This window comes from uncultured Shewanella sp. (assembly GCF_947497935.1).
GTDB lineage: Bacteria > Pseudomonadota > Gammaproteobacteria > Enterobacterales > Shewanellaceae > Shewanella.
In genome coordinates this window covers 173,015-230,685 of the sequence record NZ_CANMIO010000005.1, presented here as the reverse complement: position 1 = coordinate 230,685, position 57,671 = coordinate 173,015, and the positions used below count along the sequence as shown (strand labels likewise).

Annotated in this window: 43 protein-coding genes, 8 tRNA genes and 2 pseudogenes (1 of these 53 cut by a window edge); 29 read left to right on the top strand and 24 right to left on the bottom strand. The window is 41.4% G+C overall.

Features of this window, described 5'->3' with window-relative positions:
- Positions 1–88 precede the first annotated feature (88 nt).
- On the bottom strand, positions 89–1,279 hold the full coding sequence (locus Q1A86_RS08010; RefSeq protein ID WP_299805123.1) for an FAD:protein FMN transferase: 1,191 nt from the start codon (positions 1,277–1,279) through the stop codon (positions 89–91).
- Positions 1,280–1,472: 193 nt separating this feature from the next.
- On the opposite strand from Q1A86_RS08010, the gene Q1A86_RS08005 reads away from it, so the two are divergent.
- The 3 genes from Q1A86_RS08005 (at position 1,473) to Q1A86_RS07995 (ending at position 5,236) form a co-directional block, all read left to right on the top strand.
- Entirely contained in the window at positions 1,473–2,816 is a 1,344-nt protein-coding gene (locus Q1A86_RS08005; protein WP_299805121.1) for an FMN-binding protein, read from the top strand.
- Between the two features lie 82 nt (positions 2,817–2,898).
- A complete protein-coding gene (locus Q1A86_RS08000; protein ID WP_299805119.1) occupies positions 2,899–3,939 on the top strand; it encodes a porin in 1,041 nt (346 codons plus the stop codon).
- A gap of 556 nt (positions 3,940–4,495) precedes the next feature.
- Complete coding sequence (locus Q1A86_RS07995) at positions 4,496–5,236, top strand: RluA family pseudouridine synthase (RefSeq protein ID WP_299805117.1); 741 nt, start codon at positions 4,496–4,498, stop codon at positions 5,234–5,236.
- A 46-nt stretch (positions 5,237–5,282) separates the two neighbouring features.
- Here the strand turns inward: Q1A86_RS07995 and Q1A86_RS07990 are convergent, their stop codons facing one another.
- Positions 5,283–6,395: a tyrosine-type recombinase/integrase gene (locus tag Q1A86_RS07990; RefSeq protein ID WP_299805114.1), complete on the bottom strand. Its 1,113-nt coding sequence runs from the start codon at positions 6,393–6,395 to the stop codon at positions 5,283–5,285.
- Between the two features lie 1,189 nt (positions 6,396–7,584).
- Here Q1A86_RS07990 and Q1A86_RS07985 point away from each other — a divergent pair.
- Entirely contained in the window at positions 7,585–8,085 is a 501-nt protein-coding gene (locus tag Q1A86_RS07985) for a hypothetical protein (protein ID WP_299805112.1), read from the top strand.
- Positions 8,086–8,365: 280 nt separating this feature from the next.
- Here Q1A86_RS07985 and Q1A86_RS07980 read toward each other — a convergent pair whose 3' ends face one another.
- The gene (locus Q1A86_RS07980) at positions 8,366–9,388 is read right to left on the bottom strand and encodes an oxidoreductase family protein (protein WP_299805109.1); all 1,023 of its coding nucleotides are present in this window, start codon (positions 9,386–9,388) and stop codon (positions 8,366–8,368) included.
- Between the two features lie 145 nt (positions 9,389–9,533).
- Here Q1A86_RS07980 and Q1A86_RS07975 point away from each other — a divergent pair, with 145 nt between their 5' ends.
- Positions 9,534–9,923, top strand: a complete 390-nt coding sequence (locus Q1A86_RS07975; RefSeq protein WP_299805106.1) for a glycine zipper family protein — start codon at positions 9,534–9,536, stop codon at positions 9,921–9,923.
- 96 nt (positions 9,924–10,019) lie between these two features.
- Here Q1A86_RS07975 and Q1A86_RS07970 read toward each other — a convergent pair whose 3' ends face one another.
- Both Q1A86_RS07970 and Q1A86_RS07965 read right to left on the bottom strand, forming a co-directional pair.
- A complete protein-coding gene (locus tag Q1A86_RS07970; RefSeq protein WP_299805103.1) occupies positions 10,020–10,514 on the bottom strand; it encodes a DUF6702 family protein in 495 nt (164 codons plus the stop codon).
- A gap of 2 nt (positions 10,515–10,516) precedes the next feature.
- Positions 10,517–12,942 (bottom strand): annotated as a pseudogene (locus Q1A86_RS07965) (M1 family metallopeptidase).
- A 285-nt stretch (positions 12,943–13,227) separates the two neighbouring features.
- Between Q1A86_RS07965 and Q1A86_RS07960 the strand changes: the two are divergent.
- The 8 genes and pseudogenes from Q1A86_RS07960 (at position 13,228) to Q1A86_RS07925 (ending at position 20,125) form a co-directional block, all read left to right on the top strand.
- Entirely contained in the window at positions 13,228–13,923 is a 696-nt protein-coding gene (locus tag Q1A86_RS07960) for an SDR family oxidoreductase (RefSeq protein ID WP_299805100.1), read from the top strand.
- Between the two features lie 299 nt (positions 13,924–14,222).
- Positions 14,223–14,630, top strand: a pseudogene (locus Q1A86_RS07955) (ATP-dependent zinc protease); the annotation flags it as partial.
- 84 nt (positions 14,631–14,714) lie between these two features.
- Entirely contained in the window at positions 14,715–15,599 is an 885-nt protein-coding gene (gene rimK, locus Q1A86_RS07950) for a 30S ribosomal protein S6--L-glutamate ligase (protein ID WP_299805332.1), read from the top strand.
- Between the two features lie 163 nt (positions 15,600–15,762).
- Positions 15,763–16,314, top strand: coding sequence for a GNAT family N-acetyltransferase (locus Q1A86_RS07945; protein ID WP_299805098.1), 552 nt, complete (start codon positions 15,763–15,765; stop codon positions 16,312–16,314).
- A 9-nt stretch (positions 16,315–16,323) separates the two neighbouring features.
- Positions 16,324–17,673 (top strand): FAD-binding oxidoreductase, encoded by a 1,350-nt coding sequence (locus Q1A86_RS07940; protein ID WP_299805096.1) that lies wholly within the window; start codon positions 16,324–16,326, stop codon positions 17,671–17,673.
- A gap of 68 nt (positions 17,674–17,741) precedes the next feature.
- On the top strand, positions 17,742–18,017 hold the full coding sequence (locus Q1A86_RS07935) for a hypothetical protein (protein WP_299805094.1): 276 nt from the start codon (positions 17,742–17,744) through the stop codon (positions 18,015–18,017).
- Positions 18,018–18,171: 154 nt separating this feature from the next.
- Positions 18,172–18,504, top strand: a complete 333-nt coding sequence (locus Q1A86_RS07930) for a hypothetical protein (protein WP_299805092.1) — start codon at positions 18,172–18,174, stop codon at positions 18,502–18,504.
- 169 nt (positions 18,505–18,673) lie between these two features.
- Positions 18,674–20,125, top strand: coding sequence for a sensor domain-containing diguanylate cyclase (locus Q1A86_RS07925; RefSeq protein WP_299805090.1), 1,452 nt, complete (start codon positions 18,674–18,676; stop codon positions 20,123–20,125).
- A 62-nt stretch (positions 20,126–20,187) separates the two neighbouring features.
- Here the strand turns inward: Q1A86_RS07925 and gap are convergent, their stop codons facing one another.
- On the bottom strand, positions 20,188–21,198 hold the full coding sequence (gap, locus tag Q1A86_RS07920) for a type I glyceraldehyde-3-phosphate dehydrogenase (protein WP_299805088.1): 1,011 nt from the start codon (positions 21,196–21,198) through the stop codon (positions 20,188–20,190).
- A 219-nt stretch (positions 21,199–21,417) separates the two neighbouring features.
- Positions 21,418–22,269, bottom strand: coding sequence for a DUF2989 domain-containing protein (locus Q1A86_RS07915; protein WP_367277898.1), 852 nt, complete (start codon positions 22,267–22,269; stop codon positions 21,418–21,420).
- A gap of 204 nt (positions 22,270–22,473) precedes the next feature.
- On the opposite strand from Q1A86_RS07915, the gene Q1A86_RS07910 reads away from it, so the two are divergent.
- The 10 genes from Q1A86_RS07910 to Q1A86_RS07865 all read left to right on the top strand — a co-directional run bounded on the left by Q1A86_RS07910 (position 22,474) and on the right by Q1A86_RS07865 (position 28,569).
- Positions 22,474–23,910 (top strand): glyceraldehyde-3-phosphate dehydrogenase, encoded by a 1,437-nt coding sequence (locus Q1A86_RS07910; protein WP_299805086.1) that lies wholly within the window; start codon positions 22,474–22,476, stop codon positions 23,908–23,910.
- A gap of 450 nt (positions 23,911–24,360) precedes the next feature.
- Positions 24,361–24,436: transfer RNA gene (locus Q1A86_RS07905), tRNA-Gly, on the top strand.
- A gap of 13 nt (positions 24,437–24,449) precedes the next feature.
- Positions 24,450–24,523 (top strand) — tRNA-Cys (locus Q1A86_RS07900).
- Between the two features lie 103 nt (positions 24,524–24,626).
- A tRNA-Leu gene (locus tag Q1A86_RS07895) sits at positions 24,627–24,712 on the top strand.
- Positions 24,713–25,201: 489 nt separating this feature from the next.
- On the top strand, positions 25,202–26,752 hold the full coding sequence (locus Q1A86_RS07890) for a methyl-accepting chemotaxis protein (protein WP_299805083.1): 1,551 nt from the start codon (positions 25,202–25,204) through the stop codon (positions 26,750–26,752).
- 38 nt (positions 26,753–26,790) lie between these two features.
- On the top strand, positions 26,791–27,054 hold the full coding sequence (locus tag Q1A86_RS07885) for a hypothetical protein (RefSeq protein ID WP_299805080.1): 264 nt from the start codon (positions 26,791–26,793) through the stop codon (positions 27,052–27,054).
- Positions 27,055–27,391: 337 nt separating this feature from the next.
- Positions 27,392–27,465: transfer RNA gene (locus Q1A86_RS07880), tRNA-Cys, on the top strand.
- 103 nt (positions 27,466–27,568) lie between these two features.
- Positions 27,569–27,654 (top strand) — tRNA-Leu (locus tag Q1A86_RS07875).
- Between the two features lie 652 nt (positions 27,655–28,306).
- Positions 28,307–28,380: transfer RNA gene (locus Q1A86_RS07870), tRNA-Cys, on the top strand.
- A gap of 103 nt (positions 28,381–28,483) precedes the next feature.
- Positions 28,484–28,569: transfer RNA gene (locus Q1A86_RS07865), tRNA-Leu, on the top strand.
- A gap of 564 nt (positions 28,570–29,133) precedes the next feature.
- Here Q1A86_RS07865 and Q1A86_RS07860 read toward each other — a convergent pair.
- From Q1A86_RS07860 to punR, 6 genes are all read right to left on the bottom strand, one after another.
- Positions 29,134–29,463 (bottom strand): TusE/DsrC/DsvC family sulfur relay protein, encoded by a 330-nt coding sequence (locus Q1A86_RS07860; protein WP_299805077.1) that lies wholly within the window; start codon positions 29,461–29,463, stop codon positions 29,134–29,136.
- Position 29,464: 1 nt separating this feature from the next.
- Positions 29,465–29,746: a sulfurtransferase complex subunit TusB gene (gene tusB, locus Q1A86_RS07855; RefSeq protein ID WP_299805074.1), complete on the bottom strand. Its 282-nt coding sequence runs from the start codon at positions 29,744–29,746 to the stop codon at positions 29,465–29,467.
- Positions 29,746–30,102, bottom strand: coding sequence for a sulfurtransferase complex subunit TusC (gene tusC / locus Q1A86_RS07850; RefSeq protein ID WP_299805072.1), 357 nt, complete (start codon positions 30,100–30,102; stop codon positions 29,746–29,748). Before tusC ends, tusB begins: the two co-directional genes overlap by 1 nt.
- Before the next feature lie 38 nt (positions 30,103–30,140).
- Complete coding sequence (gene tusD / locus Q1A86_RS07845) at positions 30,141–30,530, bottom strand: sulfurtransferase complex subunit TusD (protein ID WP_299805070.1); 390 nt, start codon at positions 30,528–30,530, stop codon at positions 30,141–30,143.
- Between the two features lie 57 nt (positions 30,531–30,587).
- Positions 30,588–31,241, bottom strand: a complete 654-nt coding sequence (locus tag Q1A86_RS07840; RefSeq protein WP_299805327.1) for a Bax inhibitor-1/YccA family protein — start codon at positions 31,239–31,241, stop codon at positions 30,588–30,590.
- 176 nt (positions 31,242–31,417) lie between these two features.
- On the bottom strand, positions 31,418–32,320 hold the full coding sequence (gene punR, locus Q1A86_RS07835) for a DNA-binding transcriptional activator PunR (protein ID WP_299805068.1): 903 nt from the start codon (positions 32,318–32,320) through the stop codon (positions 31,418–31,420).
- Positions 32,321–32,438: 118 nt separating this feature from the next.
- Here punR and punC point away from each other — a divergent pair, with 118 nt between their 5' ends.
- Positions 32,439–33,683, top strand: a complete 1,245-nt coding sequence (punC, locus tag Q1A86_RS07830) for a purine nucleoside transporter PunC (RefSeq protein ID WP_299805066.1) — start codon at positions 32,439–32,441, stop codon at positions 33,681–33,683.
- A 90-nt stretch (positions 33,684–33,773) separates the two neighbouring features.
- A tRNA-Ser gene (locus tag Q1A86_RS07825) sits at positions 33,774–33,864 on the top strand.
- A 442-nt stretch (positions 33,865–34,306) separates the two neighbouring features.
- On the opposite strand, the gene Q1A86_RS07820 is transcribed toward Q1A86_RS07825, so the two are convergent.
- The 3 genes from Q1A86_RS07820 to Q1A86_RS07810 form a co-directional block, all read right to left on the bottom strand.
- Positions 34,307–37,492 carry an efflux RND transporter permease subunit gene (locus Q1A86_RS07820; RefSeq protein ID WP_299805064.1) on the bottom strand — a complete coding sequence of 1,062 codons (3,186 nt, stop codon included), beginning with the start codon at positions 37,490–37,492 and terminating at the stop codon, positions 34,307–34,309.
- 3 nt (positions 37,493–37,495) lie between these two features.
- Complete coding sequence (locus tag Q1A86_RS07815; protein WP_299805061.1) at positions 37,496–38,689, bottom strand: efflux RND transporter periplasmic adaptor subunit; 1,194 nt, start codon at positions 38,687–38,689, stop codon at positions 37,496–37,498.
- Between the two features lie 549 nt (positions 38,690–39,238).
- Positions 39,239–39,574: a PBPRA1643 family SWIM/SEC-C metal-binding motif protein gene (locus Q1A86_RS07810; protein WP_299805058.1), complete on the bottom strand. Its 336-nt coding sequence runs from the start codon at positions 39,572–39,574 to the stop codon at positions 39,239–39,241.
- 356 nt (positions 39,575–39,930) lie between these two features.
- On the opposite strand from Q1A86_RS07810, the gene Q1A86_RS07805 reads away from it, so the two are divergent.
- On the top strand, positions 39,931–40,851 hold the full coding sequence (locus tag Q1A86_RS07805; protein WP_299805055.1) for a manganese-dependent inorganic pyrophosphatase: 921 nt from the start codon (positions 39,931–39,933) through the stop codon (positions 40,849–40,851).
- A gap of 90 nt (positions 40,852–40,941) precedes the next feature.
- Here Q1A86_RS07805 and Q1A86_RS07800 read toward each other — a convergent pair whose 3' ends face one another.
- The 3 genes from Q1A86_RS07800 to Q1A86_RS07790 all read right to left on the bottom strand — a co-directional run bounded on the left by Q1A86_RS07800 (position 40,942) and on the right by Q1A86_RS07790 (position 46,937).
- The gene (locus tag Q1A86_RS07800; RefSeq protein WP_299805052.1) at positions 40,942–43,329 is read right to left on the bottom strand and encodes an AAA family ATPase; all 2,388 of its coding nucleotides are present in this window, start codon (positions 43,327–43,329) and stop codon (positions 40,942–40,944) included.
- A 331-nt stretch (positions 43,330–43,660) separates the two neighbouring features.
- Positions 43,661–46,066: a peptidase U32 family protein gene (locus Q1A86_RS07795; protein ID WP_299805049.1), complete on the bottom strand. Its 2,406-nt coding sequence runs from the start codon at positions 46,064–46,066 to the stop codon at positions 43,661–43,663.
- Between the two features lie 406 nt (positions 46,067–46,472).
- Positions 46,473–46,937 (bottom strand): rhodanese-like domain-containing protein, encoded by a 465-nt coding sequence (locus Q1A86_RS07790; protein WP_299805047.1) that lies wholly within the window; start codon positions 46,935–46,937, stop codon positions 46,473–46,475.
- Positions 46,938–47,773: 836 nt separating this feature from the next.
- On the opposite strand from Q1A86_RS07790, the gene Q1A86_RS07785 reads away from it, so the two are divergent.
- The gene (locus Q1A86_RS07785) at positions 47,774–48,826 is read left to right on the top strand and encodes a Preprotein translocase subunit SecY (RefSeq protein ID WP_299805044.1); all 1,053 of its coding nucleotides are present in this window, start codon (positions 47,774–47,776) and stop codon (positions 48,824–48,826) included.
- A 168-nt stretch (positions 48,827–48,994) separates the two neighbouring features.
- Complete coding sequence (locus tag Q1A86_RS07780; RefSeq protein ID WP_299805041.1) at positions 48,995–49,639, top strand: protein-disulfide isomerase; 645 nt, start codon at positions 48,995–48,997, stop codon at positions 49,637–49,639.
- A 507-nt stretch (positions 49,640–50,146) separates the two neighbouring features.
- Here Q1A86_RS07780 and cmoM read toward each other — a convergent pair.
- The 3 genes from cmoM to codB form a co-directional block, all read right to left on the bottom strand.
- Positions 50,147–50,947 carry a tRNA uridine 5-oxyacetic acid(34) methyltransferase CmoM gene (gene cmoM, locus Q1A86_RS07775; protein WP_299805038.1) on the bottom strand — a complete coding sequence of 267 codons (801 nt, stop codon included), beginning with the start codon at positions 50,945–50,947 and terminating at the stop codon, positions 50,147–50,149.
- A gap of 631 nt (positions 50,948–51,578) precedes the next feature.
- Positions 51,579–52,874 carry a cytosine deaminase gene (locus Q1A86_RS07770; RefSeq protein WP_299805035.1) on the bottom strand — a complete coding sequence of 432 codons (1,296 nt, stop codon included), beginning with the start codon at positions 52,872–52,874 and terminating at the stop codon, positions 51,579–51,581.
- A gap of 10 nt (positions 52,875–52,884) precedes the next feature.
- On the bottom strand, positions 52,885–54,150 hold the full coding sequence (codB, locus tag Q1A86_RS07765) for a cytosine permease (protein ID WP_299805033.1): 1,266 nt from the start codon (positions 54,148–54,150) through the stop codon (positions 52,885–52,887).
- A gap of 422 nt (positions 54,151–54,572) precedes the next feature.
- On the opposite strand from codB, the gene Q1A86_RS07760 reads away from it, so the two are divergent.
- On the top strand, positions 54,573–54,845 hold the full coding sequence (locus Q1A86_RS07760; protein WP_299805031.1) for a DUF4242 domain-containing protein: 273 nt from the start codon (positions 54,573–54,575) through the stop codon (positions 54,843–54,845).
- A gap of 271 nt (positions 54,846–55,116) precedes the next feature.
- On the opposite strand, the gene Q1A86_RS07755 is transcribed toward Q1A86_RS07760, so the two are convergent.
- Together Q1A86_RS07755 and Q1A86_RS07750 are read right to left on the bottom strand one after the other, a co-directional pair.
- The gene (locus tag Q1A86_RS07755) at positions 55,117–56,661 is read right to left on the bottom strand and encodes an MDR family MFS transporter (protein ID WP_299805029.1); all 1,545 of its coding nucleotides are present in this window, start codon (positions 56,659–56,661) and stop codon (positions 55,117–55,119) included.
- 1 nt (position 56,662) lies between these two features.
- Positions 56,663–57,671, bottom strand: partial view of an HlyD family secretion protein gene (locus tag Q1A86_RS07750; protein WP_299805027.1) — the 3' portion only. It continues 47 nt past the right edge of the window; 1,009 of the gene's 1,056 nt are visible here — the last part of the coding sequence; its start codon lies beyond the right edge, outside the window; the stop codon is at positions 56,663–56,665.

Here is a 57,671-nt window from a genome sequence, read left to right as displayed (position 1 = left end):
TATTTTATCACAACTCTGTTTGTTATTTTTCATCATGTTTTACGTTGTCTTAAATTTTGTTTGGATGTTATCTTAAATGATTTGACGGTTAAAAAATCATGCGGTAGTCATTAAACTTATCACTCTCCACTTTCTCTCCTGCTGAATTTAAATACCATATGGCTTCTACTGCAGTGTTTTGATTAGTGTAATTGAGCGCCTGTTCTAGAGGCATTAAAAATAATGCTGTTGAAATAATGTCCGCATAGATCTGATTGTCATTCATTACTATAGTGGTGGAGATCCCCGTCCTCTTCGGATATAAAGTTTTAGGATTAATAATATGATGATATTCTTTACCTTTAACACGGTAGTATCTTAGATAGTTTCCACTCGACACTACAGTAATATCCTTGCCTGTAATCACTTCATGAAATTGGCCTTCAAAACTTTGACATTGCTCTAGAGAGTTGTTGTGTTTCTTGCATACAGGATCTTCGACTGCGGTTGTAAACTGACGACCTTGCGGATGTATTCCATGGTGGCGAATGTTACCCCCAGCATTGATCATAAAATTTTTAATACCATCACTTCTTAATTGCTGGTAAACCATTTCAGCCATCCAACCTTTGGCAATTCCGCCTAGATCTATGCTCATACCCGTTTGTAACTTTATGGTGTTCTGTTTCACATTTAAATCAATATTATCGATGTTAATCAGAGGTCTGGCAGCGTTGAGCTCGGCGGGAGTAGGTATGGTACATTGATCTTCTGCTTTTCGTTCGCCTTTACATTGTGCCCGATAACTTCGCCAGATATCGATAACGGGAGACAAGGCGATGTTAAAATATCCATCGGTTTTATCATGCCAATCAATGCTCGCTTTAATGAGTTGGGTCAGTTTAGGATCGATGTGGTGAGTTTTATCGGGTTCATTATTAATGCTCTTGATGTTGATAACATGGGGGTAGGTACTGTAGTTAGACGCTAAGTAATGGTATTCCTGTATGACATTAAGTGCATTGCACAAGGCATTATTATAGTGACTGCTATCTTTATCATAAATATCAATGCTGATTGATGTGCCAAAATATTTAAGTGTCGTTAAGTTAGTGACGCCCTGGCTATTTTTAATCATGGCATTACCTTCACATCGATAAGGTTGACCATGGGTGTTAACCTTTATTACTTCAAAGTCTGGTGCTGGTGGCAATGAATTCTCAGAAGCTAACTTTATAGGTTCAGCATGAGTAAAGTTAGAAAAGGTCAACAAAAGTAACAATGGGTAAATACGTTTCATAATAAAGCCTGGCAGTATCTAAGTTAATAAATGAATATCATAATGCCGCATAAAAATATTTTTAAAGAGCCATTTGTGTTAACTGAGTCAAATAATTAACACTCAACTTAATAGATTGCGGTTTTCCGCAATTGTGAAGAATTTTAAACCTTTTATTCTGAACTCAATGAAATAACACCTGAAGGCTGAGAGAATGAAAAGCTTAAAAATATTCAATAAAACACTCGTTAGTAGTGCAGTACTTGTTGCCACAATGACCCTTGCTGGATGCTCTAGCACAATGGAACAAGGTAAGTACGCCGATGGTACTCATGATGTGTCTGCTAAAGGGAAAAAAGGGCTGATCACTTTAACAGTAGAAGTGAAAAACGGTCACATTGTTGAGATTAAAACTAAGTCTCATAATGAAACCGAGTCTCTTTATCTTAATGCCGAACGCCTTTTATCAAAGGTTGTTGCTAACAACGGTCATGAAGGTATCGATGCCGTTTCTGGGGCAACTTACTCTTCTAATGGAATTTTAAAAGCAATCAATAGTCTTCCAAGAGTCGATGGTAGCCAACCTGAATATGTGGCAGTGGGTGCTAAAGAAGAAACAGGTGATGACAATTTTAAACTGAAATGGTCTATTCAGCCTCAGCTAGGGCTACTGAAAGGTGACTATTACTATGAGGAAGCACGCTTCCGCCAAGGCCACATGGGTAGTGTTGCTATCGTTACCGAGCTCGATAATTCAGATAATGTGATTTTTGCAGAGTTTAATGAAAGCGGCCGACCAAATTATTACACCCGTTTATACCAAGATGTGCCTAAGCGTATGTCTGAATACAACTTCTCTATGGGTAAGAAGAAAGGAACTGCCTGGGTTCAATCGGCTCTTACCATGGAAAAGCTAATGGTAGAGCAAGACAAGTTAACGTTTGATCTCAATCCAGACTTTGATCCATCTCTTCGCAATAAGTTGAAAGAGCCTAATCGTCTGAAATATGCGGGTATCGATGTTGTAGCGGGGGCTTCAAACAGTATTCAGCAATCTATGGTGCCGTTAACCGCAAAAATCCATGCTCAGATCAATGGCGAGGGTAGCAATGAAAGATTCTATCAGCACGCCGAAAAGCTTGTAGATGCTAAAGGTAACTGGACTGGCGTGACCGCCATGCTACGACTAGTCGTAGATACAGATACTAAGCAAATTACAAAAGCTCATTATGATGAAATTTTTGCCGACGAAAAAGCGCAGATAAAAGATGCTTCACAGAAGAAGTTTTATCGTCAATCTAAGTATGAGTCTATCAACTATGTAGAGCCTGCTCGAATTGGTTTCAATGTGATGATTGATGGATTGAATGCTCACCTGCAACAAGGTGGTTCATTATTTAGTATCGATGATTTACCAGCAACAGGTGACACCGGTAGCTATGCAGCAACAGGATTCACTAAGCGTTCAAATTCTTGGGATAACTACTTGAAGCAAGCTGAGATCTTGTATAAAGAGATGCGCCAAGATGCAATGATCAACGAACATAACAAGCAATAATCAAACTCTAGCGACGGCTCCTAAACGCCTTAGAGCTAGGGAGTCGTCTGGCTTTCTAATTAATAAAATATTAAGAGAGAAGATGATGAAAACAATTAAATTAACTTTGCTAGCCGCTGCTGTATTAGCTTCACCCAGTGTTATGGCTGATGCCTATAAATTTTATGGTCGAATCGATTACTCGGTGACTCACTCAGATAGTGGTAGTGCAACACATAGTGGTAAAAGTGGCACCATACTAGAAAATAACTGGAGCCGCTTAGGTATTAAAGGTAATGCAGCACTTAATGAAGACTTTACTGTGTTTTATCAAGTCGAAGTCGGTGTAAATGGCGCGACCGAAGGTAAACAAAATAACCCATTTTCAGCGCGTCCAACATATCTAGGCATTAAACACTCTGCAGCGGGTCAGCTAGCTGCTGGTCGTATCGATCCTGTGTTTAAGATGGCGAAAGGCACCGCCGATGCGATGGATATGTATTCGTTAAAGCACGACCGTTTATTTGCGGGTGATAAGCGTTGGGGGGACTCGCTAGAATATAAAACGGTTAAATGGAATAAGCTTCAGTTTGGCGCAAGCTACATTCTAGAAGATAACTATTATGGTGAAGACGATGTTCGTCGTGACAATGGCAACTATCAAGTTGCATTGACCTATGGCGATAAGCTTTTCAAAACCGGTGACTTGTATCTGGCAGCAGCGTACACAGATGGTGTCGAAGATATTAAAGGTTTCCGCGCTGTTGCTCAGTACAAAATTGATAACCTGATGTTAGGTTCGATTTACCAAAGTTCTGAAATCGTTAACCCTAACTTAGATAATTGGCAGCAACGTGATGGTGATGGTTTTATCGTTAGTGCTAAATACCAGATAGATAAGTTGACGCTAAAAGCACAATACGGACAAGATGATTCAGGTACGGGTAAAATCGCAGGTCGTGTATATGACAAGTTAGGTGCAGCAGCGACTGAAGTCCCAGAAGTATCACAATGGGCAATTGGTGCTGAATATCGCCTATCTAAGTCGACGCGTGTACATACCGAAATCGGTCAGTTTGATGTAAAACAATACTCAGATTTTGATGACACCATCGCAAGCATTGGTTTTAGAATCGATTTCTAATTAGGACTGATGCCTGTTTTTGTTCATAGTATTTCATTTCTAGTTTGAGCTATTTGTCCCTAGGAACGTACAAGGATGTACTTTCTACTGCACTGTAAAAATGCCTTTCTTTTATTGCACCACACATTTTAAGTTAATCATTTTTTTGATTACATAATCAATATAGTTAAAAATATCTCGGGATTATATTTTAATAATTGCGTTTTTATTCAATAATATGAATACCCTCAGGGAGGGGGTTGGTGAAATGCATGGATAAACAATGATTATTAATAAGAATAATTAAGCCAAAGCAAGCTCATTTTGTTGATAGTAAAACTTATCATTAAGCATTTTTTATCGTGAAAATGCTATGTATATACCAATATGCCTGATGTCGGGGGCGTCCGTTAGAGAGTACTGTAAAGTGTATTGCATGAGTATCTATTGCAATATTTGAAATTGAACTCCCAGTGTTGAATGCTCATAGGCGAATCACTTCATCAACTTCTACGCTCGTTGCGGCGGTAAAACTCATGTATGATAAGCCGTCTTTTAACTCTATAGAGCTATCTCATTGCAACATTTTCCGACTGCAGCTGACGATTTTATCGCACCTCCTTGTTTTGAAGAGATCACCATTCTGTTTCAAGATGAACACTTGTTATTGATCAATAAGCCGTCAGGTCTGCTGTCTTTATCGGGTAAACACCCAGCCAATATTGATTCAGTTCACTACCGACTCGTTAAAGATTTTCCAGGTTGTACCTTAGTGCATCGATTAGATTTGGGCACTTCAGGGATCATGGTGATAGCACTCAACAAAACGATTAATGCGCTGTTGTGTAGACAGTTTAGTGAACGGTCTGTATTAAAAACCTATACAGCATTGTTGCTTGGCGAGCTCAACAGTCAAGACGGATTTATTGATGCGCCGATTGCGAAGGATAAGCCAAACTTTCCACTAATGAAAATCTGCGACAAGGAGGGTAAAGCTGCCCGTTCTTTGTATCAAGTTTTAGGACAAGAATTATATTCTGACTTAGCGGATGGAGCTCATCTAGATAATACCAATCGAGAACAAAAAGAGACTTCGGTTCCGATCACCAGAGTCGAGTTTATTCCTGAAACAGGGAGAACTCATCAATTACGGATCCATAGTCAGTACTTTGGTCACTCCATCATAGGTTGTGATCTTTATGGCTCAGACTTTTCTTATCGACTGGCTCCAAGATTGATGCTTCACGCAACTCGTCTTGAGTTTGATCATCCCATCACTGGGGAAAGAATATTTGCCAACAGTCCGTGTCCATTCTAACTTTCAGTATATTTTAATTTAAGCGAACAGGAAGTCTAAATCGTTTTTAGTCTTTAGGCTTCAAATAATGTCTTAATGATCTCGGATCTGTATGCCCGGTTCTTGCCATGATGTAGAGATGGTCTTTGTCATTTTCATGAAGCTGGGTAACGCAACCGCTTCGTAAACTATGAGCACCATAGAATCGAGAGTTGAGTCCCGCTTTATCACAATATTTCTTTATCATTTGATAAATATCGTCACCCTTTAAAAAGCCTTTACCCGTTTTTGCTTGAGTGAGCTGATAATCCCTAACAGAGTTACCATCACGGCTAAGTGATCTGAAAAGGTGTCCCTGTTTTATTTTGGTCGCATCGAGCCATTGTTGTACGGCATCATAGGCAGAGAACTGCTCCTGCTTCGGTAAATCCTTCCACTCCCTTTGACCCTGTTGGTTACTCTTAGAATAGGGTACCCGAACTTTTAACTTCTCTCTTAAAAAACTAATGTGCTCAACTTTTACTTCTGCTAATTCAGAACGGCGAAAACCACCTTGCAATCCAAGCTGCAAAATTGCCTTATCTCTTAAACGAGTTAGCTGTTGTGGCTGTTGATCAATTACGGCTAATAACATCTCAAGTTCATCATAGGTGATCGGCTGCTGATCATAGTCAGAAATATGTCGATATTGATTACGCATAAGACCGCGCATCACTCGGATCACGAGTGGATGTTCAGTGGGTGAATGCAATCCCGCTTGAATATGAAAGAAGCGAACTGCAGCCAATCGGGTATTGATCGTTTGCTTTGATAGCTGGTGGCCATTTTTTTCTTGGTAGAGCTCTTTTTGATGACCGATAAAAGAAATCACACTTCGAGGATCGGCGGGCAGGGCACTGAGATTATGCTGATCGCAGTAATTCTTAAAAATGGTAAAGCTGGACCGATAGACTCGGCGTGTATTTGCAGAGATCTCATATTGTGTTTCGGCTGCGGCACTTTTGTAATCATCTAATATTGAGATAGGAAGTTGCTGTTCTTTAAAGAATTTCTCATTTGGATCGTACTGAGCACGTCGAGCATCAACTAAAGCTGCTTCTTGATGATTGTTCTCTATGCTATCTGAGCTTTCGATTAGCGAAGAAGCCTCAATCTTAGGAAAGTTTTGCTCTGAATTCATCTTTAAATCTATAGCCTTTATCTTCAAAAGTGATGTTAAATCCAGCATTTAACGGCAGATATTCTACTTAAAAACCCATATTACTACCAGTGATAATCGTCATTATCACTGGTAGGGTGCGTTTGAGTATTGGTGGCTTGTTTTATGAGCAGATATAAGGTGTTTATACGTGGGGGCGAGCAAATATCAATCGATAATCTTAAAAAGAGTCATAGGCCTCTTTTTATGTTATTACGTATCCTACCTAGTGCTGTTCTTATTTAAAAAAGAGTGGTGTAACCATTTTATTAATGGCGATAAGTGTCTTAACTATTATTCGTCATCTGGTGATGTTAAATAACGCTATTAATCATCAGTAACTAACGTGAAGTGGCGAGTAATTAACCAGATATGGTGGGAAATATAACAGGCTTGTTTTCTACTAAATAGGTACCATAGCTGACTAGCTTGCAAAGCATTAAAGAGTGGTTAAACCATACTAAACGATTGAACAAGTCGTTTATTAGCTGCCTCGAGGTGTTGTACATGTCTATCTATAACCTGCTTTACCATCTATTGGATAAAGAGGTAGCTAACTTATCTTTAGAAAATAGTTTCTACTGAGAGGCATATTTTTGCAGTAATAGAGAAAGTCGATCCTGTGAACGGTGATAAATCCAATCAAGTACACCTACAGATCAAAGGCTGATTAATCGTCTTGTCATAAGTGTTCTTGTGCTAAATGTTCTTATGATTAGTATTCCGCATTTGATAGTAAATGTTTTGACTGATGATGCATTGCGTATCTTCTCGATAATTTAATATCAGTCAAATATGCAGCAACAGCTTTAAGGGACAATTTTGGTAGATTCTATTATTGGCATATTGCAGACAATCAGTGTCAGGCGAAAAGTGCTAATAACGAAACAAACTAATAAAAAATAAGGCTAGGTTTGGTGAGTTTAACAGATAACACGGACACCATAGATACTCCTAATTATGGTGTAACCATACTATTGATGAGTTTATATCATAAGGGGACAAAGTTTAAATATCCTGTCTATCTAGTAAGTTAGAGACTGCAAAGAGGTATTTACTATAGTATTATCTGGTTATACCATACTTTAAAATATCTTGTGTGGCGTGTACATTATCCTAGTTCAATGTCGCGCTAGTGTGATGTTTAACTAGAGAAACTATCGAGAATAAAATGAAAATTGAAACAAAGAATGCGTGTAATAGTTGGCAGTATCATGATCAAAAACCAACAGCTGGCCGAAAATTAAAATTGCTCGAAGGTGATGAGTTGATAGTCGCATTACCACTGATCTATCGATTGATCCCCTTGGCTGAAATTAAAAATAGAAAAGACTGGTTCGTTGAGCTTAATAGTCCAGCTGAACGAGAGCGCCTTTTTGTCATGCTGACAGAAAGCTTATCTTCACTAAATCAAATTAGAAAGCAAGCTACGGGCTTGGAAAGTGCTCTCATACAAACAAACATTTTGCTGAATCGATACTTTAGTGATTATGGCTGGAGAATGGTTCGAAAAGAATTATCGCAAATAAAAAAACGTAAAAAGAAATCTCATATAGAGATAGGCAATGACCTTGTTGTAAAACTTAAGGATTTTATGTCAGTAAATCAGATAGATACTTTCGACCAAGCCATCGATCATCTATTAAGTGAGTACCCAAATTCAACTGAATAACGCTTAGCTTTGGGCTAAGCGGAAACTAGTACTCAGAAGTATAAGATAAGGAATTTAGTTTAAAGTAAATGACTAACCAATTAAGACGCTAATGCCAAATTTAGTGAAGTGATGAAGAGTAAATTAGCAAGCTTCAATAAAGACTGGTGGGACTTAGCAAAACTGACCTAAATTAGTCTAACTCAAATCAGCTGTTCCTGAATCAGTTTAGTGTTAATTAACCTGATTTAATCAACATGACTAAAATTTATTTTTGTCATTGAGTCTTTAATTTTAGTTGCTAAAGGGAGTTTAATGCTCTTTGTGTGATCTGGTGGCTGAATAGATTTCTCTTTTGATGGTTCGGAGCCCACCCAATTAAGAAGCGCTCAAAGTCAGCCCAGGCTAGATATACCAATTGTTTCCAATCTTGAACTACTAAATTAGCGTCTAATTTAGGTTGGTATAAGCCTAGTGCTTGAGTTAAGTAGTGGAAATATTCATTCACTAATTGCGCGAAGTTATTCGCACATTCTTTCTCCGATAAGCAGCTACCTATTAGATAAATGAGGTCTTTTACGCCAGTTCCACTACCTACATATTGAAAGTCGACAGCAGCAACATCACTGAAATCCTTATTGAAACAAAAGTTAGCAACCTTTGCATCACCATGGATAATGGTCTTATACTCACAGCTATTCAGTAACCTATCGATTTTAGTCGCTTTTGTTTTAAGTACTGACTCTGGCATTTGTTGCCACTCTTCTTGTCGAGTCGAAAGGTGCCAATAACTACCTATAGGCCAGAGTCCATCAGTTGACAGTGCTTTTGAAGGCGTTAAAAATTTTGCATGAAAATGCGCTAACCAACGAAGACATAATTTGACCTGCTCAAGAGTGAGACAAGAGGCTCTAACGGTAAACCCTTGACTATCGAGATCAGACATTAAGATCAATTGGCTAGATTGTCCGGCTTCAGTAAAACGACACTCACCTAAAAATGTAGGGACTAAGCAATGCTCATTACATTGATTGGCCCATTGCTTATAGAAGTTAACTTCCACCCTGTATGATTCAAGCTTTCTCTGGTGGGAGACTGAACTCGCCCAACCTCTTGGGTGCTGTACCTCATTAGGGGGAGTGATATGTTTGACGATAAACTGACGATTCCCGTAAGTATTGGCTAAGCTTTGAGAGGTAAAGCTATATCTAGCAATTTCACCATATCCAGACCATAGTGATTGAATGATTTCTTTCTTTTCAAAATTAGGTGAGCCAAAAAATTTTGTTAAAACATCATCTATTGATGCATTATTTAAATTCATTCATGTACCTTAGTGAATATTCGTTCAAGTGCCAGACAGGTAGAACGCTGTACTATAATTGATATAAAGCATAAATCAAAACAGACTGAGCATGTTGATTATATTGGTTTTACATCGGCATGTTGACTATAAGAGGAAGCATTGAATGAAACGTCATATATTAACCCTTGGATTATTGTTACTGCCTGTGAGCGCCATGGCAAACATCATTGTCGATAAAACGGGTGTTGATGAAAAAGACTATGTGTACGATCTTCATCAATGCACTGAGATGTCGACTCAAGTCGAGCAGAAACAGACCGAGGGAAGTGCGATTGGTACTGCAGCTAAAGGTGCAGCAATTGGTTCAGCTGGTAAAGCGATAGCAGGTGGCTCTGGTACGGACGGTGCAAAGCAAGGAGCTGCAATTGGTCTTGGAGTTGGAGTGTTATCTAAAGGCAGGGAAAGAAGGAACAATAAAGATACTTATGCAGCTGAGCAACAAAATGTTATAAAAAACTGCATGACAAACCGAGGTTATGTAGTGCTTAACTAATTGATTAAAAGCTGTTTAAAGACTTCAATATCTCAGTGGTTGAAAAGGCTAAGTCAAAATGAGCTTAGCCTTTTTAGTGGCTGACACTGAGTGGTATTAATCCGCCAGCTCTACGTCGAGCCATGATGATTCACTGTCAAAAAGAACGGATTTCACCTTTCCTTTTCCTTCGACATTTACCAAATTTATCTGAGCAGGCCAAAGGTCATGTAAGGCACCATTTGAGATCTTTAGGCCAGTTAACTTTTTAGGAATTGGCTTCTCCTGATATACCCATAGGTATTTACCGTCTATTTCAATACCGACAAAAGTTAATGGAATACTGCTGCCATTATCCTGTTTAAGAGCAAAATGACGTTGAACATATTCGGCAAAGGTCTGCTGAGTTTCCGCACTGCTAAGGATATCTGCACTCGGGTCAAAGAGTTTCTTTACGGCATGTTCGGCGTCATGCAGGTAGAATTTATGCATGACTTCTATATACTGTAAGCGCTGATTAAACTTGACACTCGTGACCGCCGTTTTTTGCTGATGGCCGTACGAGGAGCCAACCATGAATAGGCAAATCAAACCGATGAAATAACGATTCATGATCAAGCTCCTTTACCGTTAGCAGACGATGTCTTTTCATCCTCTTCATCAACTTTAATTTCAGTCTTGATGTCCTGCATGATATCACGCTTAAGTTTGCTCTTACTCTTTTCCTTCTTGTAAGCTTCTATGCGTGATGGAATGATCCGTCTAGGAAAGTAGTTGTTGTTTAGTTCGACGTCTGCAGTTTGCCAGCTAGGGTCGATTTCAACTTCTTTAAGCTCTTTATCCGTCACGATTAATTTATTCACGATAGTTGGACTGCGACGCCAGATCTCTGCTGGAATATGTAACTCCTCGATTGAACCGTCGGTATAGGTTAGATGTAGTAGAATTGGCATTACCAATCCACCCACATTGGAAAACTCCAATACATAATAGTTTTGGTCTTCTTTAATCGCTCGCTCAATGACTTCTCGCTCAATGACTTCTCGCTCCCAAGGCTTTAGTTTATTAAGGAATTTATTGTATTTATTCCTCTCCTTGTTTGTTGCGGTAAACTGGTCATTTTATCATAAAAATCAGTGACATCATCATTGAGCTCGACCCAAGTTTTAATACCTTCTTCTTGGTTCTTAACAATGGCCATCGGAGTAGGCTTGTCCTGTTCTATCTCGCGTTCTCGCTTAAAGTCGATATCAGGATCCTTACTGATCATATTAAGCTTGTAGACTTTATCGATACCAAGATCTACGTGATCAGTAGAGTAAAACCACCCGCGCCAGAACCAATCAAGATCGACGCCAGATGCTTCCTCCATTGTTCTGAAGAAATCAGACGGAGTAGGGCGTTTATACTTCCAGCGTGTAGCGTATTCTTTAAAGGCAAAATCAAATAGCTCTCGACCTAGAATGACTTCACGTAAAATATTAAGGGCGATAGCCGGTTTAGTGTAAGCATTGGGTCCAAACTTTAAAATGCTATCAGACTGAGTCATAATAGGGACTTGAACCGAAGATTTCATATACTCGATTATGTCTCTTGGCTCTCGAGCCCAATGTGAATCGGTTTCCCACTCACGAACTGCAATCGACTCTACAAAACTATTTAAGCCTTCATCCATCCAAGTCCATTGGCGCTCATCAGAGTTAACTATCATGGGAAAATAGATATGGCCAATCTCGTGGATCACCACTCCAATAAGAAAGCGTTTTTCAGATAAGGTGTAAGTGCGTGTACCATCTTCTTGCAACTCGGTACGCGGACCATTGAAGGTGATCATCGGATACTCCATACCACCGACTGGTCCATTAATGGATTGCGCCGTTGGATAGGGGTAATCGAAAGAATAACGCGAATATACCTGCATGGTATGAATGACAGATTCAGTAGAGTATTTCTTCCATAAGTCGCCGCCTTCCTTAGGATAGAAAGACATCGCCATGACGAGTTCTTGCTCAGCGGCAGGCTGTTGATAGCCTTTAGCATCCCACATGAATTTACGTGAAGAGGCCCAGGCAAAGTCACGTACGTTTTTGGCCTTAAAATGCCATGTTTTGACCTCAGTTGTACCTTCTGACTCGTTTTCTAACGCTTCTTCCTCGGTAACAATAAATACCGGACGCTTGCTGCTTTTAGCTTGTTCGAATCGCTTACGTTGATTGGAGGTTAAAACACTTTTAGGGTTAGCAAGATAGCCTGTAGAGGCAACGACATGATCGGCAGGTACGGTAAGCTCTACATCGTAGTCACCGAATTCTAGGGTAAATTCACCGCTACCTAGAAAGGCTTTATTGGTCCATGCTTCATAGTCAGTATAGGCGTGAAGCCTCGGAAACCATTGAGCAAGTTGAAAGATATCGTTGCCACCTTCACGTTTATCGTCAGCAAAATGTTCATAACCAGAGCGGCCACCAACCGCTTTTTGTTCGGTAATATTGTAACCATAGTCTAAAGAGAAGCTGACTTTTTTACCGGGCTTAAGGGGGGTGAGTAGATCGATACGCATGTTGGTTCCAACAATCGTATAATCAAGCTGCTTGCCGCCAATAGTGACATTACCTATCTCATACCCCACGTCATTATCGGCGAGAAATTGCTGTTTACGTAAAGTGTTCAAGCTGATCTTGGTGGGTGTGCCATTAATACTATTTGCTAGTTCTTTAGGTGTCGAAAAGGTTCTTGTTCGGCTAGCAATAGAATCGGACTGATAATAGTTTTGATCGAGTTGTAGCCACAGATACTTGAGGGTATCTGGGGAGTTATTGGTGTAGGTAATTTTTTGTGAGGCATCAATTCTTCTTTTATCTTCATCTAACCTTGCATTAATCTGATAGTCGACTTGTTGCTGCCAGTATTCATGGCCCGGCTCCCCTGCTGCATTACGATATACGTTAGCGGTCGGTAGACTTTCATCTAATTGCCTGAATTTGTCTTCGAAATCACCTTTTGACTGTTTAATTACCGAAGCATGTGTACTAAATGCCATGACTACAAACGTTGACACTAGGAGTCGCGATGGAAATGTTATTTTTATCACTGAATCGTTTCTCTTGTTATTGTTTTTAGCTGGGTAGAGTGAATACAAACTGATGTTTGCCTGAGTATTTTTATGGCAAGAGTATACAATAGACAATATTAAGTTTGTCATGGGAATTAACTACTTTGTAACTTTTCATGTTAAGGATATTTTTCTGAAATAATCCTTAACTTCTTACAACACTGAACTAGACTGAGCGAATATAAGACGATGAAGCTTAGTGGAGGTGACCAAATGACTAAACATGTATTAATTACGGGGGGAAATCGTGGGATTGGGCGAGCCTTCGTTGAACACTATTTGAAGGCTGGTTGGAATGTTACGGCCTGTTGTCGAGACCCGAAAAAAGCGGTTGAATTGTCGGTATTAAAATCAAATTATGAACAACTAACGGTTCTCGCACTCGACGTAACTCTTTGTGAGTCGATGGCTGCGCTAACAGAAAAGTTAGCCGATACTCCGCTCGATCTATTGATCAATAATGCTGGTTATTATGGACCCAAGGGAGTCGAGTTCGGAAGCTGCGATGCTAATGAATGGCGTAAAGTCATTGAGGTCAACACTATAGCACCATTACTACTCACTCAAGCCTTGTATCAAAATCTAAAACTTGGGTCTAATACTGTGGCTGCATTTATTTCCTCTAAAGTGGGCAGTATGGAAGATAACTCGAGTGGGGGAGGCTATTATTATCGCTCATCTAAAGCCGCGTTAAACTCAGTGGTTAAGAGTCTATCAATTGACTTAAAAGGTGATGGGATAAAATGTGTCGCCTTGCACCCAGGTTGGGTACTGACAGCGATGGGCGGCCCTAAAGCGCTTATCGATACTGATATGTCGGTTAAAGGAATGTTGGAGGTAATTGGAAAGTTAACATGGGATCAAAGTGGTGAGTTTTACGATTACCAAGGGAAACCAATACCTTGGTAATTTAAATTTTGACGCTAATGGAAAGAAAGTGAGCTACTCAACACTTTTAAATAGCGTAAATTATAATTAACCCGACGAACCTACTCTGAAAATAGGATTTTTGATACCCTGTTTTAATAATTGGCATCACCGTGACTTCACACGTTTATGCGGTAGTAAAATTGCGATAGAAGTCTCAGTTTTCAGGATTTTAGAAAAAATTCTATCCGTATGCAGTAAATAACTAAAATTTAGTTTGCATCTGCTGAAAAAAGGAGTACTTTCGCGCTCCTTAATTTAACTTAACTGGAAGAATTGTAATGAGCGACAATAAGTTTATTATCGGAAGTGAAGAGTGGTGTGCATTCCCATCTCTTGGTGTTCCTGCAATTAAAGCTAGAGTAGACTCTGGCGCCAGAACGTCATCAATCCATGCTGTTAATATCCGTCCTTTTAAAAGAGAAGGCGAGCCATGGGTTTCTTTTGAACTTCACCCGATACAAAACAGTCGCAAGATCATTCTTAGATGTGAAAGCAAAGTTATTGATCGCCGTAGTGTAAAGAGCTCTAACGGTGAGTCAGAGAAACGCTATGTTATCGCCTCTGTTATCCAGTTGGGCGGTAATGCTTGGGAAGTTGAGTTGACCTTAACGAACCGTGACAGTATGGGGTTCCGCATGCTGCTAGGTCGTGAAGCAATGAGCAACAAGACCTTAGTTGATCCATCTGAATCATTCTGCTTAGGTGAGAAGGACGACGTAGAGGTTGAACATCTTTATGGTGTTAAAACCGCTAAGAAAAGTGGCCTTAAGATCGGGTTACTAGCCAGCAACCCTGACTTATACAGTAACCGACGCATCATCGAAGCGGGTGAGCAACGCGGTCATGAGGTGGTATTTTTAAATATCAGCCAATGTTATTTAAAGCTTGATGCATCTTCACCAGAAGTCCACTATCGTGGTGGCAGAGTGTTGAATGACGTTGATGCAGTTATTCCACGTATTAGACCAAGCATGACTTTCTATGGTTGCGCGTTAACACGTCACTTCGAAAGTTTGAATATCGAGGCATTAAACACGTCTGATGCGATTACTCGTTCAAGAGATAAGTTATTTTCGCTGCAGTTATTGCAGAAAAATAACCTAGATATTCCAACAAGTGGTTTTGCTAACTCGCCAGTGGATACTAAAGATCTAATCGACATGGTTGGTGGCGCTCCGCTTATCGTTAAGCTGCTTGAAGGTACACAGGGTAAGGGCGTTGTTCTTGCTGAAACAACGAAAGCAGCAGAAAGTGTGATTAACGCATTTAAATCTCTGCGTGTTAACTTACTTGTGCAAGAGTTCATTAAAGAAGCCCAAGGTAAAGACTTACGCTGTTTTGTGATTGACGGTAAGGTTGTTGCCTCAATCGAGCGTACAGCGGCTCCTGGTGAGTTCAGAGCTAACATTCATATGGGTGGTAGTGCTTCAATCGTTTCTGTGAGCGCTGCGGAAAGACAATTGGCGATTAAAGCTGCTAAAACAATGGGCTTACGTGTTGCTGGTGTTGATATTATTCGTTCTAGCCGAGGACCTCTATTACTAGAGATTAACTCGTCACCTGGACTGGAAGGCATTGAATCAGCGACAGGTATTGATATCGCTGGTGCGATGATCGAATCTATCGAGAAGAAACTAGGTTGGAAAGCTGAATAGCAGCTGCTAATTTATAATCTACTCTAAAAAGCGCTATGTCTTAGACATAGCGCTTTTTTTATATTGTTTATATGTCGGCAGACTGATTAATAATGCTAGAGAAGCTTTTAAGGTGAAAAACATGTTAGTGTGACATTTTTGTTAAAGCAACAGCCTAAATACCATGATCATCCCACTAACAGAAACACACTTCGATGCCGTTATTGCTCTTGGAAATCAAGTTCATGGTGATGGTTACCTCGACTTTGAAACATTAGCTCATATCGTAAAACTCGGTAACAAACATGACATTAATAGCTGTTTTATTGCCATCGACGAGGGTGATCTACTTGGCTTTAGGCTATGTTACGCCTCTGGGCAGTGGCCGATTGACAAATGGTGTACGATATCTGATTGGCAAGTTGAGCCGAGTAAAGTTGGTTATCTGAAGTGTAATACGGTAGCCGAGCAGGCGAGAGGCAAAGGGTTAGGGGGAAAACTTTTAACGGCCTCAATAGCGGCGTTAACCGAGCAAGGAGCCATTGCGGGTGTGAGCCACCTTTGGAAGCAAAGCCCTAATAATGCTGCAGTTAAGTACTTCACTAAAGCTGGAGGAAGGCTCATCAAAGAGCACCCTAATCGCTGGAACAATACAGTAGAACATCCACAATATATTTGTATTCTATGTGGGCCGAATTGTCATTGCGCTGCATGTGAAATGCTACTGATGTTTTAAGGGAGTACTATGCACATTAACCAAAGCGACCGATTCGATCCATTAGTTGCCAAATCCCCCAAACAGCTGTCCACATGTCGTTCTTATTGGTCCGATACAATAGATATCGGCACTGCAAATCCAGCCTTAACTGATAGGATCCACATGGACGTAGCGGTTATTGGAGGAGGCTATACAGGATTATTAACTGCCTATTATCTAGCAAAACATTATCAAGTTGATGTCTGCGTGCTTGAGGCTAATCGAGTTGGATTCGGTGCTAGTGCGAGAAATGCCGGTTTTGTGCTCAAAGGTTCCGGTCGACTAGGTTATAGCCAAATGGCTAAACGCTGGGATCTAGATACTGCTAAAGGGATCTACTCCGAATTTAGCGAGGCTGTGGGACGTGTCGAAGGTTTAATAAAAGATCACCGTATTAATTGTGACCCACAATCTAAAGGCTACCTAAAAATAGCTCATAATGCGAAAGCAATGTCTCAACTTACCGACTCGGCAAACTTTATAGGAAGGTATTTAGGTGACGACGCTCAAATACTCACTCTGTCACAACTCCAAGCTAATTATATGGATCATCGACAGGCTTTTGGGGCTTTAAGGCTCAAAAATGGCTTTGGAGTCAACCCTCTCAAACTATTAATGGGTTACAAGGCTATGGTTGAGAAGCTAGGGATCCCTGTGTATGAGCAGTCTTGTGTCGAGTCATGGGTTGAAGAAAATGGTTCTCATCACTTGATGACAATGAAAGGAGAAGTTATCGCAAAGAAAGTGGTGACATTAGGCAATGGCTATACACCAAAGCATTTTAACTCGGCTGTAGATAACCGATTTTTACCCATCTTAAGTAATATCATAGTCACCGAACCTCTGACTGAAGAGGAACTTGCCACTGCGGGACTTAAGAGCCGAGAAGTAATTATGGATACTAGGGTGCTTAAATATTATTACCGTTTATTACCCGATAACCGCTTACTCTTTGGCGGGCGAGGAGCTATTTTTGGTCGATATGCTGACAGCCCTATTTATCAGCAACGTCTCAAGTTTGCGTTAAACCAATGTTTTCCATCGCTGAAATATAAAGGCATCGATTATAACTGGACCGGTTGGATTGCAGCTGCTTTCGATGACATTCCCCATGTGTATGAGAATAATGGCATCGGCTACAGTCTTGGCTATTGTGGCTCAGGCGTCTCATTTAGTGCCCAAGCTGCCTATCGTTTGGCGCAGCAGATAGTTGGAAAGTCGGTACCCGAGCTTCCTCTTTATCACAGCGCAGCACCTAAGTTTCCTGGTGCAAGTTTAAGACGACTAGGGCAGTGGGGTTACTACCATTATGGCTGGATAAAAGACCGCTATTTTTAGCTGAAATTTTTACTCACCAACCTCTCTGTGCTACTTTTATAGATTACTTTTTTGCTATGGAGGAAGTCGTGAAGTCCACAGTAGACAAAATGTTGGTTAAGCACGATAAACTAGTACATTCAGAAGGGGTCAAAGTCTGCTCGCATACCCAGAGAGTAAAAGACGAATGGGTACAACATACCGTGATGATCGATGACTGTGATACACCCTTTACATTTCGGCGAACCAAAAAATATAAAAGTCTGAACGGTGCAAGGGTCAACATAACATATTATGCCGACACTCAGGGCGTGGCTGGTTTTGAAATGGAAATCTTCAAAGTTGTCAGGATCAAGCGAAGTTAATTTTTTAATTATTAATAGGCTTCGAAAGTCCATCAAGAAATTTGTACCGTTTAGTTGCAGGTAATCAGCTGTTATTAAGTATGAGTACAGTTACAGCTTGCTAAGCTCAGCCTCATAAAGCCCGCACCTAGTGGGCTACTCCTATGAGGTGGCTATGTATTCTACTCGACAACAATATCTCCAATACAGCGGATTGGCTTCTCAAATTATTGCTGACAATAAGTTGGCTATTCTTCGTCATAGCGTACAAATCTCTATTAAACTTACCCAAAGGATGTTGCTTAAACGTTACCTCAGCGTCGAACAGATTTCAGCGTTAACTCTGCTAAGCTTAAAATCGGAATCACTTGAGTTGCACAGGGCCGTTTTGCGTGCAGATATTGGTGCAACTGAAAGAAATATTTTGCTCGGTTATATCAATCAAAACCTTGAGTCGATAGATGAAGCTATCAGTGCTAGGCCAGTCAGTAGGTCGCTAATTAACTAAAGGTTTGACTATAATAAAATCAAGACATGGCTAGATTTGAATTAGCCAAAGCTTAAACTAAAGATGAAGCAACTAAGCTCCGGTCGGTATTGTTCATCTCAAACAATACCGCATTGCTTAAGTCATGTTAATTGATTCAACAGCGAATATTACAAAGGATCTGTTTTTCGTGAGAGATGATGCGCGCACGATAGCAAGAAGTATTAACTGTCGAACTTCTAGACAGTCGAATGCCCTTATCTTCTGTTTATTCTTCTTGAGTGTGTATTTCATCACTGTGACTATCAACGCCCACTCAGCTGAACCTCCCACAGCTATCAAGTCAGAGCCCAGAACCCTCATCATTGCAAATTCGAAAGCCTGGAAACCCTTTTCATATCTCGACGACAATGGCGAGCCAAGTGGGTTGCTGATAGATTTGTGGAAAGAGTTTGCAAAAGTTAATCGAATCCGAGTTGAGTTTGTTTTAACTGATTGGCAAGAATCGTTAGATAACCTAAAACATGGTAAAGCAGATATCCACGCAGGTTTATTATGGTCAACTGAAAGAGCCGAATTTTTTGATTATGGAGATAGTCTTGCTAAGTTAGATGGGCAGATTTTTGTTGAGCAATCGCTATTAAGTATGAATATAGAATCTGTCTTACAAAGTGAAACTTTAGGCGTCATAAAAGGAAGCTACGAGGATAGCTTTGTTAAAGGGGAGTTTCCTTACGCGAAAGTGCGCCTTTTCAATAATAATGAACAGATGATTTCTGCAGTCCTTAATGGAGGGCTAAATGTTTTTATTGCCGATTTTCAAGTGGCGAACTTCTACTTATATACAGCTAATCAGCAGAATGCATTTTCTCCCGCAAGACATGTATACACATCTTCAGTCAAACCCGCAGTAATAAAGGGCAACAAAGTGTTGCTAGACTTAATCAAAGACGGTTTTAATCGTGTTGAACAAGATGAATTAAACCGTATTCAACGCAAGTGGCTTCATATTGAAACTGTCTACCCTAATTACCTCGTGCCATTAATGATGACACTATTGTTAAGTATGATAGTGCTTTACATTATCCAATTGAAAAGAACCGTGTTACATAGAACTAAAGCGCTTTATCGTGCCAACAAAGAGTTGCAATTACTTGCGAGTCAAGATGGGCTAACGGGGATCAATAACCGGCGTAATTTTATCCATGAGTTTGAAAGACGAAATCGTCAACGAAGTAACAGTTTGACGCTACTGCTGTTTGATATCGATAGGTTTAAAGGGGTAAACGATAGGTTTGGCCATCTTGTCGGAGATCAGACTATTCAAGCGATAGTAAAAAGGGTGAATTCAATTCTATCACAGGAAGCGATATTCGGCCGGATCGGAGGAGAAGAGTTTTGTGTTTTCATGACCGGCCTCGACGAACATGAAGCGGTTCAATTTGCGACTAATATTCAAAGGTGTATTTCTAAAAGCAAGGTGATGACAGATGCTGGTGAATTAGCTATCTCAGTCAGTTTGGGGGCTGTGTATAGTTGTAAAAAAGAATTGGATTGCAAGGAACTATTGCATACAGCCGACCAGCTAATGTATCAGGCTAAAAGCCGAGGACGTAATTGTTTTGAATTTGAATCTGTGTGATTTAAATTTGTATAGAGATAAAAAAACCCAGCCTAAGCTGGGTTTTTAGTAGGGCATACCAATTACTTGGCAGTCATTAGAGCAACGGCATTATCTAGCATGCGATTACTGAAGCCCCATTCGTTATCATACCAAGCCATGACTTTAACAAGACGACCGTTAACACGTGTTTGTGTCGCGTCAAAGTTAGAAGAGAATGGATTATGGTTAAAGTCGATAGATACCAATGGTTCGTGGTTAACAGCCAATACTTCACTTAATGGTGCAACTGAAGCCGCTTTCTCAATGATAGCGTTAATCTCTTCAACTGTAGTATCACGTGCAGCAACAAAAGAAAGGTCAACCAATGACACGTTTACAGTTGGTACACGAACCGCTAGACCGTCAAACTTACCAGCAAGCTCAGGTACAACTAGACCTACTGCAGCAGCAGCGCCAGTTTGAGTCGGGATCATCGACATTGCAGCAGCGCGAGCGCGGCGAAGGTCTGTATGATAAACGTCTGACAAACGTTGGTCGTTTGTATAAGCGTGAATCGTAGTCATAAGACCCGATTCGATACCGATCTCATCATTTAGTGGCTTGGCAAATGGCGCTAAACAGTTAGTCGTGCAAGAGGCATTTGAAATTACCGTCATGTCACTGGTGATGAGCTCGTTGTTGACGCCATAAACGATGGTGGCATCAACATTTTTGCCTGGTGCAGAAATAATGACTTTTTTCGCGCCAGCATCAAGGTGCGATTGCACAGATTCTTTAGATGTGAATATACCAGTACATTCAAATACCACGTCAACATCTAGTTCTTTCCAAGGAAGTTTAGAAGGGTCACGCTCTTGGAAGGTTAAGATTTTGTCTTCGTTAACAAAAATAGCATCGTCTGCATGTTCAACTTTTGCGTTAAAGCGACCATGCACTGAATCGTACTTAGTTAAGTGAGCGTTGATTGAAGCATCGCCTAAATCGTTAAGTGCAACAATCTTGATAGGATAGTTCTTTTCGCTTTCATATAAAGCACGTAGAACATTGCGGCCGATACGGCCATAGCCGTTAATTGCAACTCGGATAGTCATCTCATATCCCTCAGGTAAATGTAAAAAACATAATCTGGTAGTAAAATTACCAAACTGGCAGCCATCGTCAAGTTATATCGGTGAAAAAAGCCTAAGTTTTGCGTTTGTTTTAGTAATTTTTTTACACGTGTCGCGAATTTGTATATAAATCGTCTAAATTTACAGGATAGCTGTAAGTTGGCAAATTTATTGCCGAAATAGGAATTTAACCTGCAAATCTTATGGCGACTTAGTTAAATCTTTATCCAGCAATATTTTTAGCTTACTTTGTTGATACTTTCCAGCCTCTAGTTGATCTGCTAGGACAACGGCATCACGATCCAACTTACGCTGTAAATTCTTGTTACCCTTTATCAGTGCTAGCATCTGCTCTTGAGAAAATTTAGCCTCTGTCATTTCGATATTGGTTTTAGAGAGCCAGTATTCAATATCGCCTCTTTCTTCAAAACGGTAGAGGGTAGCGAGGGCTAGCAACCAATCCGGTTGGAAATTGTCTTGGTTAGTTCCTTGAAAAGCTTGTGCATAAAGGTGTTTAGATTTAAGTGGATTAATTCGTAAATAATAAGAGGCTAACTGAGCTTGTAGGTCGACATCTTTTATCTTATTCGCTTTTTCCGCGGCAAATAACACGGCTTCTGCTTCATTGTCATTAAAGCGGGACCAATGATAGTAAGCAAGGTGAGGATCTGAACTACCTCGAGTCGTCTCTTGTAATTGTGCAAGCGATTGCGAACTGAGGCCGAATGCTCGTGCACGTTCATTAGTTCGCTCAGGATGTAAAATGTGTTGTACGCCAGCCGCGAGTTCGACACATTTATTGTAATCTTCTAAGTACAACAGCTGCTGATAAATTTGCTCACCAGACGGCATTTGTATACTTTTTAGCTTGAACCTATTGCGGATCAGGTCTCCTCGCTCAAATCTACACCAGCTATCTTTATGCAGATCGGCACAAAGTTCAGGATTTTTGTTACAAATAACCTGAGTATTCGTCGGCTGTTCACAGCCAAAAAGGCCAAATAAAACCGTAATCCCGAAAAATGATGTAAACATTACAAATTTTCTGTTCAAACCTAGCTCCATGGCTATATTTATCTAATAAAATTACAGTGTTATAAAAAATATCTTGCTAGCCTGACAGCCGACTTTTCATTACAATGGCGCCGACCAAACGGGGAAAGACACCCTATATAACGTTAGATTATTGGTCTTTTCTTTTTGTTACTCAAACATTTCTGATGAAAAAATCAGAAAAGTGAGATAAAGGATCTGTTAATGAGCGCTGATAAACACCTACAAAGTTGGCAAGAACGTTTCGAAATGGCTGAGGCTATGCAGCCATTACTTGGTAAGTTATACCGTAACCAAGGTGTAGAAGTTGTTGTCTATGGCAAACCTCTACTAAATGCCTCTACAATCGAAATCATTAAATCGCACCGTTTAGTGCGTCGCCATGTTGGTGAAAAACTTAGACTACGTGAAAGCTTTCCATTTGTTGAAGCTTTAAGCAAGTTAGCGGTAAAACAGTGCAAAGTTGATATCGGTAAATTAGCAGTAAATTACTGGCGCGAATACCCAGATGCAAGTCAGATTGAGGCTTATATGAGCCGTGAACTTGCAGATGCTATCAGTAACGAAGATGACGAAGCTGCTAGAGATGTCGTCCTGTACGGTTTTGGTCGTATTGGTCGTCTGTTAGCACGTCTACTTATTGAAAGAACGGGTGTTAGCAACAAGCTTAGACTTCGTGCAATCGTTCTTCGAGGTGGCCGTAAAGGTGATTTAGAAAAGCGTGCAAGCCTACTGCGTCGTGACTCAGTACACGGTCCATTTAATGGTTCTGTTGAAGTCGATGAAGAGAACAACGCGATTATCGCAAATGGTACCTACATCCAGGTTATCTACGCTAACTCTCCAGATGAAGTGGATTACACTAAATTTGGGATTTCAAATGCTCTTGTGGTTGATAACACGGGTATTTGGAAAGATGAAGCGGGTCTTGGTTTACACCTTAAATCTCCTGGCGCAAGTAAAGTATTGCTTACTGCACCAGCAAAAGGCGCAATTAAGAACGTAGTTTATGGTGTAAATGAGCAAGACATCCTTGACGAAGATACTATTGTATCAGCTGCAAGCTGTACGACGAACGCGATTACACCAGTGCTTAAAGCGGTTAATGACAAGTACGGTATCGAAAATGGTCACGTGGAAACAATCCACTCATACACTAACGACCAAAACCTAATCGATAACTACCACAGTGCAGACCGTCGCGGACGTAGTGCTCCACTTAACATGGTAATTACTGAAACGGGCGCAGCTAAAGCTGTATCTAAAGCATTACCTGTACTAGAAGGTAAACTAACAGGCAATGCGATTCGTGTACCTACGCCTAACGTTTCTATGGCGATTATTAGCTTAAACCTTAACGGTGAGACTAATAAGGACGATCTTAACGAGTATCTAAAAGATATGGCGCTGCAGTCTGAATTGCAAAACCAGATTGATTACACCGATTCAACTGAAATCGTTTCCAGTGACCTTGTGGGTTCACGTTACGCGGGTGTTGTTGATTCCCAAGCGACTATTGCTGAAGGCAATCGTGCAATACTTTACGTATGGTATGACAATGAGTTTGGCTATAGCTGCCAGGTTGTTGGTGTTATGCAAAAAATGCTTGGCCTTAACTACCAGTCACTTCCAAATGGCTAATTTGTTATAGTTCAATACTTGTTGATAAAACGCCTCTATATTAGAGGTGTTTTTTTTGTAAGATTCTTAGTGATCCACGCTTTTACTTTCTTCGTTTAAGGCATACCTGTTTATGAAGCCTGAATTGATTCACAGAGCATCTTTAACAAAATCATAAGCCTGAACTGAAAAGGGTAGGGTAGTTGCATTAGCATGATCCGGGCTCGTCAAATTAAACTGCGAAAGATAATAGTAATGATAACCGCTAATAAACAGTATTCACTTCGGTCGGTCTTTTGGCTGACTATTCACCTAAAAGCTTAAAAAATGTAAGTGTTGCTGAATTTAACATCAAACAGTCATGAAATTGTTTTTTCGAGATTGACTCTCAACAGTAAATCGGTAGAATGCCATTCCGTAGTCAAGGGGAAGCAAGCTTAGCAAGAGCTTGATTACGGATTAAATTGAAATGCGACATTAGCTCAGTTGGTAGAGCGATACCTTGCCAAGGTATAGGTCATCGGTTCGAACCCGATATGTCGCTCCAATTTACATCATGTGGCGCGATGGCAGAATGGCTATGCTGCGGATTGCAAATCCGTCGATCTCGGTTCGACTCCGGGTCGCGCCTCCATAACTTTTTATAGTTATAAGAATATGAATTTGGTGAGTTTTAATCCTAACAGGATAAAGCAGTATTGGTACCGACAATACGCATCGTCAAAATCAAAGAGTTTGCCCGTGTGGTGGAATCGGTAGACACAAGGGATTTAAAATCCCTCGCTGAATAAGCGTGCCAGTTCAAGTCTGGCCACGGGTACCATCATTAAAGCCTCCGCATTAATATGCGGAGGCTTTTTTGTATATGCAGCTTATAAAGAACAAGGGATTTGTTTTTTATAACAGACGCCTCGCTAATAAAGAGTGCCAATTCAAGTTTGGCCACGGGTACCATCTTCTTATGAAGAGTGACTAAACCAGCCTAGAGCTGGTTTTTTTACGTCTAAAATTTGATAGAAAGCAGTAAGACCTAATAATCCCTCGCACTCTTAGCAAGGTAAGAGGGGCTGAGCAAGACTATCAACTTTTATTTAATCTGTTGCGACTTGATACGGTCGATACTCTCACATAGGTTTCAATGTAGTTGTTACTAAAACCTGTATTCATGCACATATTCACGCCTCATTAGTCATTACATTCTCTTACTTCAGCTTCAGACTCCACTAAATGCACTCAGATTAGATAAATAATTGTTGGTTTGTTTTTTTGTACTATTATTTTTTTATTAGTTATTTACGGATGAAACTAAAATATGTTCAAAGGAATGACGATAAAGATAAAACTCATAATACTTGCTTCCCTCGTAACGACTTCAATGCTGCTATATGGTGTCTTCGAGAACGTTATTATAAACAAAATCATATACGCAGAAGAGGTAGCATCTCAAAACTGGTTTATTGAGTCAGAACTTCTAGCTCTTAGACGTCATGAAAAAGATTTTTTTTCACGAATGGATGATAAATACCTAGAGAAGCATGCTGCTGTTATGGTTCAAATAAAGAAGGATTTAGTTAAGCTGAACGAAGATCATCTTTTGTTATTTAATATAGGAGCGAACAGTTCTACTACCCTTAATCAGCTTGACAACTACCAAAGATCATTTGTCGAATTAGCGCAGCTTTCTCACCAAATCTATGATAAAGATGGCCTTGAGAAAGAAATTGATGCTACTAGAGCCAAACTAGAAGAGGCGATTGTTAATACTAATTCCATAAGAGTTGAGCATCTTATGGTTGAGCTTATAGAGTCTGATTATGAGTTTCGTATTAATCACTCTCAGCAAACACTTGAAGAATTACTTATAAGTAAGCAAGCACTAGAGTTAGCGATCGAAGAGTACCCAGGGGTTAGGCCTGTTTATGACGCTTATTTCGGTACGTATAATGAACTTATTGAATTACACCTTAAGATCGGGTTTGAGTATAATGAAGGTCTTAGAGGAGTAATGAGGGTTAATGCTCAAGAGGCTGAGGCTGGGATTGTAGACAACGCCAAGAGTATTTCTCTATTAATATCCGACTATATCGAAGGCCAGAAAGTCAGGTTGCACATTTTAGGGCTTGTTTTACTTTTATTCACCTTGAGCTTCGTTTATCTCATAGCGACCAATATCAATTCTAGACTCAACGCTCTCAATCACATGGTCAAGAAGTTATCTACTGGAAATAGAGACTTAACAAGTCGAATAAATTTTGAAGGCCGAGATGAATTTAGTGATATAGCCCGATCGTTTAATCGATTTGTTGAATCACTCCAGGAGGCTTTTCAGGAAATAAGGGACAGTTATGAAGCGATTAATCTTGCTAGTCATGATATGTCAGACAAGTTAAATATGACGACTCAGGGCTTCAGTGACGCTGTTGTTCGTGTAAATAGCATTAGTAGTTCTGTACATGAGTTAGTATCAGTAAATTCAGAAATAAACCTTTCAATTAACGCCACTGATGATGCCTCAAACCAGCTAGGGAAAGCAAATGAACAAGCATTAGACATATCAAAACAATCAAATGCTGAGATCAACGATTTGAATGAGAGGTTATTAAGTGGCCAAGAAAAAATTTCCGAACTAAATGAGCAATCAGTGAAAATTCAAAGTGTAACAAAGGCCATTCAAGAGTTAGCTTCACAAATTAATTTGTTGTCTCTAAATGCTGCTATTGAGGCCGCTAGAGCTGGAGAGCAGGGGAGAGGATTCGCTGTTGTCGCCGATGAAGTAAGAGGTCTATCTGGTAAAACAGATGAGGCTACGTTAGCTATCGATGAAACCATCGTTGAATTACAAAAAAAATCATCGTCGTCGTAAATATTCTTCAAGAGTCAATTAAAACAGCGCAGGATACTTTGACCAAGAGTAAAGATGCCAATAATGAACTCATTACTGTTGAAGACTTGTGTCGGAGTTTGTCTTCACAAACCTCACAACTAGCTACTGCTTCAGAAGAGCAGCAGTACACTAATAATGAGGTGAATGGCCATTTACAAGAACTCGTCGCAATTTCGAGTGCTAATGAAGATCAAATTGCACAGTCGCAGCAATCAACGGATATCGTTTTGCTTCAATCTAAGAAACTGAAAGCGACGATTGATAGTTTTAAAGTGTATTAAGCTATCGAGATAACAAAGAGGAGTTATTCGAGCTGAGCCACATTTTAGATTATCGATATAGCTCTTGTCGTTGTAACTTTAAGAGCGTTCAAATCTGCACATAACTACAGCCTAGCTTTGATACGCCTAAAATATAAATTGCCAGCTTGTTGAGCTTTTTTAAAATGCATTCAAGTTCATAAAGTCGTTACTGATTAAGCTTTCGTCTTGCTTTGTTTATAATTTAAGTTTTTCGCTCGCGATTTAACCACATGAATAAAAACAATAAGTTATTAGTTGACTCATTTTTTTAATCCAGTAAAGTACGTTTCGTTCCCAGCGGTTAAGGGAACAAAATGGCGCGATGGCAGAATGGCTATGCTGCGGATTGCAAATCCGTCGATCTCGGTTCGACTCCGGGTCGCGCCTCCATAACTTTTTATAGTTATAAGAATATGAATTTGGTGAGTTTTAATCCGAACAGGATAAAGCAGTATTGGTACCGACAATACGTATCATCAAAATCAAAGAGTTTGCCCGTGTGGTGGAATCGGTAGACACAAGGGATTTAAAATCCCTCGCTGAATAAGCGTGCCAGTTCAAGTCTGGCCACGGGTACCAAATAACTCTTTCGAGAGTTGCAGAGAAGCCTCGACAATGTCGGGGCTTTTTTGTATCTAGTGTTTTACTAGAAGCACAAGGGATTTACTTTTTATAAGAGATGCCTCGCTGATACAAGATATCAATTCGATTCTGGCCACGGGTACCATCTTCTTATGAAGAGTGATTAAACCAGCCTAGAGCTGGTTTTTTTACGTCCAAAATTTGATAGAAAGCAGTAAGACCTAATAATCTCTCGCGCTCTTGATAAAGTAAGGCGTGCCACGCTCTTCGAAAAAGCGAGTCTGGGTACGGATACCATCATTAAGGCCCCTGCAAAAGCTGGGGCTTTTTTGTATCTAGCGTTTTACCAGGAGCACAAGAGATTCACTTTTTATAACTGACATCGAGCTAATGAGCAGTCCTGTCCATTTTCAAATATGATCACAGAACATAATTACCTGCTGTAAAGCTGAAATACTACAGAGAAGATTACGTCAAATGTGATTGGAGTAAAGATAGGAGTCTTGCTATTAATTGGGCTATATCTGAACATCTTTTACCTTGTTCGAATATGTTTTAAGCAGTTGAATCAAATAAATTAATAACCAGTTGACTCAATTTTATAATCGAGTAAAGTATGCCTCGTTCCCAGCGGTTGAGGGTACAAAATGGCGCGATGGCAGAATGGCTATGCTGCGGATTGCAAATCCGTCGATCTCGGTTCGACTCCGGGTCGCGCCTCCATAACTTTTTATAGTTATAAGAATAAGAGTTTGGTGAGTTTTAATCCGAACAGGATAAAGCAGTATTGGTACCGACAATACGTATCGTCAGAATCAAAGAGTTTGCCCGTGTGGTGGAATCGGTAGACACAAGGGATTTAAAATCCCTCGCTGAATAAGCGTGCCAGTTCAAGTCTGGCCACGGGTACCATCATTAAGGCCCCTGCAAAAGCAGGGGCTTTTTTGTATCCGCAGTTTAAAAAGCACAAGGGATTTGTTTTTTATAACAGATGCCTCGCTGATACAAGATATCAATTAGATTCTGGCCACGGGTACCATCTTCTTATGAAGAGTGACTAAACCAGCCTAGAGCTGGTTTTTTACGTCCAAAATTTGATAGAAAGCAGTAAGACCTAATAATCCCTCGCACTCTTGATAAAGTAAGCCGTGCCACGCTCTTCGAAAAAGCGAGTCTGGGTACGGATACCATCCTCTCTTGTAACAGTAAAAAGGCCTCTGCATTAACATGCGGAGGCTTTTTTGTATCTAACGTTTTTGATAGAGGCATAAGGGATTTACTTCTTATAACAGACGCCTTGCTGCGTAAATAAGTCACTTCCTTTAAAAAGAGGAGCTGGCTAAGGGCGACTATCATTAAGGGATATTCATTATCATCCCTAGTTCTTTTTGGCACCTACATTCTAGCTTTGATAAGCAAACAAAAGCCCTATGAAATAGGGCTTATTTTAAAAGAGCTGTTAACCGAACTGAGAACCTAAATACATTTGGCCGGCTTAGGCAAACCTGCAATTTTGGTTGCTTGCTTTGCAGGTCCAACAGGGAAGAGGGTATAAAGGTACTTAGAATTACCTTTGTCTGTACCTAGCTTTAAACCAATAGCTTTAACCAGTACTCTGATTGCCGGGCTGGTTTTAAATTCTAAATAAAAGTCTCGAACAAAGTTAATGACTTCCCAATGTGCTTCGGTAAGTATGATGTCTTCTTGAGCCGCAATAAGTGGCGCAAGCTCAGGAGTCCAATCATTAACAGACTTTAGATAGCCTTGATGGTCCGTTTCGATTTGTGTTCCGTTGAATTCAATCATTTTACCAACTAATTACTTTATTAAATTTTAGGCTGAGCGATACAAAATCATCGTAATTGATCTGTTTTGTGTCTTTTAACAGGTTTGTCAGCCCACGAGCTTTCACATCTTCTTGTAATGCGACGACATTATACTCTTTTAACTGTGCGACCCAATCTTGTTTTAGCAAACAGTTAACCGCATTCCCTGTCAGTAAAATAGAATCTGATTGCTTGGCATAACGCAAACATGTCTTTAATGCGGAGCTTTGCTCTGGTGAGCTTTGTATTAGGTGTAAAATCATTAGAAAACGATAACCTCATCCACTGCATTAAAATGGCTAGCAATCTCATCTGGCGCGCTTAATGTTACGTCAATTCGCAGTTCTTGCTCTGACAACCCCAATTCTTGCATAGACTCGCTACACACCAAGACGGTATCTATGTCATACAAAGGCAGTGCGCCTAATGTCGAAATATAGTCTTTAGCTCCAATGGACTCAGGATCTTGGTCTCTAAGTAGAGTTAACACCGCCTCATTAGTAAATAATAAGCTAACTTCTTGCTCAAAGCTTGCGCTGAGCAAAGACAAATCAAGGCCTTCTCGGCCATGTGCAGTACCATGAGGTGGCTGCTTAAAAACAATACACAATTTTTTCATAAACGCTTTTTGCCTTGCAAACAAGATTAACTAAAGAGTTAAAAGCAGACTAATCTGTCAGCAGTTTCTATCCCGATCACTAACTCACCTAAGCCGCCCATTATAAATGGGGCCTGCATATTCCATTGACTCAGGTTATTTTCCTTGGCCTCGGACTCAGAAAGAACGCCACGGCGAAGTGCGGCAGATACACAATTGACTAAAGCGGTTCCGTATTGGTTATGTAACTCAATCCAGGCTTGTTTGAGATCGAATTCGTCGCTGGCGGGACTATTGAGATGGTTGGTGTTCAATACGCCATCTTGATAGAAAAATATCTTCTCAATGCTGTGACCGCTTTCTAATGCGGCCTTAGCGAATCGGTAGGCACTGTAACTTGCTGCACTGCCATAGCTGGCAGAGTTAACCTGAATAATAAATTTGCTCATGGTAAAAAAAATGGCCCTGTAATAGGGCCATTTTAACTCAATTAAAATTAATTGGTATTAGTCATCTCCGCCAACACCCATTAAATGCAGCAGTGCAACGAAAAGATTTAAGAAATCTAAGTATAAAGAGATGGTTGCACGAATATAGTTAGTTTCGCCACCATTAACAATTTTGCTTGTATCGTAAAGAATGAAGCCTGTCATTAACAATGCGATACCTGCGTTAAGCGCCATAAAGACCATACCGTTACCTAGGAATAGGTTAACCAGTAGGCCAACAACCATAATGACTAAGCCTGCGATAAGGAAACCGCGCATAAACGAGAAATCTTTTTTCGTCGTTACAGCGTAACCTGAAAGGGTGACGAAGATTAATGATGTTAAACCCAGTGCCTGCATGATTAGTTGAGGACCGTTTGCCATGCCCGCATAGTGGTTAAGAATGTAACCGAGTGAAGCCCCTTGCATACCAGTGAAGGCAAATACCCAGAAGATCCCAGCACTTGAGTCAGCCTTCTTAAGGGTGACAAATAAAAGCACTAAGCTACCAATTGATAAGCCTAAAGACATCATTGGACTAATTGCCAACGCCATCGCCAAACCTGCGCACACTGCAGAAAACGCTAGGGTCATAGAAAGCAGCATATAGGTGTTTTTTAGCAGTTTGTTTACTTCGACTGAAGTGCTGCTATACGCAGTTTGTTGTGTCATATCTTTCATATCTTTCTCCGAAGACAAATTTCAAGCTATTTTGTTTGAGCACGAGATAAACAAAGAGTTCCCTTGGACGACATTAATGGGGAAACTCTATAAGTAATTGAATCATACAGTAGCCAAACCAAGGTATAAAGGGATTGGGACATAAAATAAGCCCAAGTTAACCTTAGTTAATCTAGCCAGTCCTTATGTAACTTCTCACTATCGCCTAAATAATCCAGAACCCAAGCCATAGCGGGTGATTGATTGGTCGCATTCCAAGCTAGACAGCAAGGGCTAGTTTTATTTGGGCGCTCAAGTTGTTTCTGGATCAAGGCTCCCGTCTTAATAAAGGGAAAGGCAAAGTGAGCCGGCATGTAACCAATACCTAAGCCTTCTCGGAAACAGTTGATGGCGCGGATCCAATCAGGTACGACTAATCGCCTTTGGTTTTCAAGCAGCCAGGTCATTCGCTTAGGGATCTCTCTAGATGTATCTTCGAGACAGATAGATGGATATTGTCTTAATTCATCATCAGTAAGGGGGCGGTCAATCTTCGCAAGCGGGTGGTTCTTTCCGACTAGAAAGTTCCACTCTATTTCACCCATGTCTCTAAAATGAAAATCACCCCCGACCGGGATAGCGGTCGTTGCGCCAATAGCAATATCACTTCGGCCAGTGGCTATAGATTCCCACACGCCATTGAAGACCTCTATTCGAATAATCAACTCGACATTGTCAAAGGTACGATAAAAATCGGCAATTAAATTACTGATTTTATCTGCTCTGACAATGTTATCGAGTGCGATGGATAGGGTAGGTTGCCAGCCATTCGCGACACGAATGGTATCGGCCCGCATGGCATCAATATCTGTCAAGAGTGTTCTTGAGTGCTTAACGAAATGTTCTCCAGCCGGAGTTAAGCTGACGCTTCGATGATGTCTTATAAATAAGACGACACCCAATTCTTCTTCAATCTGCTTTACGGCATAGCTCACAGCCGATGGGACTTTGTGTAATTTATTCGCTGCGGCGGTAAAACTGCCAACTCGGGCAACCATATCGATGAGTTGAAGCGATTGTTCTGAAAGCATGGTTCACATCCTGCTGTGATTTTTTTTGATGGCTAATGTGAAAAATAAACGTTTCACAGCTCTTTATCAAGTGTTTACACTGCGCGACTTTAATAAATCCAGATCAGAATTTCCAATTATGAACTCACTAACAAATGTAAAATACTACATTTTTCTCACATATCTAGCAGTGTTAAGTATGTTGGGCTTTATTGCCACCGATATGTACTTGCCTGCATTCAAAGCAATTGAAGACACAATGGCAACTTCGCCATCTCAAGTCGCAATGTCTTTGACTTTCTTCTTAGCTGGCTTAGCGCTTGGTCAGTTACTGTATGGACCTTTAGTTGAGCGTTTTGGCAAACGTAATTCACTGATCTTTGGTCTAGTACTTTTCGCTGCAGCAAGCTTCTCGCTAGCGGTAAGTGATTCAATCTTAGTATTTAATATTTCACGATTTATGCAAGCATTAGGTGCCTGTTCTGCCGGTGTAATTTGGCAAGCGATTGTTATTGAAAAATACGATGCCGCAAAAGCACAAGGTGTATTTTCTAACATTATGCCATTAGTTGCGTTATCCCCAGCTCTTGCTCCAATCTTAGGTGCGTTTATTTTACAGTCTTTAGGCTGGCAGAGTATTTTCATTACTTTAACCGCTATGGCTGCGGTAATGATTTTACTGACAGTTTGGTTTGTGCCTGCAGAAACCAAAGCAATCAGTCATGATAAAAAAGAGATCAACTTTGTATCGATTCTTAAAAATACCAAATTCCTAGGTAACGTAGTGATATTTGGTGCTTGTTCTGGTGCATTTTTCTCGTACCTGACATTGTGGCCAGTAGTGATGGAGCAACACGGTTTTGATGCTACAGCCATTGGATTAAGCTTTATTCCACAAACCATTACCTTTATTTTGGGTGGCTATGCGAGTAAAACCCTTATTCGTAAAATCGGTTCAGAGAAAACCTTAAAGCTATTACTATCTGTTTTTGGCACTTGTGCTATGTCTATTGCAGTTGTGACCATCTTGCTACAGGGGCTATCAATTTACCCATTGCTGGCTATATTCTCAGTTTTAGCAGCATGTAGCGGTGGTATTTACCCGATTGTCGTTAACGGTGCACTGCAAGAGTTCCCAGATAATGCGGCAAAAGCTGCAGGTTTACAGAACTTCTTACAGATCAGCTTATCATTCGGTGCATCAAGCCTTGTCGCTATGTGGGCAACAAGTGGTGAAGTCGCGATAGGTTGGGGGATCATGATCTGTTCTTTCATCGTATTTATGGGCTTCAAATTGCGTAATTACAAAACCTGGAATGAAGTTGGTGAAGAGATCGTAATGCCAGATCCTGCACGCATTGCGATCAATCAGGATGAGAAGTAACCAAATAGGTTGGCTCAAACAGTAAAGTGATAAAATTTTATAATTATCACTTTACAAGATGAAAAGAGCGCTATATTATTCGCGGCGTTCGGAGAGATGGCAGAGTGGTCGAATGCACCGGTCTTGAAAACCGGCATGGGTTTATAGCCCATCTAGGGTTCAAATCCCTATCTCTCCGCCATATTAAGAGAGGCCCCAGCAGAAATGCTGGGGCCTTTTCGCATTTAGCAAGTTTTACTTTGAATCCTAGGGTTCCTATTGTTTAGATCCAGCTATATCTCCGCCATATTTAAGATGAAGCCCGCTAATTTTTTAGCGGGCTTTTTCGTTTCGGATATAAAACTGATTAGAACCCTGGGTTCCTATTAGTTAAAGTCAGCTATCTCTCCGCCATATTCAAGATGAAAGGCTACTCGCAAGAGTAGCCTTTCATCGTTTGCAACAAGGAGTAGAATTTAAAGGCGGCTGTTGTTAAAAGGCCTTAGCTTACGCTATTGAAATGAGCTGGTTAACTCATTCTCAATGCACCTGTCTCAATATACAGCTCTCAATTCTTTGCTTTACATGAGGCAAAAAAAAGCCCCTATGCAGTAGGGGCTTTAGACTGAAGCTATTCTTGTATACTAACTTAGTGCATGCTCAGTTGGCACGGGGGACTGCGTTGGCTCTTCCACCCGAGACTTACTGCCAACCATGCGCTTAATATCCTCAATCATCACATACAAACATGGGATTAAGACTAAAGTCACCACAGTTGCAAACAATACACCAAAGGCCAATGATACCGCCATCGGGATCACCATTTTCGCCTGCATACTGGTTTCAGTCATGATAGGTACTAAGCCTATGAAGGTTGTCAGCGATGTAAGTAAAATTGCCCTAAATCGACGACAACCCGCCTCGAGTACCGATAACTTCATCGCGACACCTGACTCACGTGACTTATTTATATAGTCAACCATCACTAGTGAGTCATTCACCACAACACCTGCTGCGGCAATAATACCAAATACAGATAGGGCGCTAAGATCAAGGCCCAATAGCATATGCCCAAGTACAGAGCCAATCACACCAAACGGGATCACTGACATGATCATAATGGGTTGCGAGTAGGACTTCAGTGGTACGGCTAATAGGCTGTAGATCACTAACATAGAGATTAAGAAGTCTCTTAATTGAGTATCGGCGCTATCAAGTTGCTCTTGAATATTTCCTGAAACTTCACTCTGTACTCTTGGATATTTCGCCAGTAACTCAGGTAAGAAGTTATCACGAATATCCTTTGCAATTTTAAATGGCTCGGCTTGTTCAGCATCCACAGCCCCCCAAACGTTAATGGTTCTATTACCATTTTCGCGGCGTATACTGTTTACCCCATCGGTTACCACGATAGCAGCGACTTCAGAAAGTGGGATTTCGGCACCTTGAGGCGTCTTAATCATCACATCAGAAACTTGGGCAATAGAGTTACGTTGCTCTTCTGGATAGCGCAGCATCACCTTGATCTCTTCGCCGTTACGCAAAATACGTTGAGCTTCTAGGCCATAGAAACTGTTTCCTACCTGTCGCGCTATATCTGCGAGGGTTAGGCCTAAGCTATGGGCTAATGGCTTAAGTTCAAACTGGATCTCTTTAGCACTAGACTGACGACTGTCGTTTACATCACCTACACCTTTGAGAGTATTGAGTTTAGCTTTAAGCTCCTTAGCTGCTGCGACTAACTGCTCATCATCTTTACCTTCGAGTCTAAAGCTGATGTCGCCATCATCTCGTCCGCCACCAAACAAGTTATCTCGAATGGTAAACGACTTCATACCCGGAATGAGTGGCATGTTTTGGCGCCATAACTCGGCAACAGCAAAGGTATCGATAGGGCGGATTTCTGGATCCACCAGTTTTGTCATCACCTGCGCCGAAGTTCGACCACGAAGTTCTACCTGCATGTCAGAAATCATCTTCTGGCCATATTGGGCTTCAAGCTCGTTATCGACTCGTCTCAGCGCTTCTTCGATTGATAGCGCTGCCGATAAGGTCGCTTTCTCAGAGGCATCTATGTTCATCTCAAATGAGATCCGTGGGAAATCATGAGGGATTTTAGGTTGACCAATAAAGCGAACGAGTCCACCGGAATAGAGGCCTGCACAGACTAAGATCATGCTGATGAATATCATGATGACGGTATAGCGATACTTAACCGCAAGCTCCAATGATGGACGATAGTAACTGTGAATGAGTGTCTTTAGTCCTGAATCGACTTTGCCTTGTAAAAAGTTAACCCCGTTTCGTAGCCAATCGATTGGATTTTTTGAACCCGGCTTTACAACTGTCTTTTGTTTCATGCGTGCCAAGTGCGCTGGCAAAATTAGCTTAGACTCAATGAGTGAGAATATTAGGCACAGGATGACCACAAAACCAATGGCTTGGCCAAAGGCAGAAGAGGGGCCATCATCTAGGGTGATAGGCAAGAAGGCTGCAATTGTTGTAAGCACGCCGAAGGTCGCTGGCATTGCAACGCGTTTAACACCACGGATGACGTTGTCGAGGGTCTGTCCCTTTTCTTCACACTCTGCGTGAGCACTTTCGCCCATCACAATGGCATCATCGACCACAATACCTAAGACTAAGATAAAGGCGAACAAGCTAATGACGTTGATGGTGACATCAATCATTCCCATAGGCATAAATAGCAGGGTACCTAAGAAACAAACTGGTAGACCCATCATCACCCAAAAAGCGAGTCTCACACGTAGAAATAGTGCCAATAGAATGAAAACCAGTACGGCACCACTTTTCATACTGTCTAACATCAGGTTCAAACGGCCCTCTAGGTAATAGGTCATATCAACCCAAGGCTCTAACTTAACCCCTTGCGGCAACACTTTCTGTTTTTCAGCTATGTAGCCTTTAACCACATCGGCGACATCGGTAAGGCTCTGATCGTTAGCCGCACCGATAAAGAAGGTTACAGAGTTCATACCGTTAAATTTAGAGTACTGAATACCTTCTTCAAAACCATCGATAACAGTCGCCACATCGCCTAGTAAAAGGGTGGTGCCGTCTTCAAGAGTAATTAGCGGTAGGCTTTCAAACTCATAGCCGACATAGGCTTGATTCTGTACTCGTAGATTGATGTAACCGTTTTCGGCGCGGATTTGACCCGCTGACATATTACGTGAATAACCACGAACTGCATTGGCAACATCATTAAAGCTTAAGCCAAACTCTCGTAGCCTGTCTTTGCTGACCTCAATGGCAATCTCGTACCCAAGCCCACCATAAAACTCAGTAATATTTACTTTTGGTAGCTGTAGTAACTCATCATGGATCTTTTCGCCTAAGTCTTTTAATTGGCGCTGTGTCAGATCACCATAAAGGCTCATATACATTACTTCTTGACGTAATTTGATCCGCTCGACTTTAGGTCGCTCCATGCCGTCAGGAAAACTTGAGATAGAATCAATTTCTGATTTTACTTCTTCGAGTACCACTTGCGGATCGTAAGAGTCTTCAACTCTGAAATATCCAGATGAAGCATTTCGATTCGAATAGGTGATCACTCGCTTAAGACCTTGGACGCTCTCTAATGCTTCCTCAATCTTAATAGTGATCCCTTCTTCAACTTCTTGCGGCGCTGCACCCGGGTATACGGCATTAAACTCTAGCCAGTTGATCTCAACGGCAGGGAAGAACTGCTTGCGAATCGTATTGGCAGTTAACAATCCACCGAGCAAGATAATAATCATAAGTAAGTTTGCCGCAACGCTGTTACGCGCAAACCAGGCGATGATGCCTTTGTTAGTATCTATCATCAATTAATCCTTTTCTTCCATCGCAATTTGCGTAGGTTGCTGTTCAGGACTGTCTTCATCACGTAATATCTTATCTTCGGGAAGGGCTAACTCCATGCCTTCGATAGGATAATCTAAAGCTGAAGTGATAATATTCATGCCAGGTTCTAGACCATCGGAGACGATAACCTTAGAGCCAATTTGACGAAGGATGGTAATATCTTTGTACCTAAGCTTGCCCTCATCATCTAACACGGCAACCTGGTTATTGATCACAAGATGGCGAGGGAGCTCAGCGACTAATCCCGCATGAGAACCATCGATTGTTGCGGTAACATAGGTCCCATAGCGTAATTCATTGTTGTTTGATTTCAGACCATAGGGATCGGCGACTTCTGCAACTAAGTAGGTCATACGGCTGCGATTATCGATAACGCCCTCACTACGAACCACTGTCGCAGACCACTCTTGAGTCTTCCCTGCAAATTCACCTTTTAATATTACTTTTGCATGTTTGCCTTTTTCATCTAAAAATTGCAGTTCCTTATCTGCAATAGGTAGACGGATCTCAGCTTCTGCGGTACTTAATACCTTACCTAGAGGTGTACCCATGCTGACGTAGGAGCCTAGGCCTATGTTTCGTGCTTCAATGAGGGCATCGTATGGCGCCTTGATTAAGGTACGCTCAAGATTGCGCTTAGCGCGTTTAAGTCCGGCTTCAGATGAGTTAAGTTTGGCGACCTCTTGTGCTAATTGAGGCTTTCTGAGGCTCAATTCAGTTGGCACTCCATTCTCAATACGTTTCCATTCCTCTTCGGCAACCTTACCGAACGCTTTCTCTTGCACGAGCGTCGCTCGAGCAGAAGCCATATTCGCCTGTGCGTCAATTAATGCTGCTTCATAATCGCTTGGATCTATTTTGGCAAGGATGTCGCCTTTTTTAACAAAGCCACCACGGACAAACTGTTCTGATAGATACACTATCTCGCCGTTTAGCTGAGATACCAGTTCCGTCTCATATTTTGCGTTAACCACGCCATAGGAGTTGACTGCAAAACTCATCGGATTAATTTGCACCGCCTCAACTGACACCAGCGGTGTAGTATCGAGCTTTTCCTTTTCCTCTGGGGGCTTTTTCATTGCCGATATGCCAATAAATCCTGCCACGCCGACAGCGATGACAGCCATTGGTAGAATGATCTGTTTTTTCGTAGCCACAAACACGTCCTCTTGTTGAAGCAAACTTGCACTCAATACACAATCTTTTAAAAGCTGCTAAAAGAATTAATAAGAGCAATATAATTAGAATTTTGAATGTATGTTAATGGATGTGGGGAGTTGTAACAGTTGGTTTGTGTAAACATGTGTAACTAAATTTGACACGCAATAATAAAAATCAATTATTCAATATCAGATAGTATGACTGCGGCCGATTTATGTCATTGTATTTATAGTTTAAATTGCAACCTTGATAGGGTTCAGTCATAGGCCTTAAGTAAGCTGGCGATTATTATTGACTCTGTCACTTTGATGATTTCAATTGTAACAAAAGCTAATTGAAGCGAATGCCGATGCCACAGATGTTCACCTAGCTTAACTTGACGTAAAACTTAGCGGGTAAAGAGTAGAGGGTTAATACAAAAAGTGAACGCGTAACACGAGTATAAAACTAGAAGTTCAGAGTAAAAAAAAGCAGTCCCTTATCGGCACTGCTTTCGTCTGTTTATTTTATCAATCTATTTTGTCAGCCTAAAACCAACTAAGAAATTAACCGCAGCATTTCTTATATTTCTTACCGCTGCCACACACACATGGGTCATTACGGTTTGGGGATTTTTCAAAACGCGTTGTTTGTGGCTTATTGAGCAATCCAGTTAAAAGAAGAATATTCTCTTCTTGGCTTGGATCGACAGTAATCATGCCCACCAGCTCATTATCAGTAAGCAGTTGTAAAACTTCTGTTTCACGCTCTGCAGTTTGAACTAACAGTTGAAGTGGGTTCTCTTCGGTTCCCACTTTGACTTCACGTTTAGTGTTGTAACCATAGCTTTCGTGCTTAGGCTTTGGGGTTTTACGCCCTTTAAAAAAGAATTTGTCTGACATCGCTATGGCGCTCAATCTAAATAAGGATAAATTTACGCAAGCTTATACTATAAAAACGGCTGCAGTGGTATCTAAGACTGATATTAACGGCCTTTTTAGTACAAAAATTAGCTGTTAGGCAAGGATAGTCGTTCTTTAGTGCAACAAAAAGCTCATCGAGATAGGGATTAAAGAACTCGTGTTTGTCTCACCTGTCTAAATAATGAGTGAGACTGAATGAAATCAGAGAGCAATTGACTGTTAAAACGGCTGCAGATAGCCTTTTGGTACAAGAGTTTGCCATCTGAGACCTTTTGGTATTTCCGCATCGTGGAAAACTTTGTTAAAATCGGCGCAAATTAAAGGAGAGCTTTTATATGCCAGTTTATGTTGTGGGCCACAAAATCCCAGACTCAGATTCAATTTGTGGTGCGATTGCACTTGCACACCTAAAAAACCAGATCGGTGAAGCATCTGTTGCGACTCGTTTAGGTGACATTTCACCTGAAACCGCTTTCATTTTAGACAAGTTTGGTTTCGAAGCACCAGAGCTTAAGCTTAGCTATGCTGGCGAAGAAGTTTACATTGTTGACCATTCAGAACTGACTCAAGCACCTGACGATATTGCCGAGGCAACGATTGTTGGTATTGTGGATCACCACAAATTAGGCGATCTAACCACTTCTACACCATTAGAGTGCTGGATCCGTCCTGTTGGTTGCAGTAATACCGTTATCAAGATGATGTATGACTTCTACAATGTTGAGATCCCAAAAAATATCGCTGGCATCATGTTATGTGCAATTCTAAGCGACACGGTTATTTTCAAGTCACCAACTTGCACTACAGCAGACATTAAGTGTGTTGAAGCATTAGCTGAAATTGCAGGCGTCGAAGACTTCAAAGCTTTAGGCATGGATATGTTTAAAGTGAAATCTGCAGTAGAAGGCACACCAGCACGCGATCTTGTAATGCGTGATTTTAAAGACTTCAACATGAACGGTAACCTAGTGGGTATTGGTCAGCTAGAAGTGATTGATCTGTCAGTATTCGACGACATCAAAGCCGAGCTAGAAGCCGATATTGCTGCGCTTAAAGCAGAAGGCAATCGTCACAGCGTACTATTGCTACTGACTGACATCATGAAAGAAGGTTCAGAAATGCTAATCGTCAGTGACGAATTGGCTAAAGTTGAATCGGCTTACAACTGCAAATCAGTCGATAACAAAGTTTGGTTAGATGGTGTACTAAGCCGTAAGAAGCAAGTTGTACCGCCACTACAGGATGTTTTTGCTTAAGAGCCTATCTCTGAGCAATACAAATAAAAAGGCCGAACTTATGTTCGGCCTTTTTGTTTTTTTACAGATAAGACTTAATTGATAATAGAGTTAGTCTTTGGTGTCTTTATTACGTAAGCCATTAAGTCTCGTTTGGGCTAAGCCTAAAATGCTATTTTTAGGGTAATCGCCTTGTTGATTTAAAGTGCCAACCTTACAGCTAGTTAGCAACTCAATAGCCTGATTAACATGTGATATAGCCCAAATATGGAATTTCCCTTTCTTAACCGCTTCAACAATGTCTTTACGTAACATAAGGTTATGCGCGTTAGATTGGGGAATTATCACCCCTTGGCTCTCTTTTCGGCCCTTAATCTTACACACATCGAAGAAGCCTTCGATCTTCTCATTGACGCCGCCAATAGGCTGGGCTTCACCAAATTGGTTCATAGAGCCTGTGATAGCAATGTCCTGTCTTAGCGGCTTGCCCGAAAATGATGACAACATTGCGCATAGTTCAGCCATTGTTGCACTGTCACCGTCGACGCCGCCATAGGATTGCTCGAATGTTAGGTGAGTCGATAGCGGGATCTTATCTGTCTTACCTAAGATAGCTGCGATATAAGCAGTTAAGATCATCACACCTTTCGAGTGGATACTGCCACTTAGATCAACGTTGCGCTCAATATCAAATACCTTACCTTCACCAAATGAGGTGGTGGCGGTAATACGGCTTGGTGCACCAAATTGGTATTCGGTCGTAGACATAACCGATAAACCATTTACTTGGCCAACGGTTTCACCTTGGGTATCAATCAAGGTTTGGCCATTGGTGAAGCTTTGCATAAAGTCATCTTTTGCACGGCAGATTCGTTTTTCTTTATTGAATAACGCTTGTTCAACATGGCTCACTCGGATCATGTTGGCATTTGCCGCGCGGGCACAATAATTTGCCTCACGTAATAAGTTGGCAATATCTACAGAATGCAATGACAGCATATTCTGATCATCAGCTTGGCGAGAGCTAAACTCAATGACTCGAGCGATTGCCTTTTTATCGCAATGCAAGATTTGGTTGCTGTGTACGATACTGGAAATGAATTGGGCATAATGTGCCTCTGACACATCTGTGCGGGGCATTCTATCTTCAAAGTCGGCGGTAACGCGGAACAGCTCAGTAAATTCTGCATCGTACTGCTGCAAAAGCTTATAGGTTGCTAGATCACCGAATAAGATGATTTTAACGTCAAGTGGAATCGCCTCCGGCTCTAATGAGATGGTACCTGACAAGGTCACCTCACGCTCGAGTGAGGTTAAACTGAGCTTTCGCGATCTCAGGGCTCGCTTCAATCCATCCCATACGTAAGGGTGCTCAAGAACTTTAACCGCATCGATCATGAGTACGCCGCCATTTGCCTTATGTAGACTACCTGGGCGAATGAGAGAGAAGTCGGTAAAAACCGTGCCTTTATAAGTGGCGTTTTCGACGTAGCCAAAGATGGTGTGATAGTTCGGGGTCTCCTCAACGATTATGGGTTGTATTTGAGACTCCTGAGAAACCAACACATTGATCTGGTAACGTCTTGGCATCTTCTTACTCATTGAAGCATAGGCGAGGGCGGCTTGCTCTTCGCTTTCTTCCAAGAAAATGTCCAAGTTGTCGAGAATGTCTTTATGCATTGCTTTTATATAAGCTTTGACACTGCTCTGTGCTTTATATTGCTCTTTTAATTTTTCTAGCGCATGGGTCAGCACCTCTTCGGCAACTTCCTCATCATGCTTCTGTTGCTTTTCCGAGTATTCTTCTTCCCACACAGTGATCTGGCGAACGATGCCGCGAAGCTGAGCCTCCAGGGCTGAAATAGCCGTCTGCATGTTAGCCTGTTCAGTTGCAGAAAGTGCGACATAGCTTTCCTCCGTATGAGGCTCCTCACCATTTAAGGCAACGAGTTCGTAATTGCCCTGGGCAGAGATAGACAGGCCAACACTATTACGCTTGGCTTCTTCTGTTAGCACCAATAATGCTTCTTCTTGTTTCGAAGTCAGTTGGTTTTTTAATCTGTCGGCTCGGTTGTAGTACATCTCATTATCGAACGCCAAAGGTAACGCCTTTAGCAATTTCGACATCAGCTTTTCCATGTCTTTTTTGAATTGAAGACCCATACCCGCAGGGAGCTTTAACACTTTAGGGCTGCGGCTATCATCGAAGTTAACCACATAACACCAATCAAATAGTGTACGGCCGTTTGTATTGGGAGCTTGACGATTTAGGTGGCGAAGCACCATAGTACGTTTGCCTAAGCCGTTACGGCCTAGAGCATAGATGTTATAGCCTTTCTCTTTCATCGAAAGGGCAAACTCTACCGCTTGCTGCGCGCGGGCTTGGCCGACGATTTCGTCTAAGGGTTCGAGGTGTTTAGTCGACTTGCAGTCTGAAGAGAGCTTTTTTAGCGTCGACGCGCGGTAAAGCTTGGCACTGCTGAGAGGTTTTATTGGCATAATGCGTCCTCTTGATGACGGTCAATAATTTTACTCTATACAGTTAGATAGTAGATTTCTGCAATTATTTGCGGATCGCTTAGATATTAGCCTATTAGGGGGTTTGTTTGCTGGATATTTGAACAAAACGAGGTTGGGAGGAGCTTTTAAACAACCTTTACTGTTAATTGAAAGTATTTAACTCTCTGATGGAATGAGACTTTTACCAACAAGAGTTTTATTCAAAAGGTTTTCACCATTTACTCCATTAAAGAGTAAATGGTGTGTCTCGGCTAAGTATAGCTTTAGTTGTTTCCCATGGGATGTTGTTACTTTCCATGTGGAATGGGGGTTACAAACCTTTTCGATACTGCTCATTGGTGGTGTGAGCAATCAATTCTTGTAACTCACAAGAGATCTCAGTTTCACTGCCGTTTCGCTCTTGCTTCTGTCCTTGTAAGGGTTGCAGCGGTGAAGATTGGTGTAATTGTAGCTGTGTTGGCTGCTGTGAAAGTGACTCTACAAGCCTCTCGATAGTGTCATACCGGCTCTGCTTCAATTGGCTTTTAGTAGCCACAGAACGGAGATCCAACAGCACTGAGTCGAAGTAACCTGCTAGTTCAGTCAAGATCTGTGGATTATAGAAGTGCTCGCTCCCATATAAGGCATTATGCTCTCGGCGTTTCTTATCGATAACAAAATCGATGCCTTTGACATTGGTCAAGGAGCTCACTTTTTTACAAACCGTTAAGCACTCCTTATCCATAACGGCTTTATCGCAACCGCAAGATTGCAGGAACAGACATTGACGACTGCTCATCAGCATCACCGGGTGATATAAGCTGTAATGTACCTTAAAGTTGCTTGGCGCCTTGATGGCTTTTATCTGCTGCTTGTTTAGCTCGTTAGAGATGAATGCACCTACACAGCCTTGCTGCTGTAGGCTGTGCATACTCAGAGAGTTGCTTATGTTCAAATACGGGCCTGCAATCCACTCTATGCCCAGTTGACTTGCGGCAATACCTACACCTGAGTTATTTGTGACTATTGTATTGGGTTTAACATCTGCAAGTAATTGCTTTGCTGCAATAAAATCAGGCTCCATAATCACAGCGCCAAACCAAGGGATAAGCTCTGGCTCCTGAGTGAACAATAGGCTCAACTTTTCACGCTCAGCTTCTATCGCATCGGGAATAGCATAATAAACACTGACGTTTTTACCGCGGAATGATTGTTTAATCTGGCGGTATAGAGCGAGATCTCGTCGATTAGCGATAAGGATCGACACGCCAGTGTGTTTGCTAAGGTTAGCTTGAGCATTTATTTCCTTTGCTCCTTGCGCCGCATGCTTGCGCACTGCTTGCAAGGTTAGGGGCTCGACATGCTCTCTGCCATCGTTTAACCAACAAACAATTTGGCGCTTCATCTCAGTTAGTTCTTTAAACGGGACGAAAAGGTTATCAGTAAGCTCGTCATAACAGATAGGTTCTAGACTGAACTCTAGTCCACCAATGCTCGCAAAGCGTTTCGTAAGCTCCTCTGTCTGCAAGCCGTACTTGTCTGATGGATGTAGCACGGAGCTTGATTCCACCTCAAAGCGAGAATATTTTTCTTTAAGGTTATTAACCTGCAACTCCGCTGAAATTCGTAACGCTTGGTCTTGTTGACCACTAAAGCGTAGGGTCACAATCGGTTTATCTAAACTCAGCTTGGCAATCTTTCCAGCAAGGGTCTCAATGATCTCTGTTTTTTCATCATAGAGGGCTTTCTTAACATTAATTCCGCCTTCAAAGTTTTCTCCTGAGACCAGTTTCAAACTCTCAATTCGAGTGAAATGCTGCACCGCGTTGTCACGGGGATTATCGATATACATATTTTTACCGACGGCGCCCTGCAGATATCCGTTAGAAAAATCACGGTTAAATACGGTGTAAAGCGGATCTTTATCATTGCTCATAGCTTGATTCTGCTCAAGACGAGTTATCTGCTTGCGCCAAGTATCAATGACTCGATACACATAGTGAGACTTCTTAATTCGACCTTCGACTTTTAACGAATCCGCTCCTGCTGCATAGAGGGCATCAAGATCAGAATACGCTGAGTTATCTTTTAAATTCAGCGGGTATTGTGCGCCTACATCTGTGGTTTGATATTGATCTCGGCAAGGCTGGCTACAACGGCCACGATTACCAGAGTTACCACCATGGGCCGAGCTGAAATAACACAGACCTGAAAAGCCAATGCAGTTAGAGCCGTGTACAAATACCTCTGTCAGCATTTCTAGGCTATGAGCCTTATCTGACATAAGTTTAATTTCCTCAAGATTAAGCTCCCGAGAGAGATTAACTCTTGAGGCACCAAGATTAGACAGAAACTCGAGTTGTCCGCTGTTATGGGTGGTGACTTGCGTCGATGCGTGAATATCAAGACTTGGGTAGTGCTGCTTCAATAGATAAAACAAGCCAAAGTCCTGAACGATAACCCCATCTATGCCAGTGTTGACCAATTGGTTCAGCAACTTGAGTAATGCCGGTAACTCCTGCTCTAACACTATAATGTTAAGTGTTAAAAACAGTTGGCAGTCATGCTGATGTGCAATACGAAGCAGGCCATATAGATCTTCGAAACTTAAATTCTCGGCGCGGGTACGGGCATTAAAGCTATTTAGGCCACAGTAGACAGCGTCAGCTCCTGCAACAACAGCGGCTTTAATCGACTCGATATCACCACCTGGTGCGAGTAATTCAAGTTTTCTCATGGTATTCCTAATGCTGGCCAAACATGCCGTGAATGGATCATTACGGCAGGGCGGTTATCTGCGGGCAGAAACAAGTGATAGAGATGTATTGTAAAACCTCTGTAGGAGGAGATCTATGTCAGCAAAGTGTATTTTAACGAACTATGATATTGATCCTATCAATTACCCTCATCACTATGTCGAAATGAGTAGGCTTGGGCGTAACAGGCATCATTAGGGATAGGCCGTTTTATGGTAATTCGGAGAGTAGGCCGAGCGGTTCTGAAGTAATAAGGCGTGAAAGTGATTAGTCTTGAATATGATGAGTCTTGAGAGCCACGATGCGACTCTCAAGACTCAAGGATTTAGTAATAGCTTTTACCAAATGTCTCTAATAAATCACTTCTATGAATTATTATTTGCAATCTTAGTTCGCAATGTTAGGACCTACATAGCTTGATAGTTTACTAAATCCGCCTTTTAGAACTTTCACATTTCCATAGCCTAATTGGCGTAATGCTGTACCCGCAGCCATTGCGCGCGCTCCCGATTTACACACTATGACCACAGGCTTATCGGTTGGGATCTTTGCGAGGTTTTCAGGAGTAAATAATTCATTAAGACTAATGTTGAGCTGATCTTTAACCGCTAAACCAAATACCTGACGCTCTTCAGGGGTACGGATATCGATAGCCATAACATCCGATTTTGCCTGTAGTTGCTTAACGAACCCTTCGGCACTAATAAGACCAATATCTTTACCAACCGTTTTACCTGTCGCTTGGCTAAATTGTTTGTGGTAACTGTTAGCCAATTTTGCATCATAAGCATTGGCGTGGGCGCTAAGACCTAATAGCGCACATAATAAGGTTAAATTTACCACTTTGTTCATACACCTGTTCTCCTGTTTTATTGTGAGTATTGGCTAGCTGCACAGTTCTCACATTAGTATCGTTATTGTTTGAATAGATTTAATCCAGAGCGAAATCCGTTGCAGGGGACTAATGTTCACTTCGAATGAAATTAATTATAGAGAGCAAGGGTGTAGGGTTTTGTTGCACAAAATCACATTTAAGTTACCGATAATATATAAATCATTCTCAAAGCTATTTGTTAGCCAGCGAATTAGAAATAAACGAAATTAAGAGCCTTGTGAATAATGTTTTAAAACAGTCACTTACCTTTGAGTGAATTTATTTCGTGAAGTAGGACAGAAATTTATCTGTTCCAGTATTCATAATATTTTATATATGATTTTGTTAACTTCCTTAGAGAGTGGGTAAAAATTAACTCAAACTTGAATGTTATTTAGCCAGTTTAAAGTCGATACGAGCGCAAGGCTGGGTGATAAGAATCGTTGCTTTAATAACTGTCACTGAAATAAACAACACCATATCCACAGTGACAATAATAAAGACCAAAGTAGGGACCAATCATAAGTAGAATTAGTGACTAAAATAAAAGCAGCACATTGTCATGGTGCTATTTTATTAAGCAGTTTCCAGTTTGCTTGTTAAATAGGTTTATCCCCCTTTAATTATGCCAAATATAAACATGTATTTAGCATAAATATAATATGTGACGTATTAACGCGCATAAGATCCTAGTTTTTTGATTATTTGAAGAGAATAAGGCTTAATTAGTGTAAGCTAAATGTCATATTCTCAAGTTATCGCTACTCAGAGTTTCTTCCTATTCTTAATTGCAGTCTAATATTAGAAGTCCAATATGCTTTACAATCAAAATCACGCTAACCGTTTTCCAAAAGGCAAGTTTGCAATGTGGAGCGTATACAGCTTCACGGGTGCATCTATCCTCGCTTCCATTATATTTTCATTATTACTGTTTCTCTCCATCGATGACGATCCCGTCATGCAGTTACTGTTTGGTGGACTCGCAGTAATTTTCGAACTGGGTAAGTTTTTTGCCTGGTATGAAGTCGGTGAGCGTTATGCTCGTAAAAACATAATGGGTATGCTGTCGGCGTTAGGTTTTTATGCTGTCTTGGCCGCTATTTCTATCGGCGGCTCGATTGGCGGCATTAATAGTGCAACCAATAAAGCTCAAGAGCATGTTCAGGTTCAGCAAAGTAAAGTGAATGCGTTCAACATGCAGATTGATGCTATCGATAAGCAGATTGCACTCAATAATGTTGCGGCAGAAAAATACATCCAGATGGAGCGTATCGCTACTGGTGTGACTCGTATTCAAAAAGAGAACAATAAACTGCGTGAACAGCAGCAACAACTTGCTATGCAGCGAGACAGTGTCCCGGTTGTCAGCCAAGGCTCTATTGTCGGCTTAATTGAAAGTCTGGCGTTATCACTCAATATCAAAGCCGAAACGGCACAATTGGGTTTAGTGGTATTCTTATCTATTCTGTTGGATTTCTTTGCGGCATTCTTTGTTGGTTTGATTGGTGAGGAAAACCGTTTTAGACACAGATTTAAGCAGCAATCTCAACAATTAGAGCCTATTACACTTGATGCTTATCGCCGCCTGCATAGTGATGACTCAGACTTTATTCCTCTTTTTGAGCCTAAGCAGTTACCCGAGGCGGAACCAAAGCCTCTATATGAACGCGTTCTAGATGCGCTTGGCAATAATCGTGTTAACTGTAGTAAACGTGCGGTGAGTCAGTATTTAAATATTTCTACCGAAGAAGTGGATGAGATTTTTGCTCGCATGTTCAATGAAGGTATAGTCACTAAAAAACCAAACAACCATTATCAATGGCATGGTATCGAGGCAAGCATTGATGCGGAGCCTGAGCCTGTTTAAGCTATCTAAATAGAATAAATGACTCCTATAAAGGAAGCGCCATTGGTTGCTTCCTTTTTTTATGTTTTTTTGTGCTAAAAACAGCCACCAGCTTAAAATTGTTATTTGAATAATAACAGCAAAGCCCTTAGGATCTAGGCATTGAAAATATCAACAAGATCTCAGTGAATGCCAGCTAATCAGACTAATGCTCATCAAGAACCTTTAACGCTATATTTTATCTATGACTCTCATTGCCCGTGGAGCTATGCTGCCACGCCAGTCGTCGAAGAACTGCTTAATGCTTTCGACTATTCCGATATCCATTTACTGCATTGCGCACATTTCAATGGCTCAGACGCACCTAAAAAGGCGCAAGTAGAGCAGGTTAGTGGATTAGGTACAGTGGAATTTAGTGACACTTACTTCAAACAGTTAAGCAATAAGGTGTCTTCAGTCAAGACGGCTAACTTTATGTCATGGGTGCAATCTAAACAAGCCGATAAAGAGTTTGAATTACTCAAAGCGCTACAACATCAGCATTTTGTTGAAGCTAATCCGTTAAATTCGAGAGACGACTTCGACAAGATAATTAACCAATATAAATTATCTCCGTCAAATAAGGTGTTTAAAGATGCACTAAGCCATGAGGCCGAAAGTGTGTTAGCGGGTATTGCCGAGATCGGTGAGGCGATTGGTACCAATGCATTCCCAGTGCTCGTGATGACATCAGGCGATGAAGCAATCTTTATCGATCACTCGCAACATCTGGCAACGCCAAAAGATGCGGTAAAAGTGGTTCGTGAAGAGCTTGCAGCTTTAAGCGCAGAGTAAGCCAAATACCCGTCACTCTCTTTTAGATAGTGAAGTTATCGATAGTGTATTTATAAGATAGTGTGTTTATAAAGAGTGCAATTATTTAGACAGCACATTTGTATATTGCACGTCTCAGTTGAATAACCTTGGTTGTTTTCACTACAAGGTTATTCAATCATCCGCACAGCCACTAAAATCAGCCGAATCATTCACGTTAGTTGTTATAGCAAAGTCGAACGAGCGCAACATAGAAAAGTACCAGTCCAAACCACTTGAGTACTAACAGAGTATCGATAAGCATACAGCCACTCCTTAGAGAAATAACCTTTATCATACTAGTCTGCTGGGCTTGTATTTATCGCGGTGTTGTCACTCGTTAAAGGCTAGCATTCAAACCCGATAAACTAGTCCATATTCACTTCATTTTTAAACGGTTATAGCTTAGCAAACCAATGTTAAATACGGATTAATTAACCGCATTTTAATGAACTATTCGCTTTGAGAATTAGCTGCAAAAGTTCAATGCTATAAAGACGATGCCTTTTTCTGCGCATAAACATGAATATAGCGACCTAATGACAAAAATGGCTCTTGCCTACAAAGCTTTTGCTCCATCGCTACGATCTGCTCGAAGCTAAAATCACCCATATCATGGTTTTGCATATAATCGTGGAAGGTTCTAACCCCCGTTTTGCCTAAGATCTCAAAGCCTGCTTGCTCTAAACATTGATAAACTAAATCAGGCTTAATACCTTGTTGAGGCTGAAGCTTAAAGCGTTTTCGATGCGGCATTCCTTGTTCTATATGATTGAGGTTACCGCAGATTAAATTTTTAAAGAGTAAGCCGTTATAATTGTAGAACATCACCGAGATGATCCCACCAGGCTTTACTTGCTCACACAGTGAAGTTAACGCACTAATCGGTTCGGCCAACCATTCCATTACCGCGTGAAACAGCACTAAATCGACGGGTTCATTCAAGTGTTCAGCCACATTTTGTACTGGACTATGAATAAAGTGGTATTTATCCAACAACTGGTTTTCGATGATGTCTTGCTTAGCCAGCGATAACATTTCACTCGAAAGATCACAAAGGCTGATATTGTGACCAAGAGCTGCAATTTTTTGCGACAGTTGCGCCAAGCCGCCGCCTGCATCAAGGACATCGAGCACTTGATTGTTCGCGTCTTGTTTAGGTTTTAATGCAAATAAAATTTGTTCGATATCCTGCCAAACTACAGTTTGTCGAATTTCACCTTTTGCGGTGCCATAAATACTAGCGGCAAATTTATGCGCTAAGTCGTCAAAATTTCTATCTTGTTTCACTGCAGTCTTCTTTGGTTGAACATTACGTGTGGCGTATTGCTAAGGTTACTAAATTAGCCGAATGCGGATTTTCTCATAGGCTGAGAGCAAATAAAATCATCGCAATAACAAATAGAGACAGAGATTACAAAATCCTAGGGCTAACGCGACGTAGTAAATAGCGAAATTATGTAGGCTTTCAATATAAGATTTGCATAAATATACGTAGGAATGAATGCTCGTTAAAAATATCCCGGGGTTATACTTTTTATTTTACATAGTGGCTGCATATTTAATGCATATCGGCTATGTGTTCAATCTCAATGTCAGATGATGAGAACAGATATTTCCAGTCACAATCAGCGTCTTAACGAGTACAAGATTAAGCCTTTTTGAATGCTGGTGGACTAAATTAAAGTCAGAATGCTCATCTAGCAGATCAGCAATGGAGAGAAGAGAGCACGAGAGCTAAAAATCATTAGAGTGTATTTGGCTTTATTTTCCTGTAGAAATCTCAATGATTTTATCAAAATAAAAAAGCAGTAAGTCTATTCACTGCACGCGTTAATTTAGTGCGCGATAGACTTACTGCTCATTTAAAACAGCCCTTGATGAAAGCTAGATCCGTTTCAGAGCTTTTAACACAGTAAGCTTAACGACGGAAAGTCACTTCTTCGGTTTCACTTAAGTGAATTTGCGTTTGTGCAATTTGTGTTTCAGCTAACACTTTACCCTGACGTATTGAATAACGCACTGGAACCTGACGGCGCAGCGCATCGAATCCATTATCAGCAGGCAAAATAAGCAAGTTACCTGGTTTACCCAGTTCGATACCGTAGTTATCTTGGATATTTAGGGTCCGTGCAGACTTGTTGGTGATCAGCTCAAGTGAGTTGTTGATCTGCTCGTAACCCATGATTTGGCAAACATGTAGCCCCATGTGCAGCACTTGCAGCATATTGGCTGTACCTAACGGATACCAAGGGTCGAAAATATCATCGTGCCCAAAACAGACGTTAATATCGGCCGCAAGCATCTCTTTCACGCGGGTGATACCACGGCGCTTAGGATAATCATCGAAACGTCCCTGCAAGTGGATATTCACCAGCGGGTTGGCAACGAAGTTAATACCTGACATACCAAGTAGACGGAACAGACGTGAAGCGTATGCGCCATTGTAAGAGTGCATAGCCGTTGTGTGACTCGCCGTTACGCGCTCGCCCATTTCATATTTATGGGCAAGGGCGGCAACGGTCTCAACAAAGCGAGATTGTTCATCATCAATTTCATCACAGTGAACATCGATTAAACGGTCGTATTTACGAGCAAGCTCAAACACATAGTGCAGTGACTCTACGCCGTACTCACGGGTAAATTCAAAGTGCGGAATTGCACCAATCACATCTGCGCCTAGCTTTACCGCTTCTTCAAGCAGCTCTTTACCGTTCGGGTAAGACAAAATACCTTCTTGCGGGAAAGCGACAATCTGAATATCCACCCAAGGCTTCATCTCTTCTTTTACTTCAAGCATGGCTTTAAGTGCAATAAGAGTTGGATCTGACACGTCAACATGGGTACGTACATGTTGAATACCGTTAGCAATCTGCCATTTAAGTGTTTGTTTAGCGCGAGATTTCACGTCTTCAATCGACAGCATCGACTTGCGTTCAGACCAGCGCTCAATGCCTTCAAACAAGGTGCCTGAAATATTCCAGCTTGGTTCACCTGCAGTTTGAGTGGTATCTAAGTGAACATGGGGTTCACAAAATGGTGGCACAGCCATGCCAGCTTGGCCATCGATCACTTGCAAAGAGTCGGCATTTGGCAGCTCGATACTTTGCGTCATAGCAGCAATCGCTTTGAACTTACCGTCTTCAATCAACAATTGTTGAAGGCCTTCTTGACCTTTTAGAGTCACATTTTTGATCAACATACTTGCTGATGACATGGTGTTTTCCTTATGCATTGGTAGCATTTTTGCAATCTGATTTAACTAATGTTTGTTTATTGAAGCGCTTTAATACTTCATCTATTAATAAATAGCTGATGGCACCCGCGAGCACAGCATTAATTGGCACTATTCCTGGTAATAAGTGGCCTGCTAATACGCCTATGATGACTCCGCTAATCGCGGCCCAATTGACCGTTGAAAATTTAGCACCGGCAAAGTCTTTATATTTATCACGGTTACGCAAGTAGTCGGCGATGATAATGCCACCAATCGGTGGGATAGCAGCCGATAGGAAGGTTAACCAACCGACGAAGTTATTATATAGCCATAGCGCACACAGGGTGCCGATCACGCCGTTAAAAATTGACAGGTACTTACTCGGCAAGCCGGTGATGTTTGAAAAGCCTAAACCTGAAGCATACAGCGCATTATCATTGGTGGTCCAAATATTAAGGCCTAAGATGATAATCGCTGGAATTAATAGCCCCTGAGCAATCATCACTTCAGAGATATCCGCTTGTCCTGTTGCTGCTGCGCCTGCCGCGCCGAAGATAAACATTAGCGAGTTCCCCACGAAGAAGGCAAACATGGTAACAAACACGGCGGTTTTCGGATTTTTACCGAAACGAACAAAATCAGCGGTGAGCGTACCAGCAGAGATAAATGAACCGACAACTAGTACTAACGCTGTATTAAAATCGATGGGATTTTCAGGCTCGACAGCCATTAGCCCTTGCATGCCGCCCATAGTGTCGACCGCTTGCAGTACTGAGAATCCACCAAAAAGGGCGATGGCTGGAACTGCGATAGCTGACAGTATCATAATCGCGCCAATACCGAAGTAAACAGTGAAGGTCATTAGCAGACCCGAGATAATAATCAGAAGGTTTGTATCTATGCCTGTGGCTTTTTGTACCGGAATAGCAAACATCGCCACGCCAACACCGAACCAACCAACTTGAGTGCCACCGAGAAGTAGCGAGGGTAACCAAGAACCTTTTAAACCGAAAGAGTAACGCGCGAGGAGATGAGTAGAGAGGCCAGTTTGAGCGCCGATGTAACCAAGAAAAGAAGTGTAAATACCGAGAATTAAATTACCAATAAGAACTGCAAGAACAAAATCATTAAAAGAGAGGCCAGTGCCGAGTGTGCCTCCCGTCCACATACTCGCTGAAAAAAAGGTTAACCCTAACATCACCATCGTCAGAGAAAGCACCCCTTTGCGCGCCGAAATAGGTACTGGGGTTAAACTATAATTATTATCGCTTGCCATTTATTGTCCTTGGATAGAATAAAGAAAATACACGGCTTACCTAAAGTGCTAAAACCGGCTACAAAGCAAAGTTTGTAGAGCTACACGTCAGGCAAACGGCGCGTATTTTAGTGATAATGAATACAGAGTCAAGCAATTAAGCCGCCTTAATTACAAATCGATGCATTGGTTATTTTGATGTGAACTTGATGCTACTTGAAAGCTATCGCTTATGAAGGTCTAGCTTATTTCTATTCAACCTTTCACTCCCATTTAAACCAACTTATTCCCATTTCAGTTGCTAACAAACTCTCTGTTAACTTTAACTTTGGTTAATTGCTTGTCCTAAAGCATGCGTGATAACTCCTCAACTATACTTTTAATTCAATGCTTGAAAGTTTAATTCGCAGTAACTTTAAAGTTCAGTAGAGAGGACAGTTAACATGCCAAAATATGTGATAGAAAGACTACTTCCCGGTGCCGGGGATTTGTCGGCTAGCGATTTACAGGGGATCTCTAGGAAGTCTTGTGATGTGCTAGAAGCGTTAGGGCCCAAAGTACAATGGGTTGAAAGTTATATTACCGATAATAAGATCTATTGTGTTTATATTGCACCTGATGAAAGCTGGATCAGAAAACACGCGGAAATGGGGGAGTTCCCAATAGAAGCCGTTAATCAAGTTAGAACGATTATTGATCCAACGACATCGGAATAAAATCATGCAGACTCAAGGCAATTGCGCTGTATTGTAAGCCATTGCCTTGATATATAAAGACAACCAAGACTCAGTCCTATCTTTTCTTATCGTTAATTATCACTTTCCATCAACTCTGGCTAAAAATGTAGCCCGGCTTGTTACTGCTGGCTACGAACTCGAGCGAACAATAGACTTTTTCGCTCGAGTTTACTCTGGTAGTTATTCCCCACGCCTTAAAAAACCACCAAAGGTTAACCCGTTATTATTTTGATGATTTCGATCTTGATGATTACGACTCGGACACAACTTTAGGTTTTGGCTTAAACAGGGCCAATAGCGGGATCAGACAAAGATAAGAGACCAACAGAAATCCGAAGGTAAATACGAATGCCGTTAGGGTTGATTGTTGATGCAACATGTTTTGGACCTGAGCCAAAAATGTCGGGTCGGTGATAGTCGTTCCTTGAGCTTGTGCTGCCTGTTGTAAAGCCGGATTGGTTGGCGAAAGTGCGCCGCCTAATTCGTTCCATTCTTGCTGTTGGGTACGGAAAAAATAGGTATTCACAATAGATATCCCGAAAGAGCCACCAATGGTGCGGCATAAATTGAACACTACAGCCCCGCCAATAGTGTCTTTAGGGGCTAAGGTTGCATAAGCTAATTGGCTAAGAGGAGCAAAAACTAAACCCATTCCAGCACCTTGTATGATACTTGGCAGTAGGATCCAATAGATGTTTATCTCAAGGGAATATTGAGTCATCAAATAGGTTCCCAGCGCATTTAGACTCAGACCTATAACAATCAATAGCCTGGCATCAATCCTATCCATGTAGCGCGCCATCATCAACAGAACGAAAGCGGAAGCGAGTCCTCTTGGTGCCATCGCAAAACCTGTGGTTTCAACCGGATAATTTAATAGCTGCTCTAGCATCATGGGCTGTAGCTGAGTAATACCAAACATCCCCATCGAAAAGCCTGCCATCACCAGACATGACATAGCAAGATTACGGTCTCGCAATAACCAAACCGGGGCAATGTCACTCTTAGTAATGAAAGAGCGTGCAACAAAGAAAATAATCGCAATGGCGCTAATAATGGCTGAAAACAAGATGGTATTGGACTCAAACCAAGATTCATCATTCCCTCGGTCGAGCACCATCTGCAGCAGACCAATACCTATGGTCATTGCAATAACGATTGGCCAATCAATTTTTGGTTTACCTTTACCACTGAGCTTAACAAAGGAGTAAATCAGCGTAAGGCAGATGGCGCCAACGGGAAGGTTAACGTAAAAGATCCAGCGCCAATTCATATTTTCGGTAATGATCCCACCGAGTGTCGGCCCTAAAATTGGCCCGAGCAATACACCGACACTAAACAGTGCCATCGCCTTACCACGTTGATTAGCGGGATAGATCTGCACCATGATTGACTGAGAGAGCGGGATGACGGAAGCACCAAATGCCCCTTGCATCACTCTAAAGGTCACCATTTCAGCAATGGTATCGGCTTGGCCACAAAGTGCCGAGCTGACAATAAACCCACTGACTGAGATCAGCAGTAGATTACGAATACCAAATTTAAGGGCTAGAAAACTGGCTAGCGGAATAAATATCGCCTCCGCCATAGAATAGGAAGTCAGTACCCAGGTGACTTGATCGGAAGTCACCCCGAGTGCGCCCATCATATGCGGAAGGGCAACGTTCGCAATCGTCATATCGAGTAACACCATGATTGCGGATAACATCACCGCCAAGGTCACCAGTTTACGACTGCCTTCACTTAATACTTGAGCATCGTCTGTGTTTGACGATGCCTGAGAGAGGTCGGCCATATTAGTGCTCTTGTTTTGGTGTGCTAACGGTATCTATAGTGACATTTGCGCTGGCGCCCACCCGTAACGGAAAATCTGGATGTTCAGTTTCATTCGTGAGGTGAATGAGTATTGGAAAGCGTTGCGGAACCTTGACCCAGTTACCCGTCGCATTTTCTGGCGGCAGCAGTGAAAACGATGAGCCACTTGCAGGAGAAATAGCCTCAATGGTGCCGTGATAATCCACACTCGGATAGAGATCTAGAGTGATTGATGCTTGCATCCCTTCAGTGATCAGCTCTAGCTGGGTTTCTTTAAAGTTGGCTTGTACCCAATAGGTATTGGCTTCAACCAAAGGCACCAATGCTTGACCGACCGATACCACGCTCCCCGCATGGGCGGTTAACTTACCTAAGCTGCCATTTTTGGGGGCAAAGATATTGGTGTATGAAAGAGACAGGCTAGCCTGACTGAGGGCTGCGGCGGCTTTTTTTACTTCTGGTGCGGCATTACCTTGCGCCCCTTGGGATTTAATCAGCTGTGACATGGTAGCGCGGGCGGCTATGACGCTTTGCTCGGCAGCAGCAAGCTTGGCGCTAGCATCATCGAGCTCCTGAGCAGGTAGCAATGCTTTATCAACTAAGTCTTTAATACGCTTATGCGTTATCTGGGCATCAGACAATTGAGCCACAGCACTTTTAACATTCGCGCTGGCAGCAAGGATTGCATCATCGCTGGCAGCATTATCTTGTAATGCTATCTCGTAGGCGGCACGGGCTTCATCGAGTTTAGCTTGAAAAGGAGCTGGGTCTATCTGCATCAGCAAGTCACCTTGGCTAACCTTTTGATAATCTGATGCATTAACACTTATCACCTTGCCGCTGACTTGCGGAGCAATATAGATAATATTAGCGTGTACATAGGAGTCATCGGTGCTTGGGTAATTTTTTTGATGCTGAATATAGAAATAGCTGAGGGTAACTAAGATGACAATCGCTATGGTTGCGATAATAAGGTTACGTACGAAATGG

What these genes read in the sequence shown, in the direction of transcription:
- tusD (WP_299805070.1), bottom strand. Translation starts at nt 30,530, where the DNA reads ATGAGCAAATTTATTATTCAGGTTAACTCTGCCAGCTATGGCAGTGCA.
- Q1A86_RS07755 (WP_299805029.1), bottom strand. Translation starts at nt 56,661, where the DNA reads ATGGCCGACCTCTCTCAGGCATCGTCAAACACAGACGATGCTCAAGTA.
- Q1A86_RS07990 (WP_299805114.1), bottom strand. Translation starts at nt 6,395, where the DNA reads ATGAATTCAGAGCAAAACTTTCCTAAGATTGAGGCTTCTTCGCTAATC.
- Q1A86_RS07960 (WP_299805100.1), top strand. Translation starts at nt 13,228, where the DNA reads ATGACTAAACATGTATTAATTACGGGGGGAAATCGTGGGATTGGGCGA.
- Q1A86_RS07975 (WP_299805106.1), top strand. Translation starts at nt 9,534, where the DNA reads ATGAAACGTCATATATTAACCCTTGGATTATTGTTACTGCCTGTGAGC.
- Q1A86_RS07810 (WP_299805058.1), bottom strand. Translation starts at nt 39,574, where the DNA reads ATGTCAGACAAATTCTTTTTTAAAGGGCGTAAAACCCCAAAGCCTAAG.
- tusC (WP_299805072.1), bottom strand. Translation starts at nt 30,102, where the DNA reads ATGAAAAAATTGTGTATTGTTTTTAAGCAGCCACCTCATGGTACTGCA.
- Q1A86_RS07940 (WP_299805096.1), top strand. Translation starts at nt 16,324, where the DNA reads ATGCACATTAACCAAAGCGACCGATTCGATCCATTAGTTGCCAAATCC.
- Q1A86_RS07970 (WP_299805103.1), bottom strand. Translation starts at nt 10,514, where the DNA reads ATGAATCGTTATTTCATCGGTTTGATTTGCCTATTCATGGTTGGCTCC.
- tusB (WP_299805074.1), bottom strand. Translation starts at nt 29,746, where the DNA reads ATGATTTTACACCTAATACAAAGCTCACCAGAGCAAAGCTCCGCATTA.
- Q1A86_RS07945 (WP_299805098.1), top strand. Translation starts at nt 15,763, where the DNA reads ATGATCATCCCACTAACAGAAACACACTTCGATGCCGTTATTGCTCTT.
- Q1A86_RS08010 (WP_299805123.1), bottom strand. Translation starts at nt 1,279, where the DNA reads ATGAAACGTATTTACCCATTGTTACTTTTGTTGACCTTTTCTAACTTT.
- Q1A86_RS07860 (WP_299805077.1), bottom strand. Translation starts at nt 29,463, where the DNA reads ATGATTGAATTCAACGGAACACAAATCGAAACGGACCATCAAGGCTAT.
- Q1A86_RS07785 (WP_299805044.1), top strand. Translation starts at nt 47,774, where the DNA reads ATGCTTTACAATCAAAATCACGCTAACCGTTTTCCAAAAGGCAAGTTT.
- Q1A86_RS07930 (WP_299805092.1), top strand. Translation starts at nt 18,172, where the DNA reads ATGTATTCTACTCGACAACAATATCTCCAATACAGCGGATTGGCTTCT.
- Q1A86_RS07770 (WP_299805035.1), bottom strand. Translation starts at nt 52,874, where the DNA reads ATGTCATCAGCAAGTATGTTGATCAAAAATGTGACTCTAAAAGGTCAA.
- Q1A86_RS07985 (WP_299805112.1), top strand. Translation starts at nt 7,585, where the DNA reads ATGAAAATTGAAACAAAGAATGCGTGTAATAGTTGGCAGTATCATGAT.
- Q1A86_RS07780 (WP_299805041.1), top strand. Translation starts at nt 48,995, where the DNA reads ATGCCAGCTAATCAGACTAATGCTCATCAAGAACCTTTAACGCTATAT.
- Q1A86_RS07760 (WP_299805031.1), top strand. Translation starts at nt 54,573, where the DNA reads ATGCCAAAATATGTGATAGAAAGACTACTTCCCGGTGCCGGGGATTTG.
- Q1A86_RS07795 (WP_299805049.1), bottom strand. Translation starts at nt 46,066, where the DNA reads ATGAGAAAACTTGAATTACTCGCACCAGGTGGTGATATCGAGTCGATT.
- gap (WP_299805088.1), bottom strand. Translation starts at nt 21,198, where the DNA reads ATGACTATCCGAGTTGCAATTAACGGCTATGGCCGTATCGGCCGCAAT.
- codB (WP_299805033.1), bottom strand. Translation starts at nt 54,150, where the DNA reads ATGGCAAGCGATAATAATTATAGTTTAACCCCAGTACCTATTTCGGCG.
- Q1A86_RS07800 (WP_299805052.1), bottom strand. Translation starts at nt 43,329, where the DNA reads ATGCCAATAAAACCTCTCAGCAGTGCCAAGCTTTACCGCGCGTCGACG.
- Q1A86_RS07805 (WP_299805055.1), top strand. Translation starts at nt 39,931, where the DNA reads ATGCCAGTTTATGTTGTGGGCCACAAAATCCCAGACTCAGATTCAATT.
- Q1A86_RS08005 (WP_299805121.1), top strand. Translation starts at nt 1,473, where the DNA reads ATGAAAAGCTTAAAAATATTCAATAAAACACTCGTTAGTAGTGCAGTA.
- Q1A86_RS07820 (WP_299805064.1), bottom strand. Translation starts at nt 37,492, where the DNA reads ATGATAGATACTAACAAAGGCATCATCGCCTGGTTTGCGCGTAACAGC.
- Q1A86_RS07890 (WP_299805083.1), top strand. Translation starts at nt 25,202, where the DNA reads ATGTTCAAAGGAATGACGATAAAGATAAAACTCATAATACTTGCTTCC.
- Q1A86_RS07980 (WP_299805109.1), bottom strand. Translation starts at nt 9,388, where the DNA reads ATGAATTTAAATAATGCATCAATAGATGATGTTTTAACAAAATTTTTT.
- punC (WP_299805066.1), top strand. Translation starts at nt 32,439, where the DNA reads ATGAACTCACTAACAAATGTAAAATACTACATTTTTCTCACATATCTA.
- Q1A86_RS08000 (WP_299805119.1), top strand. Translation starts at nt 2,899, where the DNA reads ATGATGAAAACAATTAAATTAACTTTGCTAGCCGCTGCTGTATTAGCT.
- Q1A86_RS07840 (WP_299805327.1), bottom strand. Translation starts at nt 31,241, where the DNA reads ATGACACAACAAACTGCGTATAGCAGCACTTCAGTCGAAGTAAACAAA.
- Q1A86_RS07910 (WP_299805086.1), top strand. Translation starts at nt 22,474, where the DNA reads ATGAGCGCTGATAAACACCTACAAAGTTGGCAAGAACGTTTCGAAATG.
- Q1A86_RS07790 (WP_299805047.1), bottom strand. Translation starts at nt 46,937, where the DNA reads ATGAACAAAGTGGTAAATTTAACCTTATTATGTGCGCTATTAGGTCTT.
- punR (WP_299805068.1), bottom strand. Translation starts at nt 32,320, where the DNA reads ATGCTTTCAGAACAATCGCTTCAACTCATCGATATGGTTGCCCGAGTT.